This window comes from Novipirellula artificiosorum (assembly GCF_007860135.1).
GTDB classification, from domain to species: Bacteria; Planctomycetota; Planctomycetia; order Pirellulales; family Pirellulaceae; genus Novipirellula_A; species Novipirellula_A artificiosorum.
Genome location: NZ_SJPV01000020.1, coordinates 57,672 through 106,308, shown reverse-complemented (window position 1 = coordinate 106,308; position 48,637 = coordinate 57,672). Strand labels below are relative to the sequence as shown.

The 48,637-nt window shown below is 55.3% G+C and carries 32 protein-coding genes (1 of these 32 running past the window's edge); 13 read left to right on the top strand and 19 right to left on the bottom strand.

The genetic code is table 11. The features are described from left to right. Positions 1–119 precede the first annotated feature (119 nt). Positions 120–2,204, bottom strand: a complete 2,085-nt coding sequence (locus Poly41_RS30990) for a serine/threonine protein kinase (protein WP_146531252.1) — start codon at positions 2,202–2,204, stop codon at positions 120–122. Positions 2,205–2,356: 152 nt separating this feature from the next. Then, positions 2,357–3,004: an RNA polymerase sigma factor gene (locus Poly41_RS30985; protein WP_146531251.1), complete on the bottom strand. Its 648-nt coding sequence runs from the start codon at positions 3,002–3,004 to the stop codon at positions 2,357–2,359. A 237-nt stretch (positions 3,005–3,241) separates the two neighbouring features. On the opposite strand from Poly41_RS30985, the gene Poly41_RS30980 reads away from it, so the two are divergent. The 4 genes from Poly41_RS30980 to Poly41_RS30965 all read left to right on the top strand — a co-directional run bounded on the left by Poly41_RS30980 (position 3,242) and on the right by Poly41_RS30965 (position 9,876). Further along, positions 3,242–5,887, top strand: coding sequence for a M1 family aminopeptidase (locus tag Poly41_RS30980; protein ID WP_146531250.1), 2,646 nt, complete (start codon positions 3,242–3,244; stop codon positions 5,885–5,887). A 120-nt stretch (positions 5,888–6,007) separates the two neighbouring features. Continuing rightward, the gene (locus Poly41_RS30975) at positions 6,008–7,450 is read left to right on the top strand and encodes a sulfatase (RefSeq protein WP_146531249.1); all 1,443 of its coding nucleotides are present in this window, start codon (positions 6,008–6,010) and stop codon (positions 7,448–7,450) included. Positions 7,451–7,495: 45 nt separating this feature from the next. Further along, a complete protein-coding gene (locus tag Poly41_RS30970; protein ID WP_146531248.1) occupies positions 7,496–9,226 on the top strand; it encodes a nucleoside hydrolase-like domain-containing protein in 1,731 nt (576 codons plus the stop codon). A 98-nt stretch (positions 9,227–9,324) separates the two neighbouring features. Continuing rightward, positions 9,325–9,876, top strand: a complete 552-nt coding sequence (locus Poly41_RS30965) for a hypothetical protein (RefSeq protein ID WP_146531247.1) — start codon at positions 9,325–9,327, stop codon at positions 9,874–9,876. A gap of 55 nt (positions 9,877–9,931) precedes the next feature. Here Poly41_RS30965 and Poly41_RS30960 read toward each other — a convergent pair whose 3' ends face one another. Then, on the bottom strand, positions 9,932–11,221 hold the full coding sequence (locus Poly41_RS30960; protein ID WP_146531246.1) for a Gfo/Idh/MocA family protein: 1,290 nt from the start codon (positions 11,219–11,221) through the stop codon (positions 9,932–9,934). 70 nt (positions 11,222–11,291) lie between these two features. After that, positions 11,292–11,990 carry a 3-keto-disaccharide hydrolase gene (locus tag Poly41_RS30955; RefSeq protein ID WP_146531245.1) on the bottom strand — a complete coding sequence of 233 codons (699 nt, stop codon included), beginning with the start codon at positions 11,988–11,990 and terminating at the stop codon, positions 11,292–11,294. Between the two features lie 235 nt (positions 11,991–12,225). On the opposite strand from Poly41_RS30955, the gene Poly41_RS30950 reads away from it, so the two are divergent. Together Poly41_RS30950 and Poly41_RS30945 are read left to right on the top strand one after the other, a co-directional pair. Next, complete coding sequence (locus Poly41_RS30950; protein ID WP_146531244.1) at positions 12,226–13,014, top strand: NIPSNAP family protein; 789 nt, start codon at positions 12,226–12,228, stop codon at positions 13,012–13,014. Positions 13,015–13,312: 298 nt separating this feature from the next. Continuing rightward, complete coding sequence (locus Poly41_RS30945; protein WP_197231884.1) at positions 13,313–15,148, top strand: alpha-L-fucosidase; 1,836 nt, start codon at positions 13,313–13,315, stop codon at positions 15,146–15,148. Positions 15,149–15,204: 56 nt separating this feature from the next. Here Poly41_RS30945 and Poly41_RS30940 read toward each other — a convergent pair whose 3' ends face one another. Next, a complete protein-coding gene (locus Poly41_RS30940) occupies positions 15,205–16,755 on the bottom strand; it encodes an esterase/lipase family protein (protein ID WP_146531242.1) in 1,551 nt (516 codons plus the stop codon). Positions 16,756–17,111: 356 nt separating this feature from the next. Between Poly41_RS30940 and Poly41_RS30935 the strand changes: the two genes are divergently transcribed. From Poly41_RS30935 to Poly41_RS30925, 3 genes are all read left to right on the top strand, one after another. Then, a complete protein-coding gene (locus tag Poly41_RS30935; RefSeq protein WP_146531241.1) occupies positions 17,112–18,482 on the top strand; it encodes a hypothetical protein in 1,371 nt (456 codons plus the stop codon). Continuing rightward, positions 18,482–19,372, top strand: a complete 891-nt coding sequence (locus Poly41_RS30930) for a PhnD/SsuA/transferrin family substrate-binding protein (RefSeq protein ID WP_146531240.1) — start codon at positions 18,482–18,484, stop codon at positions 19,370–19,372. The genes Poly41_RS30935 and Poly41_RS30930 overlap by 1 nt, the downstream gene beginning before the upstream one ends. Before the next feature lie 86 nt (positions 19,373–19,458). Beyond that, positions 19,459–20,523 (top strand): PQQ-like beta-propeller repeat protein, encoded by a 1,065-nt coding sequence (locus Poly41_RS30925; RefSeq protein ID WP_261344928.1) that lies wholly within the window; start codon positions 19,459–19,461, stop codon positions 20,521–20,523. A 17-nt stretch (positions 20,524–20,540) separates the two neighbouring features. Here the strand turns inward: Poly41_RS30925 and Poly41_RS30920 are convergent, their stop codons facing one another. Then, a complete protein-coding gene (locus Poly41_RS30920; protein WP_146531238.1) occupies positions 20,541–20,750 on the bottom strand; it encodes a hypothetical protein in 210 nt (69 codons plus the stop codon). A 125-nt stretch (positions 20,751–20,875) separates the two neighbouring features. Between Poly41_RS30920 and Poly41_RS30915 the strand changes: the two genes are divergently transcribed. Next, entirely contained in the window at positions 20,876–22,291 is a 1,416-nt protein-coding gene (locus Poly41_RS30915; protein ID WP_231616093.1) for a sulfatase-like hydrolase/transferase, read from the top strand. A 46-nt stretch (positions 22,292–22,337) separates the two neighbouring features. Here Poly41_RS30915 and Poly41_RS30910 read toward each other — a convergent pair whose 3' ends face one another. Together Poly41_RS30910 and Poly41_RS30905 are read right to left on the bottom strand one after the other, a co-directional pair. Further along, positions 22,338–23,336: a calcium-binding protein gene (locus Poly41_RS30910; protein WP_146531237.1), complete on the bottom strand. Its 999-nt coding sequence runs from the start codon at positions 23,334–23,336 to the stop codon at positions 22,338–22,340. A gap of 202 nt (positions 23,337–23,538) precedes the next feature. Continuing rightward, the gene (locus Poly41_RS30905) at positions 23,539–26,559 is read right to left on the bottom strand and encodes a glycoside hydrolase family 2 protein (protein ID WP_146531236.1); all 3,021 of its coding nucleotides are present in this window, start codon (positions 26,557–26,559) and stop codon (positions 23,539–23,541) included. Between the two features lie 409 nt (positions 26,560–26,968). On the opposite strand from Poly41_RS30905, the gene Poly41_RS30900 reads away from it, so the two are divergent. After that, positions 26,969–28,768, top strand: coding sequence for a sulfatase (locus Poly41_RS30900; RefSeq protein ID WP_146531235.1), 1,800 nt, complete (start codon positions 26,969–26,971; stop codon positions 28,766–28,768). Positions 28,769–28,861: 93 nt separating this feature from the next. On the opposite strand, the gene Poly41_RS30895 is transcribed toward Poly41_RS30900, so the two are convergent. Further along, on the bottom strand, positions 28,862–31,513 hold the full coding sequence (locus tag Poly41_RS30895; protein ID WP_146531234.1) for an alpha-L-rhamnosidase-related protein: 2,652 nt from the start codon (positions 31,511–31,513) through the stop codon (positions 28,862–28,864). Positions 31,514–31,893: 380 nt separating this feature from the next. Here Poly41_RS30895 and Poly41_RS30890 point away from each other — a divergent pair, with 380 nt between their 5' ends. Beyond that, positions 31,894–33,015: an alginate lyase family protein gene (locus Poly41_RS30890; RefSeq protein WP_146531233.1), complete on the top strand. Its 1,122-nt coding sequence runs from the start codon at positions 31,894–31,896 to the stop codon at positions 33,013–33,015. A gap of 20 nt (positions 33,016–33,035) precedes the next feature. Then, positions 33,036–34,610 (top strand): carboxylesterase/lipase family protein, encoded by a 1,575-nt coding sequence (locus tag Poly41_RS30885; RefSeq protein ID WP_146531232.1) that lies wholly within the window; start codon positions 33,036–33,038, stop codon positions 34,608–34,610. Here Poly41_RS30885 and Poly41_RS30880 read toward each other — a convergent pair. From Poly41_RS30880 to Poly41_RS30835, 10 genes are all read right to left on the bottom strand, one after another. Beyond that, the gene (locus tag Poly41_RS30880) at positions 34,529–35,617 is read right to left on the bottom strand and encodes a hypothetical protein (RefSeq protein ID WP_146531231.1); all 1,089 of its coding nucleotides are present in this window, start codon (positions 35,615–35,617) and stop codon (positions 34,529–34,531) included. The genes Poly41_RS30885 and Poly41_RS30880 overlap by 82 nt on opposite strands. Continuing rightward, on the bottom strand, positions 35,614–38,295 hold the full coding sequence (locus tag Poly41_RS30875; protein WP_146531230.1) for a serine/threonine protein kinase: 2,682 nt from the start codon (positions 38,293–38,295) through the stop codon (positions 35,614–35,616). Before Poly41_RS30875 ends, Poly41_RS30880 begins: the two co-directional genes overlap by 4 nt. Beyond that, complete coding sequence (locus Poly41_RS30870; protein ID WP_146531229.1) at positions 38,292–38,954, bottom strand: sigma-70 family RNA polymerase sigma factor; 663 nt, start codon at positions 38,952–38,954, stop codon at positions 38,292–38,294. The genes Poly41_RS30875 and Poly41_RS30870 overlap by 4 nt, the downstream gene beginning before the upstream one ends. Before the next feature lie 195 nt (positions 38,955–39,149). After that, positions 39,150–40,877, bottom strand: coding sequence for a matrixin family metalloprotease (locus Poly41_RS30865; protein ID WP_146531228.1), 1,728 nt, complete (start codon positions 40,875–40,877; stop codon positions 39,150–39,152). A gap of 352 nt (positions 40,878–41,229) precedes the next feature. Continuing rightward, the gene (locus tag Poly41_RS30860) at positions 41,230–41,883 is read right to left on the bottom strand and encodes a PepSY-associated TM helix domain-containing protein (RefSeq protein ID WP_146531227.1); all 654 of its coding nucleotides are present in this window, start codon (positions 41,881–41,883) and stop codon (positions 41,230–41,232) included. Further along, the gene (locus tag Poly41_RS30855) at positions 41,880–43,400 is read right to left on the bottom strand and encodes a DUF2271 domain-containing protein (protein ID WP_146531226.1); all 1,521 of its coding nucleotides are present in this window, start codon (positions 43,398–43,400) and stop codon (positions 41,880–41,882) included. Before Poly41_RS30855 ends, Poly41_RS30860 begins: the two co-directional genes overlap by 4 nt. 160 nt (positions 43,401–43,560) lie before the next feature. Beyond that, positions 43,561–44,466 (bottom strand): EF-hand domain-containing protein, encoded by a 906-nt coding sequence (locus tag Poly41_RS35960; protein WP_146531225.1) that lies wholly within the window; start codon positions 44,464–44,466, stop codon positions 43,561–43,563. A 403-nt stretch (positions 44,467–44,869) separates the two neighbouring features. Further along, entirely contained in the window at positions 44,870–46,348 is a 1,479-nt protein-coding gene (locus Poly41_RS30845) for a carbohydrate porin (protein ID WP_146531224.1), read from the bottom strand. 373 nt (positions 46,349–46,721) lie between these two features. Continuing rightward, positions 46,722–47,987 carry a hypothetical protein gene (locus Poly41_RS30840; protein WP_146531223.1) on the bottom strand — a complete coding sequence of 422 codons (1,266 nt, stop codon included), beginning with the start codon at positions 47,985–47,987 and terminating at the stop codon, positions 46,722–46,724. Between the two features lie 29 nt (positions 47,988–48,016). After that, positions 48,017–48,637 carry the 3' portion of a DUF502 domain-containing protein gene (locus Poly41_RS30835; protein WP_146531222.1) on the bottom strand. Its footprint extends 234 nt past the window's final position, so only the last 621 of its 855 coding nucleotides appear in the window; its start codon lies beyond the right edge, outside the window; the stop codon is at positions 48,017–48,019.

Here is a 48,637-nt window from a genome sequence, read left to right as displayed (position 1 = left end):
TCGTGGCGGCCTCCTTGCCTTTGTGAAACGGATAGTGAGATACCCGAATCATGGCAGGTTGGCCGCTTTTTGTTTACATCAATCCCATCTGCCGCTCGAACGAACCGGCGGACCGCCGGTTACGCCCGTGAGAAATGTTCGAGTTGTGTTAATCCACTCAGAGGGGACAGGTCTTGCCAAGACGCCTGCGGCGCACCAGTATTATAAAAATTAAGGCCATTCAGATGCGAAAGACGTCCTATATCAGAGAGAAGATCGCTTGAGTCGTTGATCGCAAGTTTGACGCTAAGATACGAAATAAAGAAAGGTTCGCTGGGGTCCGGCAATGCATCTCCTGGTACAGGCCGTCGCTCTTCGCCATTCGATTTCAACACGAGAATGAGTCCGTCGAAACCCTGTTTGAGCACTGCTTCGGCAACCTTGCGATCGAGGTCGTCGTTGGCAGGATCGGCGACGGGCGTGGAAACCACTCCCTCCTTACGAACGATTTCAACCAGCACCGTATCGCCACGAGATAGTTTGAACGTCCCATTCTTGACGCTGATCTCGTCGCTCTTCCATTGCGGATCCTTAATCACGATTTCATACTGGCCCGAGTAGTACGATGTGCCATCGGGCCGCTGGGCGATTTGGAAACCATCGACTACTTCGCCATTTCGCTTGACCGTGACCTCGACCTGCGGATCGAAGGACTGGATCGTGATCTCTCCTTTGTCGGTGGCCAAGCGAATGATCATGACCGCAGCAAGGAACGCCCCAAAACCCATCATCGCCGTCGCAACGAGCACCCTTGGACGTCGATTTCGATCTGATGTTGACGAAGAGACTGCGAGGGCGGGCGCGGGTTCCGGCTGAAGCTTGCTCGCTCGATCGTGCCTGTCCGACAAAGTTTCTACGGTGGTAGGAGGAGACAGTGCGGCGTTGGCATCCGCCGCGTTTGACTGGGTCTCGGTCATCGGATTGCTGAGGTAATTCTCGGTCGGCTGGCCCGTTAGCCAGCTTGCGTTGGACTCCTCGGTTGCTGAGCTTGATCGTGTTGCAAAGCGGGCGAACAGCATGTTCAAGTCCGCAGCTTCGGTCAACGGTGTCAGGGCGTCGACGACTTCGATGGGTGTTGCAAACCGCTCGTCAGCCTCTTTGGCCAACATCTTGTGGACAGCCGTGGCGAGTCGGTCAGGGACCTCGCTTCGTAGCTCTTCAATGGGCGGGATTGGTTCGATCGCCAAGGCTGCTAACTTCTTGACGGCCGTGTCGTAGCGCGGGTGCGAGTACGGGGCGTGTCCACAGAGCAACTTGTAGAGCGTCGCACCGAGGCTGTAGATGTCGGCTCGGATATCGACATCATGAGAGTGTCCGGTCTGTTCCGGCGCCATGTAATCGAGCGTCCCCATCATTTGGCCCTTCGACGTCAATTCATCCTGCTGCCCATTGTGCAATCGAGCCAAACCGAGATCGAGAATTTTAACCTGACCCTCGCTCGAAAGCATGATGTTCGATGGCTTGATATCGCGATGCACGAGGCTGTGTTCGTGCGCGTGTTGAAGACCTATCGCCGCCTGACGGATCAGTTCACATGCATCGGCGATGGGTAGCGGTCCGATTGTCCGAACCAAATCCGCAAGATCGACGCCGTCGACGTATTCGATTACCAGATAGTGATTGCCCTCGTAGACATTGGCATCCATGGCGCGGACAATGTTTACATGCTCTAGGCGACCCACCGCTTCCATTTCGCGTTCAAACCGTGCAACCGCTCGTGTATCCCGCAACCGGTTCTCTGGCAAAACCTTCAAGGCCACAACTTTTTTGAGCCGAGTGTGCAGCGCTTTGTAGACCGCTCCCATGCCGCCTTCGCCCAATTTGGCCAACAACTCGTACTGGCCAATCTGTCCCATTTTTTCAGCGTTCTCATCAACAGATGAGGCGTTCTGGCTAGCCTTGAGCAATGACGGTTCTCGGCCCACCGCCTGGATCAACGACTCCACTCGCGCAAACGCAGATTCGTTGGCATACTCGTTGATGGGCTTGGGGCGAGCCAAAGCGGAAACCAACGTGTCAGAGTTGTCACTGATGGTGTCGATCAAGGCTCGACATTCGTCACACACATCGAGGTGCTCGCCGATCAGGCTGGCTTGTCCTGCGGCAATTTGACCCTGCAGAAACGCGGTGAGCTGGTCGCGTTGGGGGCAATTGAGTTGCGTCATGATCCTGATCTCTAACCGGTTGAAGTGGGTTTTCGTTCTACCTAGTACAACGAAATCACATCACACGTCTTTTTTTGCGTTTTCCTCAGACGACGCACCGATCAACGCTAACCCATTGATAAGTCGACACTTACGAAGCAGTGAGCGTCCGCTTAGATCAAGCCATCCAGTTCTTCTCGCAGCCGTCGCAGGACTCGCCATTTTGCGGTACAAACGGCCCCAACGCTCATCCCAAGGTCGAGGGCCACTTCGGCCGATCGCTGGCCACCCACGGTCGTGCGGACAAACGCTTGAAAGGTCCGTTCTTCGAACTCGAGCCGCACGAACTCCAAGGCTCGATGGGCAACACAACCGGTGGTGTCGAAATCACCAAGCGGATCCAGTTCCTCGATGACCCGATCGGGAACATTCTGCAACCGTTCGTTTGCCTCCGACCCACCGATTCCCCCGGGTCGTCGGGACAGCCAACGGAAGTGGTCTCGGATCTTGTTCCGCGTGATGGTCCACAACCATGCGCGAAATCCTCCGCCAGGTTTTTCGCGATGAAACTCGCCAATGCCGCCCGCAACGGCTCGAAAGACCTCCTGTGAGACATCCGCCGCATCGTTGTCCTGCAACCCCGCTTGCCGACACCAGCGATAGACGATTGGACCGTAGAGCTTGGTCAACCGATCCCAGGCCGCAGCGTCAAACTCTCGGACACGGTCCAATAGGGTTGGTGATGTCGAACTGGAGCTTTGTTGCACAGGCACACCGCCGCCGCGGAAACGGGGAAAGTCATTCGGTATCAAGAGCACCATTGTAACTCATCCGAGACGCGATCTCTATGCATCGGTTAAGGCACTCGGTAACGACTCGCCCATTGACTATACTGCGAAGCGACTGACCTTTGATGTTCCCTGCCCACCTCAGCCGAATGCAGCGTTCCGATTCAACGGGCAAACCGTCACATTCGGTGGGTAAGGGCGACGAAATTTGGTGGATTTCTATTCACCCGTCTGCTCCATCCCATTCCTTCCTGTCTTTCGGACCTCGAGATGAAACGTTGTGTCACTGCTGTCCTTATCCTTTTGCTCGGGTGCTTTGCCGTTGCTACGAGTGCCGAAGATTTGATTTGCCGGTATTGTCTCGAATCGCAGGCGGGACTTGTGCGGGGTGTCGAACTGGAAGGCGCGCACCACTACGCACCCGACCGGGAAGTTGACGTGTTGCACATCCGAATCGATGTGACCCCTGATTTTGCTCAGCGGACGGTTTCGGGAACGACGTCAATTACGGCAACGCCGATTGCCAAGCCGGTAGACCTGATTTGCTTGGATGCCAAGGATTTGAAGGTCACCGAGGTTCGCTGCGATCAGGTGGCGATCACCGACTTTGTTTCGACACGGGAGGATTTGAAGATTTTGTTGGCCGAGCCGATTGATCCAGGAACGAATTTCACGCTACACATTGATCACGAAGCGCAGCCGACCGCGGGACTTTACTTTCGAACGCCAGAAATGGGATACCCGGAATCGGACACACACATTTGGACTCAGGGCGAGACTCACGAATCACGCCATTGGTACCCCTGCTTCGATTATCCCAATGAAAGGTCAAGCTCCGAGATCATCTGCCACGTTCCAAAAGAGATGACCGTGCTGAGCAACGGAATTCGAATCGGCGAGGAGGTTGACGACGAAGGGCTCAAGGCGGTGCATTGGTTCCATGAAAAGCCTCACGCCAACTACTTGATTTGTCTCGTCGCAGGCCATCTTGATCATTTGCAAAAGAAACATCGTGATATCCCGCTTGGCTTCTACACGCAGCCGACGCTCTCTGCCTACGCCGAGAATTCGTTCCGTGACACGGCTGAGATCATGGCTTTTTATGAGCAGGAAATCGGCGTGTTGTTCCCGTGGCCCAAGTACGATCAGGTGACCATCCTCGATTTCACCGCCGGTGGCATGGAGAACACGACACTCACGACGCTCACCAGTAACACGATCTTTGATGCGGCCACGGAGAACATTCATTCGACCCGCAGTCTCGATGCACATGAAATGGCTCATCAATGGTTTGGCGACTATGTGACGTGCAAAGACTGGAGCCACCTCTGGCTGAATGAGGGTTTTGCAACCTACTACACGCATCTTTACGAGGGTCACAAGTTTGGTCGCGATGCGATGCTGTATGGGTTGTACCGGGACGCAACGAACCGAGTGCTGACGCAAAAAAATGACAAGAAGCCGATCGTTTACAACGGCTACAAGACGGCGGGGGAGCAATTTGACTATCGCTCCTATCCCAAAGGAAGCTGGGTTCTGCACATGCTGCGTTGCCAACTCGGTCCTGATTTGTATCGTCAATGCATCAAAACCTATCTTCAGAAGCACGCTCTCAGCAGCGTTGTATCGGATGATCTTCGGCAAGTGATCGAACAGGAAAGCGGTCGATCGATGGATCGATTCTTCGATCAATGGGTCTACCATCCTCGCCATCCCGACTTGAAAGTGTCTTATCAGTGGATGCCAAAACAGCGTTTGGCAAAGATGACGGTCAAGCAAACTCAAGAGGTCGATGACGATGTGTTGCTGTATCAGTTTCCGACGAAGCTGAGGTTCATTGTCGACGGCAAAACGATTGATCATGAAATCGAGGTTAAAGAAACCGAAGAGGATTTCTACGTCGCACTGGAAGCCCAGCCGTCGATCGTTCGATTTGATCCTGACTATACGGTACTTGCCGAGGTGACTTTCGACAAATCCGATGCCCTGCTGAAGGCGCAACTTGAAAACCAGGACGACATGATTGGGCGTTTGCTGGCATGCCAGTTACTGGCTGACCGCAAAACGGACGAATCGGTCAAGTTGCTGGAAACCGCGTTAAACCAAGATCCTTTTTATGGAGTGAGAGTGACCGCAGCACGCTCGCTCGAAAAACACGATTCGGATGCGGCTTATGAAGTACTTCATGAGAGTTGGAAGAGCCAGCAGGACGCTCGAGTACGAATCGCCGTGGTGGAACGAATCACGAATCGCTTTAGCGACGATACTCCGCAAAGGATTGCCGAGATTCTTGAGATCGAAAAGAACCCAGCGATTCAAGCAACGGCGATCCGGGCTCTGGGACGTTTTCATGGCGAGACTTCACGGGACGTGATCACGCGATACTTAGACACCCCCTCGTTTAACAATGAGCTCGCCGCGGCAGCCATTTCCGCAATGAGTCAGCAGAACGACTCGAGCTATAAGCCTTTACTGCTCGATGCGCTGAAGCAACAAGAAAGCAAGTTCAGTTCGCGAGGATTCGGCCGAGGACTGGAAACGCTGGGCCATGTGGGCTCGTTGCTTGACGAAAAAGACGATGTCCGTGAGTTTCTGATCCGCTACGTGAATCATCCCAATACATCGGTTCGTACCGCAGCCTTCAGCGCGCTCGGCACGCTCGGTGATCCGCAGGCGATCTCGGTTCTGGAAGCGTTCTCCGGTTCAGGAAACGAACGAGTGGCTCGCGCTGCCGAACAAGCGATTGGGAAACTGCGTGAGTCAAAGCCGACAGCGCCCAAAGAGGTCATCGAATTACGAAAGGAGATGGCGAAGATGAAGACGGAGAGCGAAAAGATACGAGAGGAGATTCGTGAGCTACAAGATCAAGTCAAAGCAGCGGGCGCGAGTCCACATTCGGCTACCCCGAAAGAATAGATCCTTGAAATTCTTCATCTTGACCTTGTCGATGATGGGTTGACGGTAGGTGCGGATAACGCCCTCAGCACGTTGGGCGGGCAGGACAGGTCATTTGACCCTTCAGAGAAAGACGTTTTCATGAAATGCTTAACGTTTGTTTGCCTACTGCTCGTCAGTGGCTATGCCAAGGCTGGCGCAGTTCCCAACGTCCTCTTGATCGTTGCCGACGACTTGAACTGCGACATCGGTCCTTATGGCGACCGGGCGGCAATCACACCGAATCTGCAGCGACTTGCGGCGCGGGGCCTTGTTTTCGAGCGGGCCTACTGTCAACAGGCGGTGTGCAATCCGTCGCGATCGTCATTCCTGACGGGCCTGCGACCGGACACGGTCAAGGTTGATGACTTGCGCAAGTACTTCCGCGAAACCGCAGTGGACGGGACCAACCTGATCACGCTTCCCCAGCATTTCAAGAACCACGGCTATTTCTGCCAGAACATTGGCAAGATGTTTCACAACATGGGAGAAACTCAGGACCGCCGCTCCTGGTCGATTGACGAGGTCCTGTTCAAGGGCACTCATGCCACAGACACGGTCTACGCCAACACGCCCGCCGCATTGAGAGAACGGACCTTTGCCAAAGCACCCGTCGCGGAAGCCCTCGACGTGCCCGACACCGCATACCGTGATGGGCAGATCGCCAACCTCGCTGCGGCAATGCTTCGTGACCACCCCGCCGACGGACAGCCGTTCTTTCTTGCAGTTGGATTCTGGCGTCCCCATCTTCCTTTTGTCGCGCCAAAGAAATACTGGGACCTCTACGATCCCGAAAAGATTTCCTTGCCTGAACCTGCCGCTGCCCCCGTGGATGTTCCTGCCATCGCCATGCACGATTCAACGGAGATTCGCGGCTATGATGGCGTCCCGAAAAATCGCCCTTTCACCACCAAGGAGATTCGACACTATCGGCATGGGTACTATGGCTCGATTAGCTTCCTGGACACCCAGCTCGGAGAAATTCTTGATGCGCTTGACGAGAGTGAACACGCTGCAAATACGGTCGTCGTCTTCACATCCGACCACGGATTCCACATCGGCGAGCAGACGCTCTGGGGAAAGACAACCAATTTTGAACTCGACGCACGCGTGCCTCTGATCATTGCCGACCCGATGCATGTGGCCGGACATGGTAAAAGCACAACCGCACTGGCCGAACTGGTCGATCTCTACCCCACCCTCGCAGCGCTGGCCAGGATCGATGGCGATTTGAACAAGCGTCTTGAGGGGGATAGCCTTGCACCGGTCATCTTCGATCCCGCAGTGTGCGTGAAGGATGCGGCGTTTACGCAACACCAGCATCCCTTTTATGGACCGGCGGCAAACTGGAAAGCCTGGGGCTATTCCATCCGTACTGCCGAATGGCGTTACACCGAATGGCGCGACATGGAGGGTGGTGAAGTGATCGCCCGGGAACTCTACGATCACGTACACGACCCAGGCGAATCACGTAACGTCGCCACCGAATATTCCGAAGTGGTCAAGTTCCATGCGGCGCGGCTCGCGAAACAATTTAAGTGGTAAAGTGCGTCACCAATCGCTTTAGGGACAGAAAGAGAGAAGATAACGATGACCAACACGATCAAGTTTAAGATCTCCTTGATGATGATCATCGCTACATTGCCCTGCGCTGTGACGACGAATGCCGTGGACACAGGTGGGAAACTCAAAATCGTTTTGGCGGGTGATTCAACGGTGACGGATCAAGCCGGATGGGGACTTGGCTTTGCCAATTCTCTGACCGCTGACGCGACTTGCGTGAATCTGAGTGCAGGCGGCCGCAGCAGCAAAAGCTTCCGCGATGAAGGACGTTGGCAGAAGGTTCTCGATGAGCGGCCGGCAGTGATCCTGATTCAGTTCGGACATAACGATCAACCGGGAAAAGGACCCGAACGAGAAACGGATCCAAACACCACGTATCGACGTAACCTGGCACGCTACGTGGACGAGTCGCGAGCTATCGGCGCGAAACCGGTCATCGTGACGTCCATCTCTCGACGTTTGTGGGCGTCGGATGGAATCCACATCAACTCGATTCTCACGGGCTATGTGAAAGCGGCGAAGACCGTTGCGGACGAAAAGAAGGTACCGGTGATCGATCTGCATGCGCAGTCGATCGAAATCTACGAAGCCCTAGGTCAAGAAGGTTGTGAGCGGATCAGCCCTCGCAATCAGGATGGCAGCATTGATAGGACGCACCTGAATGCACTCGGTGGAGAGCGGTTCGGAGCCCTGATCGCCAATGACTTGGCGCGGGTGATGCCTGAACTCAAAAATAGCATTCGTGATATGGAATTGCCGAATTCCCCGCACGATTGGCTAAGCTGGCTGAACGTGCTGCAAGCCGACGACGCAGCTAAGGAAAAGTTGACGGGTGGGGCGTTGACTGGCAAGCGGCCGCGCGTGGTCGTCTCGACGGACATCGGGGGCTCGGACCCCGATGATTTTCAGTCGATGGTGCATCTTCTCTTCTATGCGGACGTGCTCGACATCGAAGGCCTAATCTCTTCGCCTCCAAACCAAGGTCGGCTGCGGCATCTTCATGAAGCCCTTGATGCCTACGAGTCAGACTTCGAGAAGCTCAAACGAAATTCCGGGAAGCCGTTTCCAACACCGAAACAGTTGCGAAACGTCTCCGTACAAGGTGCGGTCGACACGGCCCCGAAGAAGGGCTGGAGCAACCCCACCGATGGGTCACGGCTGATCATTCAAGCTGCGCAATCAGACGACGAGCGTCCGTTGTGGATTTTGGTTTGGGGAAGTATCACCGATGTGGCGCAGGCCGTTCATGATCAGCCTGCGATGAAGTCGAGAATCCGCGTGTACTCCATCGGCTCGTGGAATACCCAGCACGATCAAGCCGCGCGGGACTATCTTTTCGAGAATCATCCCGATCTTTGGTGGATCGAATCGGACACGACCTTTCGGGGAATGTATGTGGGGGGAGAACAGCAAGGTGAATGGAGTAATTTGGCGTTTGTGGAGAGGCACGTTCGTCACCACGGTGCGCTGGGCGATTTGTTCTATCAGAAGAAACGCGACATCAAGATGGGAGACTCGCCGTCGCTGCTGTACATCCTGCAAGGTAATCCGGATGACCCGACCTCGGACCACTGGGGTGGCGCTTACCAACGAACCGATCATGGACAAAACTACTGGACCGACGATCCCAATCCGGAACTCAGCGTGAACCGTCGCCCAGGCGCCATCTCCGTGAACCGATGGCGTCGCGACTTTCTGGCCGATTGGCAAGCGAGGATGGACTATGCACGGGACACACAGGCATCAAGGAAAAACTGAGTCGCGTTCCCTTCATTCCACAAAGTACGATGCGCTCGTGCTACAATAATGGGGTCACTTGGTCCATGAACTCTAAGTTTTTTGGGAGGTGAAGCGCCATGGTAGCTCAAGTCCACCCCCTGTATCGGTACTGCGTTGACCGTGCGGATGTGATCGTTTACATCAACGATTGGTGGCTAGCGTTCGCTAAAGAAAACAATGCCCCGGAACTCGATGAAAAATCGGTGCTGGGGCGTCTGGTCTGGGAATTCATCGCGGATGAGCCAACACGAACCCTGTACCAAGAAATACACGAACAGGTTCGATCATCTGGAGTTCCAATCACGGTGCCTTTTCGTTGCGATTCACCCACACTGCAACGTTACATGCAGCTAACCATCGGCAACCATCGTGATGGCCAATTGTTGTACGAAAGCTGTTTGATTCGCGCGGTGCCACAGCGCCGTTGTGCGGTGTTAGACTCCCAGCAGGACCGATCCAATACATTCCTCACCATGTGCAGTTTTTGCAAGCGTTCGTTGATCGAGCCATCAGGGTGGTTGGAGATGGAAAACATCGCACTCAAGTTACGACTGTACGAAAGCCAAACGGTTCCTGGATTGCGGTATACCGTCTGCCCGGTTTGCGCAACCCAGCTCAACGATCGGTGAGCAATTCATTGCTACCTTTCCCGATGCACTCCAGCCAGTTTTTTTCGGGATGGGTTCACGTGTCGAGCGTGTAACCGTTGCGGTAGGTCGGCTTGATGAGCGTGTCCAATCCTTTGATGTTCGACACGGCCATCTCCGCTGCATTCCACTCGACTTTTTGGCCGGTCCAAACGGCTAAGTTTCCCAGCAGCATGACTTCGGTGAGAGGTCCAGCGTAGTCGGGGAAGTTGGACATCGCTTGTTCGCCGCCTCGGATCGCCCGAATCCATTCTTCGACATGACCAGGGGAATGAGGGAATTCAACCTGAACGGGTTCCGCACCATCAAGCAGTTGGTCATTCAGCAAGATTCCCTTGTCGCCAATCGCAAGCGAGCCACCCTCAGGTCCCGGCTCACGACCACCTAGCAATTCCTTCGGTGGAAGTCTGCCACCATCGTACCAAACCAGCTTGACTGGGCCACGCCATGGATTCGCGCCGAATTCGAAGGTGATGATTGACGACTCCGGAAAGCTCTCGCCGTTATGTCCCGATGTCTCTGCAACCGCAGAGAGAGGGTCACGCAAATCGAGTCCCATGAACGGCATGCTGACCACATGACAGGCAATGTCCCCGAGAGCTCCGGTGCCAAAATCCCACCAACCACGCCATTTGAAGGGATGGTAGCCGTCGCCGTAAGGTCGCTCGGCTGCAACACCGAGCCACGCGTCCCAGTCGAGATGCGCCGGTGTTGGCTGTTGCGGAGGACGCTCGATGCCTTGTGGCCACCATCCTTTTGCCCGATTGGTCCAAATGTGCAACTCTTTGACGCTGCCAATCGCGCCGCCACGCAACCAGTGTGCGCATTGCCTGAGCGTATCACTGGCCGTGCCTTGGTTTCCCATTTGCGTCGCCAGTTTTTTCTCGCGCGCCACCTGACCCACAAGCCTTGCTTCGTAGATCGTCCGAGTGAGCGGTTTTTGGCAAAAACAGTGGATGCCCATCCGCATCGCCATCAACGACGCAGGAGCGTGCATATGATCGGGAGTGCTGACGGTAACCGCATCGATCGAGTTGCCCATTTGATCGAGCATTTCTCGATAGTCCGTAAAGCCTCTGGCATTCGGAAAATGCTTGAGTGCGTTGGCGAGACGGTTCCGATCCACATCACAAACCGCAACCATTTCACCATGATTCGCGGCAGCTTTGGAATCGCTGTCTCCCTTTCCGCCGACTCCTATGCTAGCGAATTGCAGTCGATTGTTGGGCGAATCCTCGGCAGCAAGCGGCAAGCCGCTCGTTGCCAAAGCACCCGCTGCGGCAGCAGTGCCGCGGAGAAAAAAACGACGCGATATCGAGTCCCACATGTTATCCACCTTTCAGCGAACATCGGATCGGAACAAGGGAGTTGGTTACAATTGGTTCACGCTTCACCGCTTAAGGAAGCGGCAAGACCTTGACGTTCTTGTACCAAACCGGATGACCATGGTCCTGGAACCCCAACAATCCAGTTCGTGCGAAGTCCTTGATCACGCGACTCTTGCCATCAAGCTTGTACTTGTGGTCCCCATCGATAGCTCGTTCACCCGGCAAATCGAATTCGTCAGCATTCATCTGGCAAACCAGTTCATCGTTGACGGTGACGGAAATGTTTGGGCCTAAGCATTTGATCTCAACCCGGTTCCAAGTACCCGGTCCTTTCGACACATTCTTGGTTGTTGGCACGAGGTCGTAAATAGCGCCAAAGTCGTGGCAACTGGTCCCCGTACCGCTGGCAACTTGAATTTCAAATCCCGTGTGTACCGGATTGGCTGGGTCTTCAACACGAAGAAAGATCCCCGAGTTGCAAGACTCTGGCATCTTCACATCACACTTCAAGACAAAATTGCCAAACGTCTTTTCGTGAAGGATAAGGTAGCCCCCGGATTTGTAGGGCTGCATCGATCCATCGAACACCTCCGACGCGACTTCTTTTCCGTTGTTGCACTTCCATCCATCGTAGTCTTTACCATTGAAAAGCAGTTGCCATCCCTCGCTCTGTTCTTGATCGGTCAATTGGTTGTCGTCAGCAGAGCAAAGGGGAATCGCGGTGAACAGGCAAGTGTAGGCGATCAGAAGGAAGAGCCGTTTATTCATCGGTGAGCTCAGGTAAGGGGGAGGGAGGGAAGGTGGGAGACCGCATTATACGTTGTGACGACTTGAAAGCAACAATCGCAGGGAGGCCGCCCCTTGGCTTGTCCCGAGAGTTGACCGATTGACCCAGGGAAACGAGGACCGTTGTCACTGCGATGGACCGTTTGTGGTAGACTCTGTGGCTCGAAAACACTCCTGTCTCGAGTAACTTGCCAGCCAGATAAATAGGGAACAAATTATGAAACGACGCGAATTCTTCGTCAGCGGTGGCGCTGTGGGTTTAGCCACCTTGGGAAACTCCTCCCTCGTTCATTCCGCGGGTGGGTCGCCGACCGACCGAGAGTGTTACGAATTGCGACACTATCTTGTGGACAGCGAAGAACAACGCAAAGGACTGGATCAATTCCTGGCCGAGGCTGCCTTGCCGGCGCTCAATCGGCTTGGCATCTCACCCGTGGGCGTGTTCACACCACTGGAGGGGATTTCGCCCGTAACGGTTTTGATCCCCCACCCCAATACAGAGTCGGTTGCGACGTTGGTTCAGCGCATGGGTGATGACCGTCAATTCATGACCGCTGCATCCGAGTTTCTCAATGCGCCTGCGGAACAGCCCGCATTCGCTCGCATGGAATCGTCCTTGATGATCGCGTTCCGGGGCATGCCGAAGCTAGAAACGCCAATCACTTCCAAGGATCGCATCGTCCAACTGCGAATCTACGAGAGCCCGAGCATTGTGACCGGCCAGAAGAAGATCGAAATGTTCAACGATGCGGGAGAGATCGCGGTGTTCCGAAAAACGGGGCTCCATCCCGTTTTCTTTGGCGAAACGATTGTCGGTCCGAAGATGCCCAATTTGACCTACATGTTGGCTTTTGACAGCCAAGAGCAATTGAAAGCGAACTGGAAACAATTCGTGAGCTCAGAGGAATGGCAGGCATTGAAGAAGCTGGACGAGTATGCCGACAAACGAATCTTGTCGGGGATTACGAATACGATTCTTAAGCCAACCACGTATTCGCAGATTTAGCACCTTCCTTGATCCAGACTGCGGAGATTGCCCTCACTGGACAGCGTCCCTTCATGTGCCACTTATGATGATTTTTCGAATTTATATCGGGCTGAGCGGCAAGACGCTAGCCGCCGGAATTTCATTGGCATAACCGGCGGCGAGCGTCTTGCCGCTCACAAATTGGCGCTGTCCAGCTAGTACGAAAGTTGCGTCGGCAATGGCGATCCCTACGGCTCGGGATCGAGTGTTGCCGTTTGGCGATGAAGAGCTTTTTCGCGAAAGCATCCGACTTACGCACCGAGCCGAAGGAAATGAAATGAGACGCTACTTTTCAGTTGGAATCGTCGCCTGCATTGCGTTCATCGCCACATTCTTTCTCGTTATCTCTGGCCATGTACAGGCCGCGACCACGACCCATCAAGGTCCCGATCATTGGGTCGTGCTGAAGGTGCAGGACGCCGAGGTTGTGGACGGTCGCCTTGCATGGGACTTTGAGCTTGAAGAGAAGGGACCATACGTCGTCCAGGTCATCAGTACGGGCGAACTTGCCAAGGCCACGGTGGAGGTCGATGGGGTGCAGTTCCAGGAAGTTCTGAAGAAGGACTTTGTCATAGAAGCTGGGACCGTGTCGGAATTCAAGAGGTCCGTCAGCTTGAAGTCCGTGGGAAAACACAGGTTGACGATTGAGACGTCGGTCGCTTTGAAACAGCTACGTATTGTGCCACATTTCAGTAATTCGCTTGGATCGGGCGAGTATCACTCACAGTGGCTGGCAATGCATCAATCGAAGCAAAAACAAGCGGCCATGGCTTGGTTCAAAGAGGCAAAATTCGGGATGTTTATCCATTGGGGGCTGTACTCGCAAGCGGGTGGTATTTGGAAGGGCACCCGCATTGAACAATCCCCGTATCCAGGACCCCGCGTCGCCGAATGGCTGATGTCGACCTTTCGCATTCCCCGCGCCGAATATGCGGAACTGTCCAAGAACTTCCAGCCCGATCATTCCTTCGCGGAAAACATCGCCCGGCTGGCCAAGGACGCCGGGATGAAATACGTGGTGATCACCGCCAAGCATCATGATGGCTTCGCGTTGTTCGATTCGGCCTGCTCGCAGTACGACATGATGGATGCCACGCCCTACAAGGGCGATGCGATCAAGGAACTTTACGAGGCTTGCTTGGCCGAGGGATTGGAGTTCGGCGTGTACTACTCGCACGGCAACGACTGGCAAGACGGCAGCGACGGAAACTATGCCAGCATCAAAAGTCGCAACGACGTGCTCGGTATCTATACGCATCCGAGGGGCAAGAATCTCTGGGACCCGAGTCCCAACACTCACGCCGAGTATCTGGAGAATAAGGCCTACCTGCAGATCGCCGAACTGGTCAAGATGATGCCACGATTGCGTTTGATTTGGTTTGACGGTGACGGGTTTGTTACCGAGGCGCAATCCTTCCGTTTCTACAAGATGATCTTTGACCTCAATCCCAATGTGATTGTCAATCGACGTGTCGGCCACGGTTTCGGCGACTATCTCGACGCAGGTGACAACAAGATTCCCGGTGCAACCGAAGTGCTGGACAAGCACTGGGAGACATGTGGCACCACGAACAACTCCTGGGGCTACAAGTCCTATGATGATGACTGGAAGAGCACGCGTGAACTGCTTTACTATTTCATCGACATCGCGTCGAAGGGAGGGAACTACTTGTTGAACATTGGTCCCGACGGACGGGGCCAGGTGCCGGCGCCCAGTGCCCGCCATCTGCGTGAGGTAGGGCAATGGTTGGCGATCAACGGCGAGGCCATCTATGGCAGCACCCGCTGGAAAGTTCTTCACGAAGGTGCAGAGGAAACGCAGCTGGAGGGCACCGGTCAGCGGGCCGCCAAGGGCTTCTCGCGCCGCTTCACTCCGAAGGACTTTTGGTTCACCGCCAAGGGCGACACGGTCTACGCCATCTCGCTGGTGCGCAGCGGCGACACCGTCCGAATCCGTTCCTTGAACCAGCAAGCTGGAACGATCCAACGAGTCCGTCTGCTCGGCAGCGACCAGGCGTTCCCATGGAAACAGAACGCTGCGGCGTTGGAACTCGATTTCAAAGACGTGAAAACCAGTGAAAATGGTTTCGTGGTGGAGATCCTCTTTCGTTGATGAGAAAATCAAGCATCCCTAACTGCTTGATGATGCAGTTCCGCGAGTGAATCGCTTCAAGCTGCCCATGGTTGCTTCGCATCTTGGCTGGCATCCCGGAATCTTGGACGCATCCGATGTCGGACCTGCGACTCCTCTGCCCCCTGTAGCTGCTTGAAGGTGTTGAACCACTGGAGGATCTCCGCGGACGCAGATGATCGTCGCAGCGGACTCGCACCTCTCGAGCGACTGATATTCAGTCCCAGCAGATCGACGACTTCCGCATGGTCAAAGTAGGAGGTATGAACCAACTCGCGGCCCGACAGCGTTTGACCGAATCCCTCCAATCCCGCCGTCAACGACGACTGTGCCAAGAGAACTCGCAGTTTCGGTCCCAAATCGTTGGCGTGAGCATCGGCGCGATCTCGGATTTGCAGCCTCAATTCATCTGGCAGCGGCGGGGCCGACGGGGCCGGTGGCGACAAAACCGGATGTGGCGAGACAGCCACGACGTTCGCCGCGGGCCGGTCATTGCCTTGCGCTGCTTTGACGACAATCTGTCGGATCATCGAGTCGAGAGTGGGGCGAATCATATGATTGTAGATCGGCGCGAAGAGCCGATACAACGGGCGTGACGGCAGCGAGATCAAGTCCGAAAGAAAAATGCGTTCTCGTACAACAAGGTTGCCAACAAAGGAAACGGACAAGTCCATGGTGGCGCGTAGACCATTGATCGCTTCATCGTCTTCGGTCCAGATACCGAGCCAGCGCTGGCGATACTCATCAAAAGCTCGTTGCTCCAATCGTCTTTCCCACGCAATTCTCAGACCTTCCGTCACAGGTCGGAGGAAGAAACTGCCTAGCAACAGCATGATGTAACCGAACAGGACAATCGCGCCCAGAATCACCCAGCCTTCAACCGAAAAGAAGAGAAAGCTTGCCATCGATTGGTTTGATTCGGGATCGAAGTGCCCAAGCCGGATACCTTTTTCGGTCGGGGTGAAGGCAACCCCTAACAATTCCATGCCCTTCAGGATAGGAGCTCGAGCGATGGCAGTGACCATTCCAACCCCCTCATCCGCAGTGATGAAGAGTCCATCGTCCATTTGTCCTGTCGCTGCATGATAGGGCATGCTCGCTAGCGTCAGGAAAGTCTTTGCGGCCGGATAGAGCAGGAGAGCAGCCAAGATCATGTAGGCGACGCTGACTGGCCCCCAGGGCGACCTGGATCGATGGTGCATGAAGGGCGTCCCGACGGTTGACCAGCTCCGCAGATTGTGGAGCGATTTCTTCCGCGTCGTTGCCAACCGCAGCGCGTTCCAAATCACCGATCCACCATGACTGTGACCAATCAGATGGTAGGGGCGCCCCGCTTGCTCCATCGGCTCGACGAACTTCAGAAGTTGAGCGGCAGCTTTGCTACGAGCCCGCTCCGTGTTGTCACCCGACCAACGGAAGACACTCCCCTCTGACGCTAGAGAAATGTTTGGCGGCAGTCGCTTCGCTAAAGCGGTGTACGCACTACTGCCGACCTGCCACCAGCCTCGCCCACGATCATCCGCCGACGATGCAAATGTCCCATGAACCAAGATGACTTTCTCAGTTTCCTTTTCTGAAACGACATTCATGTTGAACTCTGCGTCATCATGCGTTCGGCAGCCCAATGTCCAAGTTTCACACGCTGAGACGGACCAAACGGCTGCAAGCCTTGTCCATAGTCATTTTGAACACAATCCATCAAGATCGGTCTGAAGGATTTCGCTCCTGTTTGCCCGATTTGCGGTTGCGAGGGATCAAGCGTTTGAACAGGTTGAATCAAGATGGATTCGACAACCACGGCGTCGAACGCGGGCACAAGGTCGTGCGTTCGCCATGTCGCCAAAGTCAGACCGCATTCGTTCGATTTTTTCTCATACGAGATTCGTTGAATGGGCTCTGGTTTGGTATAGTTGGGCGTTCACTTTTCACTCCCACGGAGGTTCCCATGCGACTCTTTCGTTCTGCGATTCGCTTCTCGGCGTTGTTGGCTTTGATAGCATTCATCCAGGCGGCCCCGACTTGGGCCGAGAGCATTGCGGGTCAAGCGACACACAAACAAGTCGGCGTGATCGCCATCGCTGACGAGGGTAACCCGCTACCGATAAACGCCTTCTGCTTAGATCAATCCGGCACGATTGTGGTCGCTTGTGGTCAAGGCCCCGGTGAAATCCGACTCGTGAATGATGACGGCGAAATCTTGAAAGCCTGGGAAATGGATGTCAAACCTGAAGCGGTCAACGTTGCCGAAGATGGCACGATCCTCGTCGGGGGTGAAGGCAAACTGTTCCGCTTTGATGCCGAAGGTAAGCAGCTGCAACAAGCCGACTCGCCACACGCCATGGCACTGCGAGCCAAGACCGATCAATTGCGTAAGGAAGCGATTGCACGCTTAACCCGCGGACGCCCTTCCTTGGCCTCTCAAGTCCAATTGTATGAAGGCATGGTTGAGCAGATCGAAGAGAAGAAGAAAACCAAGGAACTGAACGCGCAGGAAGAACGCCTGTTGGAACTGCTGCCTGACATGATCCGTGATTTCAAAGAAAAGATCGCTAGCCAGGAAGAGGAAGAGGGGAAAAAGGGCAATCAAAAAGACGAGGGACCAAGCGAGGAGGCGATTTCCAAGCAAATTGACATGATGCTTCGATCGAAAATGAAGATTTCTTCGGTGACGAGTTGCGGCGACCAAGTCTTCGTCGCCACCGGTGCCGCGACCGGCTACGGATACTGTATCTGGAAAACCGATGCTGACTTTGCCGGCGGCGAGCTCGTGGTCGAAGGCCTGCGTGGTTGTTGTGGGCAAATGGATGTCCAGGGGTGCAAGGAAGGTTTGTACGTCGCTGAGAATTCTCGTTTCCGCGTCGTTCATTTCGACGTAGAAGGGGCGGAAATAACCAGTTGGGGTGAACGTGACCGCGAAGGTCTCGATGGTTTCACGAGCTGCTGCAATCCGATGAATGTTTGCTTTAATGCCAACGGTGACGTTTTCACCGCCGAAGCAAGCACCGGGCGAATTAAACGCTTTACTTCCGATGGTGAATTCCTTTCCTATGTCGGTGACGTTGACCTGGTCCCTGGCTGCAAGAATGTCTCTATCGCGGTGTCCCCTGACAACGACAAGGTCTACATGCTCGATTTGACTCGCAACCATATCGTTAAGATGCAAGCACGACCCGAAGGCGAGATCGATTCGGAACCGACCGAGACGGACGAGGGAAGCGAAAAGCCTGCGGGCACAGCGGCGCAGCCGCAAAGGGAAAAATCGCTCAGCGGTGCCCTGCTCGATTCTCTATTGAGCGTTCTGGGAGGTGGGTCCTGATGCATCGACGTCTTGCCGTCTATTGCTATTGGCTTGCTTTGGCAGGTTCGAGCGTGGGGGCGTTCGGATCGCTAGCCGCTCAAGAAGCTCCGCTACAAACGTTGTCCCTGATTGTGATGGACCCGTTGGCCGCGCCGCTATCGTGCCCATGCGTCGAAGGCTATGCACAGCGGAAGTACGAAGTGCTGGCCGATCGATTGCAAGATGCAATGGGATGCCCCGTCCAATTGAGCTTCGGTGAATCCCTTCGGATGGCATTGAAAAAATCCGATGGCAAGGCGGATCTCATCATTGGCAAGGACTCGGTTGTGCGAGCCGACGCAGCGGCGAACGGCCGAACCGTCACGCCGATCGGAGCGCTTAGCGACAAACAGGGGTCGACCACCCAGCACGGATTGATTGTTGTCAACCATGCCGATCCGGCGCAGTCGGTGAACGATCTGCATGGCTATTCGATCGTGTTCGGGCCTGCCGAAGCCGACGAGAAGCATGCCGCAGTCTTTTCGCTTTTATCCAAAGTCGGTGTCTCGGTACCGGAGAACCCGACGATCAGTTCCGCCTGCAGCGATGGGGCTTGTCAAGTGATCGATTCGGGGCCGCAGTCTAAAAGTGCCGCCGTCATCTCGAGCTACGCCGCTCCGCTGCTGGAAGGATGCGGCACGGTCAAGAAAGGTGACTTGCGAGTCGTTGCCAAGACCGATCCGGTGCCCTTCATCGCCGCCTTCACCACCGATAGCGTTTCGCCCGATCAACGAGCGCTTCTTCAAAACGTCTTGTTTGATTTGGTCAACGATAGCGAAGCGATGGAAGCACTTGAATCGCTCGCCGGCTTCTTGCCGATGGCGGAGGAAGCGAGCGTCGAGGCGGCGAAGCGAAAAAAAAAAGAGTAGGTAACCCAGCTTGGAAGAATTGGCGTGGTCCGAGTCGCAACGGTCGCGTCGACTGGTTGCCAGAAACGCTCGCCCCGCATCCCAACGTGGTCTGGGAAAAGCGGTTGCCTCATCCCAGTTTGGGTGGCATCGCGGCGACACAGCAGGTTGTGATCTTTGGTGACCGCGACTTTGATGATTTCCAGGATATCTTTCATTGTCTTGATGCCGACACCGGCCAATCGCTTTGGGAAGTGAAGCGATTGGCCATTGGTTCGCTCGACTACGGCAACTCGACACGCAGCACGCCGCTGATTGTCGGCGAGCATGTGTACTGCCAAAGTGCCCTGGGGCTAGTGCTTTGCATTCGTATCGCAGACGGCACCGTTGTTTGGGAACGGAACTTGGCCGACGATTTTGCGCCGGCCGATGAGTTGCCGTGGGGATACTGTGCGTCGCCTCTATTGGCGGCAGACCATTTGATCGTAAGTCCTGGGGCACTGGACGCATCCGTTGTCGCGCTCGATCGACCAACCGGCGAAGTGATTTGGAAAACGCCTGGAGCGTTGTGCTCCTACGGTTCGCTCCTTGCAGCCGACATCGCCGGGCAAACCCAGATCATCGGACACGACGCTCTATCGCTCTGCGGCTGGGAAGCACAAAGTGGCCGTCGGCTCTGGTCCGTCACGCCTGAAACTCCTGGCGACTTCAATGTTCCCACGCCCATCCTCTACAAAAACAAGCTTCTCGTTGCAACCGAGGGAAACGGCATTCGGTTGTATGGTTTCGGTGCTGCGGGCAAGTTGGGTTCTCAATGGCAAGCGAGGAATCTGCGTCTGCGTACCGACATGAGTAGTCCGGTGATTGTTCAGGGGCAGCTGTACTGCGTCAAAGATTTCTTGTTCTGTCTTGATTTGGATGAAGGACTCAAGGAGAAATGGCGGTTGCGAGATTCATCTCTCTCCGACTACGCTGCCATCGTTGCTTCCGAGGACCGTTTGCTGGTCGTCGCGAACGGTGAACTGCTCCTGTTACCCGCCGACGGGACGAACCAGATTGTTTCACGGCAACGCGTGTTTGAAGAATCGATTCCCATCTACTCGCATCCCGCCTTGGTCGGCCGGCGGATCTTCTTGCGAGGTGAAACGAAGATGGTTTGTTTGGAGTTTTGACGGTTGGTTGTCACAACCTACGAAGCCGACGCTTGCTTCCTCGAATTGGGTTTGACGATCGAAGGCATCGCAGCACCTTTGGTGAGTTTTTTCGGATTGCAATAGAGTCGGTGCGGGTCCTGTGAATTGACCATGAAGTGGAAGGGCATCTTGGCAGCTTGGCATTCCTGAAAGAACACTTGGCTGCGCTGATAGTAGATGTCAGGCACATCGTCTCGTGCGGGCATGAACCCCATGGCACCCGAGCGTGTATACTGAGTCGTTCACTAGGGCCATCTATCGATTGCGGAACGTTTGGCAATGATGTTGGAAACGCAGAGGAAGAGAACTCAGAGATAGGGAGCATCGTAGCGTGATTAAAAAGCTGTGTGGAATTCTTGCTTGTACTTGGATGATCGCGGGACCGGCCTTCGCGGAACGTCGGCCCAACGTGATCCTGATCATGGCGGACGATGTGAGCTGGGAGTGTTTTGGCTGCTACGGTGCAAAGGACTACAGCACACCCAACATCGACGCGCTGGCTGCTCAGGGTGTTCAGTTCGCAAACTGCTATTCAACGCCGCTCTGCACGCCGTCACGGGTCAAGCTGATGACCGGCCAATACAGTTTCCGTAACTATACACATTTTGGCTATCTGAACCCAAAGGATAAGACCTTCGGCCAGATGATGCAGGCGGCGGGATACAAGACCGCCATCGCTGGAAAATGGCAGCTCAACGGCCTGTACCACCAAGCGGACGGATGCACCGACCCTTCGCGTCCGAACAAGGCAGGGTTTGATGAATACTGTTTGTGGCAGCTCACCAAGGCAAAAGGCGGCAACGAGGGTGGTGAACGATTCTGGAGCCCGCCATTGGAGCACAACGGTACGCTATTGACGAAACAAGATAACCACGAAAAGTATGGTCCGGATATCATGTCCGACTTTATCTGCGACTTCATCGAGCGAAACAAAGACAATCCGTTCTTTGTCTACTACCCCAGCGTGCTGGTCCACGATCCGTTCGTCCCCACACCCGATTCAATTGGCGATGCCCCCCGAACCCATCTGACCAACAAGGCTCCGAAAGGCAATGCCGAACAAAAGGCCAACTTTGTGGCCATGGTAAGCTATCTGGATAAGATTGTCGGCAAGATTGTCAAGAAGGTGAAAGACGTCGGTCAGCTCGAAAATACCATCATCTTGTTCACCGCCGATAACGGAACGAACAAACGCATTACCTCAAGCTGGAACGGCCAGCAGATTGCGGGTGGAAAAGGCACGACGAAAGACATGGGAACGCATGTCCCACTGGTCGCTTATTGGAAGGGACAGACACCGAGCGGCGCGACACTCGATGATTTGGTCGACTTTACCGACTTCTATGCGACCCTCGCTGAGGCCGCAGGGGTCAAACTCGGAGTGGAGGACCCGATCGATGGACGTAGTTTTCTGCCACAGCTTCAAGGACGAAAAGGCAATCCGCGTGATTGGGTGCTCTGCCACTATCAACCCTACTGGGGAAGCTTCAGCGGCAGACAATACTTAAGAGATGCATCCTTCAAACTCTATCGTGACGGCAGCTTCTATCATGTGCCGGAAGACTTACTGGAAGCGAAGGATCTGCCGCCGGGACAGAGCAGCGAGCGTGGTGAAACCGCTCGGCGAAAGCTCAGCGAAGTGATGAATACTGCTCCACCCGCTCCTCCGGAACAAGGTGGGAATAAAGCAACGGATCGTCCCATCTACCCGGATTGGAAGAATTTGACCAATCCGAATGATGCATAAAGCTGCTCGGGGCGTCCGCCAGGAAGAAAGGCTTGCAACGATCGCATCAGCGTCGCCGCTCCGACAGCAGCTCGATCGTATCGGCGCGTTCCACAAAGTCGGTCCAATCTTCGACCGAAACGCCTTGGCCATCAGGATCTTCGAGGCCGACTTCGACGATGGGCAGCAAGAATTGGTCTCGTCCCGCTCCGCCGAATAAAAAGTCGTGTGCACCGTCGCCGGTCGTTTGCCCTTCGTTGCCACCACTTAGCAGATCATCACCCTCTTCACCCACGAGCCAGTCCTGATCCAGTCCACCAAACAAACGGTCGTTTCCAACGCCACCTAGCAGGATATCCGCCCCTGACTCGCCGTGGAGCGTGTCATCGCCCTCTTCACCCAATAACCAATCGCCGTCCAAGCCGCCAAACAGGAAGTCGTCGCCGAAACCACCGTACAGCCAGTCTTGCCCCTCTTCGCCATACAAGATGTCCGTGTGGAGGCCACCACGCAGTTGGTCGTTACCGACTCCGCCCCAGAGCGTATCCGCACCGCTTTCACCAAGTAGCACATCATTTCCTGCACGGCCAAACAGCCAATCGTTACCGTCGCCGCCGAGAATCCGATCATGACCGGGACCTCCGGACAGGATGTCGTTTCCAGGTCCTCCTTCGATCAAATCGTCATGACTACCCGTCGAGATCATGTCATTGCCTTCACCGCCTCGAGCGACTGTGTAGGACGGTGCGTTGCTCACAAACGTGTCGTCTCCGCCTCGGCCATTGAAGAAGATGTCATCGAAATAGAGTTCTTCCCAGCGTTTGATTTCTGTGTTGCCGTCCATTTGGCGAATAATCAGCTTGCTGGATCCGATTGCTTCCACTTGCACTTGGTCAGGGCCGTCTGTGCCAACGATGAACAGGACGGCTCCCCAAGGGCCAACGTCGATCAAATCACCGGCGAACAAGTTGCGACGCTCCAGGACCTCAATTCGGGGTCGTCGGCGTTGGTTGCTGCTTTCATTTTTCTGTGGTTTGCATGTTCGGTTTGTACGAGCTCGTGTCATTGAATCGTCTCCTGGAAGTAGTGGCCGAACCTCGGACGGTCGATCGCCAGCGATGATTCGGCAAGAAAGAAATCTTCAACTTCCCTACCCAACGAGTACCGGACCGCAGAAGGGCCACCGCTTCTGGCTAAAAACGCGACCTGCGACACATCGCCACGCCCTTGCCAAGCCCAACGACGTGTAGCTCTCGCGAAGACAATTCTTATGGCTTGGTTGGCGATGGCGTCTGCGAAGGGGAACGCGGGCTCGTTGGAGTGCGATCCACGGGCTCGCCACCGGTCGTCCAATCGATCAAGTTAAACAGGATCTTGTCGGCCACGGGATCGGTTCCCAAGTTTTCGAGAAGACGAAGCGATGAGAGGACGTAACGCCCTCGACCCCGTGAAACGACTCCCATGTCCATGCCGTACCAAGCGGGTGAAGGTCCGAGGTAGTTCTGCGCATCACTGTTGCCTTGAAACCAGCCATGGCTGACCGAACCAACAATCAACTGGCCACCGGTTGCCCGCAACGTCTGCGGTGACCAAACATTCTCGTACACTTGGCCCATCATGCATTGAGTGGGTAGACCGGCGAAGACGGGATGGTCGGTTACGATGTGCGACACACCGACCCAGAGCCCCATGGCATGTTGAATATTCAAATCGATGGGGAGCACTTCTTTCGCCGGCGCCGATCCGCCCCAAAAAGAGTTTTGTGGGCCACGTTGCACCGTTTCTAAATAGACGGCCGTTCCGCCGTCCGAGACAAATTGATGGAGCTCGGCAAATCGCTTCTTTACTTTTTCGCTGCCCGCAAAAGCTCTGGACACGAACACGGGAAGCGACTTGGGCGTCTTGGCGTCAAACTCGATGAAGGAAATCCCTGATTCCTTGAGGAACGGGCGAAGTAAGTTGTTGTTATCGAATACTGCAACACCAACGTTGCGCGAGACGGGTTGCTTCGAAGCGAACACATCGATGGAAACGGAGTTTTGTGCGACCACCGCACCTTCGTCGTCCAATAGCTTCACAACAGCGGTGTACGAACCCGACATCGCTTCGGTATGCAACTGCATTTCAAAGATCGGGGCAATCCCGGCGACAAGCTCCACGTCTTGCTCCTCCTGAAACACAAGAGTCCCCTCTTCCGATATCACGTCCACCTTGAGCCGACCTGCGACTCCGGCCAGATCGTTGATGCCGGTCACAGAAATCGTTGCACCTTGCGAAGCATAGATATTTCTTGGTCGCACGCGGAGTGCGAGGTATTGTGGCTGATTCGCTTCTTTCGTCCCCCAAAATGAGCCTTTGGGATTTCGGAACAGATCAATCAAGCCAGCCCCAAGCACCCAATCGCCACCGGTCAGGGCATGAACGGCATAGCCACCGGTGCTGCTGTTGGATCGTATCGCCTCGAGCATCCGTTTGTTGCCTTGCGAGTGAATCACCTGCTGATCGAGGCAAAACTGCTGCAGATTGGGATAGATGGAATCCAAGCCGCTTTCCGATAACACGTCACGAAACGACTGGGCTAATTCCTTGTGGTAACGGTACGGGGGCACGAGCGGGTTACCATCCTTTGCGAACCGCTGATTGTTGTCGACCAAATCTGGCAAGCTGCCGTAGCCGATTTCCGAAACCACCGTCAAGCGTCCTGGCGTCGTTTTGCTGCTAAACCGACCAGCCGGTAACCCCATCGCCTCAATCTCTTCTGCGGTTTTCGAGAGCGTCAGAAACTTATCGTACGATACATCGTTCAGTGGTGCACCTGGATAGTTATGCACGTCGTTGAACACTTCTGGCTCAAACTGTTTCGGCAAATAGATATTCGCTCCTCCGGCGAAACCACCTGACTCGTCCAAAATTAGCCGCGTCGGATCCAAACGACGAGCTAACATCGATGTCGAGTGCTTCAAGCGTTCCAAATCTTGGCGCCCAATCTCATTAAAGATCTCCCACTGAACAATGCACGCTCGATTGCGATCGCGAAGCAGGGCGGATTGGACTTCATTCTCAATTCGATCTCGCAATTGCGGTGTGACCGTTGGCCAACGACGCATGCACTCAATCGGCAATCCTCCCACCACCATCACCCCCATCTCGTCGCAAAGGTCGAGCCACATTGGCGGCGGAGGCTTGCGCCAAGGGCGAATCATATTGAAGCCACACTCCTTGGCAAGTTGGATCTCTCGCCGTGCCATTTCCGGGCTGTCCGGCAGTGCGAGCTTGGTCGGGTACAAACCCTCGAAGAACGCCGCCTTGATATAGATCGGCTTGCCGTTCAGTTCAAACTTATTGTTTCGGATGGTCAGCTCACGCATGCCGAACCGTGCCTCCTCGACGTCAACCACCCCATCGCATGCTGCAATGCGAATCGTTGCAACGTACAGATGGGGATCGTCGGGTGACCAGTATCGGGTGTTAGGAATCGAAATCGTCCAACTTTTCTCATTCTTGCCTGGCACAAGCTTGAGTGTGGTCGTCTGCTCGGCGATGACTTTCTGGAGCTGCTCCTCTGAGCGGATGGACACCGTGATTTGGGTCTCGCGACCAACCTGCTCCGCATTCTCAATCGTGGCATGGACCGTGACCGTATCGTCTGCCAGCCGTGGTTCGAGGAACAGGTCGTCTACAAAAGCGGTTCCCGTCGCGACCAAACGGACGGACTGCCAGATGCCTCCTGCAATCGCCCCTCGCCAATGCGGCATGTCGCTCCAGCCGATTCCGTCAATCACTTTGTTTTGTGCAACGATTGGTCCGATCACTCGCAACGAGACAAAATTCTGTTCGTCATACTTCAATAGATCATCGATGCGGAATTCGCAGGGACCATATCCGCCTTCATGCCGACCGACGACGTGATCATTCACGTAGACTTCGGCGATGTAGTTCACCGCATCGAACTGCACGCGTACGGTCTTGCCTTCCCAGGCTTTGGGCACGGTGAAATGTCGAGCGTAAAAGCCGACCCCCTCGTAGTCCTTTTCGATCTCTTCCCAGCAACTCGGCACAACGATCTCGCGTCGATCTTCCTGAGCCATGAACACCGCCTGCTGATGCCACTGCTGCCGACGCCCTTGGTTATCGGGATCAAAAAGGATCTCCCATGCACCGTCAAGCGAGACCGACTCGTGTGGCGACGATTGGGGCTGAGGCGATGAATCTTGGGCGAGAGCTGGAAATGCGTGCCAGCCAAGGACGACCAACAAGATTTCCGACAAGGCAATTAGGTGACGTTGCATGGGGTTCTTTCTCTGGGTGGTTCGTTTTGCGATTGAGTTGTCTTTGGCTCGCCTCGGAACGGCGGTGCCTGACCGTCGCAAAGAGTGTTGACGTCACCACGTCCAGTGCTTGACGATTCAGGGCGCTAAGACGGGGACTTGTCCGACGACGCCGAATCCTTGGCAAGTTTATTGGAACAATCGTTAGGACTATGATATCTTGTATTGTCCACGGGCGTGTTGCGTGGATGGTGGCGTAGGCATCGCCAGCCGGGCATTTTTCCTATCCGCGTTCATCAACGCAAATCTTACTTTGCATCATTCGAGAAATAACTGTCGGACTTCCAATGGTGAGCGGTATTGGGCTTGCGCCATTCAGCTCACTTATTTCCCGCACGTTGCTCACCGGTTGTAAAAAGGAAGACAGTCAATGAAATTGCGAGCACTCTACCATTCTGGACTCTGCTTGTTGGCAATCACGCTATCCACGTCATGCTGTCAGGTCTTCGCCTCGGAGCGTCCGAACGTCATTTTGATCATCTGCGACGACCTGAACGGCTATGTTGAGGGGTTCGGCGGTCATCCTCAAGCCAAAACACCGAACATGTGTCGTTTGGCTCGCAGCGGGGTCTCATTCACTCAGGCTCACTGCAACATTCCCATTTGCGGACCGTCGCGAGCGAGCCTATTCACCGGGATCTATCCGCACAACTCAGGCTGCTTTGGGTTCGAGAAGTGGGACGGCTATGAAGTTTTGAAGAACTCGCGAACGATCATGGATCACTTTCGCGAGAACGACTACCAGACGCTCGGAACAGGGAAGCTGATGCACCACAGGGTCCGGCAGGAGTGGGAGCAATACGGCAATCAGGCGGACTATGGGCCGTTTGCCTTCGACGGGGACCAAAAGATTGCTCACCCTGATGTGCCCGCGCCTTATCGCGAAATCGGTGCGGTGGATGGATCGTTTGGCCCTTTCGTTAATCTGAACGGCAGAACCACACGCGATGGCAAGCCGATCTCCTGGATCAACGGCGGCTGGGGACAGAATGCAAAGCCCTTGCAGGTTGAGTCGCAGCGGGACCGCGATCGGACGCCCGACGAACTCAACGGGCAGTGGGCCGTTGATCAATTGGCACTTCGAGCCAATCAGCCGGTGCGGCAACCTTTCTTCATGGGCATCGGATTCATCCGTCCGCATACCCCATTGATTGTTCCCCAACGCTTCTTCGACATGTTTCCTCTCGATAAAATTGAACTGCCGGTGATCCGACCGGGCGATGTAGAAGACACGTTTGCACGATCCATTCGTGGACTCCCCGGAGGGGAGGAGCCGGATGCATCGCGATCCGAAGACATGGGATCGCGTTTGTTTGACAGCTTGGTCGAATCCTACGACTCACAGGACGACGCACTGCGTCATTTCATTCAGGCCTATCTTGCGAGTGTTGCGTCGGTGGACGAACAGGTGGGACGAATTCTGGACGCCGTTGATCATTCGGCATTGAAAGACAACACGATCATTATTCTGACCAGCGATCACGGCTGGGGCATGGGGGAGAAGAACTATCTGTACAAGAACTCGTTGTGGCAGGAAAGCACTCGAGTGCCGCTGATCGTTCGGGCGCCGGGAGTTGGAATCGCCGAAGGTGTCGTGGCGCGGCCGGTGGCCTTGATCGACATTTACCCGACGCTGATCGATCTGTGCGGGCTGCCCCACGAGACCCAGAAGAACGAAAAAGGTCATCCGCTCGACGGCCATAGCATGAAACCGCTGCTTGAGAATCCAGAGAGCGGCAACTGGTCCGGTCCAAATTCGGCTTTGACGGCGCTCTACAAATGGCGCAAGAGTTACGATCCGTTGCAGGAAAGCTATTCGCTACGCGACAAAGACTGGCGGTACATTCGGTATGAAAATGGCAAGGAAGAGCTTTACTTCACGCAAGACGACCCCTACGAGTGGACGAACCTAGCGGATGATCCGGCGCACACCATCGTGCGGAATTCATTCCGTGAACAGCTTGCCAAACGACTCCCGCCCGCCGGCGTTCTTCCACCGCAACCAAACTGGATGCCAAAGGAAGCGGTGTCAACGAAAACGAGTGACGAAGCCTGGAAAGACAAGTTTTTCGCCAGTCACCCAACAGCCGACATCGACGATGACGGAAAGCTGTCGTGGCCTGAGTTCAAGACGTACAAAGCGATACTCGATGCGGCTAAACAGAAGTGACCTTTCCACGCCACCCAAACAAGCTGGACAAAAAAGGCGCCGGGCGTGCATTGCGGATGGAAGGGTCTCTATGCGCTGAATGGAGCGCCGCACTCACCGTCTGTCAATTCGCACCGTGTGATCTCCTGGCGACACATTGAGGAAACCATCCTCGATCTGGTCGAGAGTGGCAGGTAGGTTGTTGATCGTGATCCTGTCGCGTGCTGGTAACCCTAGACTACTCAGGTCGACTCTGAGATGAGTTGCAGGTGGCACTTGAACGGTGATTTGATACTCCACTGGACGAATCTCCCACGCCACTTCGAGAAGACCTGACGGAGTCGGAATCGCTCCATGGCGTCGATGTAGGCGACTCGAAGGGTGATAGTGCAAAACGACTTCTCGAAAACCGGGTTGCGTTGGCTCGATGCCGAGAATGTAACGAGCGAAAAGCCCAGGGAAAAATGCGCTTTCGGTCTGCGCGTCGCTGCGTCCATCTACGATCGGTCGAAAATTCCCGTTACGGCCCGTGCCGTCAAGCCACCATTCCTCCCATAAAGTTCCGTTTGTCGGAGTTCCGTCTTTCAGGGGCTCCAACATGTGTGCGAATCGAGTCCAGAGCAATTCCAATGACGGATCGAGGTAGCCCGCTTCACAGAGGCCAGCGTGAAAGAAATGGGACATCGCCGGCGTGACCATCACGACCCCCGATTCACGATGGATAAAGTCGTGGTTCTCTTGTTGACTCAATTGTGCGGCGACCGTTTTCATTTGACCCGGTGTCGCAATGCTCAGCGCCAACGCCATGGCGTTAGCGTGCTCGCTGAACTGCTTTGAAAGCTCTCCATCGATGAGCGCGTCGGCGAAGAGTTGCTTCTTTGGATCCCACAACTTTTCACGCAGTGCAACACGTATTCGCTCGGCTCGTTGCCGGTAGACATCGACGTCGGACTCTTGCAACCACTGCAAAACCTGCGAAAAATCCTCGATCGCTCCCAAGTAGTGACCGTTCAAGCAAAAATTGGCACCTCGACGATCGATCAACGCATGATCCAGCCAATAGGGATAGGGAGCACGATCGATCAAGCCGTCGGCGTTGGTGTAGCGGTGCAACCGATCGAGTAGATTGCGAGCCGCAGGCAGAAGATGGCGAATCGTCGCGTCGTCACCCGAGCAGAGCAGGTACCGATAAAGGCCTCGTATCCAAAAACAATTGGAATCCAGGATCACCATGAAGTCATCGCCATGGCGCGGGGCATAGGCAGGCATGATCCCATCCGCCAACTGCTCGTCAGCGATCTGCGTCAAGTATCGGCGTTGAAGTGCCGTATCACCAAAGACCGCGTCGTTTCCAAAACTCGCATAGTAACTGGTTTGCGCATATTGGCGCCGCTCACGATAGTTGTCCGTGTAGGCGTCCGTCGTGCAGACCCTGATGGTCTTGGCTGCGGCGTTCCAAAGTGCTTCCAGTTCCGGTGCATCAGGCGTTTGAAGGAACCCCTTCTGCTCAAAGGGATATTCACTCTGCATCGCGCCCGCGCTGAACAGTTGAGCTTCGCTAGGAAGGTGACGGAAAACCACGGCCATCCAACGCATCGGTTTCATGTAGAAAGCTTCCCACCGCTCGCGTTCGCCGGACAGAACAATCCGGTCGACATAGGTCGAGGCGACGATGGGCGACGGAAGCTGTCCGTTGAGTAGGTACGGAGCCACAATGATGTCGACCACCGTGCCCGTTGGTCCCTTGATGTCCAGAAATGGCCGGCCGTTTTGCACTTCTCCAAAGTCGTAGATGAGCGTTCGAAACTCACCCGGAGCGTTGGCAGGGATGACGATTGGCTCGCCAGCAGAAACCAATGTCTTCGCCGGAGCCCCGCCGTAAGGCCGAGGCACCAGAAGGTTTTGGACGACGGGGGCGTCGACCCACCCTTCCCCCCTGGTCGCATGAAGGTCAACCTCGCCGGGAATGCTGCCAACCGAGACAAGACGTTTCGCCTTGGAGATCCTTTCTCTTAAAAACGGAATGTCACGAGCGACGAGTGATGTCCAGGGCGGAATTTGATGCGTGGGACGCTCATTGGGCTGAGGCAAGGGCCATCCCGTTTCTCGCTTCAAAACTCGTGCTTTCGACCACTGGCGGTCATCGAAATTGAGCTCTTTCCAACCATCAATCCTGCGACGCAGATCAATCCGGTCACAAACTTCGAGATGGAACCGGGCCATCGTCGGCGATGCACGGAGCCAACTTTCATCCACCGAAACGCGCCAACTGTTGTCTGTCTGTACGGTGGTTGCCTGCCCTGCACTCACAAGGTCGAGTTGGGCTAACAACCCTGCACGAGAGGAGTCGTAGTACGAGACATGGTCACGCTGATGATGCGCTCGAATGGCGAGGACGTTTTTTCCTCTCCGCAAACGACCGGTAACATCCAGCACATCGAACGACTGATGATGAGGGGCACATCGGGCTGGGCCACTGCAAACATAGTCCCCGTTAAGGAACAGTTGGTACCGTGAGTCTGCGGTGATCGACAGGGATGCTTGCTGAGGAATCTCGGAAAGCGTAAAGTCCTTGCGAGCCAGAAGCATGTCGGCATCTTCACCGTCTGGCGTCCAGATCCACTGCGCCCGCCAACTCGGTAACGGCAACTCGGCGTGCGAGCAATGTGTATCGAGCGAAAAAAAAGCAAGCAAGGCGATGACGGTCATCGGCAAGACGCAAACCGCCGGCGGCATCAAACAATACCGCTTCTGCTTCATTGTCATGGTGTCCGCCCTCAACGGCCTTCGTGCTGGGGTTCAATCCCGTACTTCCGCCTCTGTGTCGACTTCGCTAGGTCCAAGGCTTGGCGATCAAAAGTGCTAACAAGAGAAATTATCAGCCCACACTCAGCTTACAAAAAGTCTTTGTCGATTTTATCTCAACCGAGTTAGGATAGGATATCATGTGCAATCTGTGAAGCTGTCACGCGGATCGTGCGGCCGGTTTTGCAAGAGGGCAATTCTCTTGAAGACGATATCACGTATCCCCTATCTGCTTCGCCGAGGAGTTCATTTGAGGCGTTCTGTTCCTCTATCAAACGGAATCGATGGACGCTAAACTCCAAACCCTCTTTCTCTCCCCTATCCGCCGCCAAAGAAGCTGAATGCTCCGACTACTTTCTGCGTTATGTTTCGCCCAGGCATTGATCGGAAGCCAAGCTTCTGCGATGAACTTTGTTCATCCCGGCTCGCTTCATTCGCAGGCGGAACTTGATTTTGTGAAAGCCAGGATCAATGAACGGGCTCAGCCATGGACGGCAGAGTTTGAACGGCTTCGCGACTCGGGTTTCGCGACGCGCCAACCGCAAGGTCGAACGAGAATCAACTCGCAAAGCGAAGATGCGTCGGCGTCGCGTGATGATTCGATCGCCGCGATCACTCAAGCGTTGCTATGGTACTTTACGGATGAGCGGCATTACGGCAACGGAGCTGTCGCGATTTTGAATTCCTGGGCAGACCTGAAAGCTTTCACGGCAGGAAGCGATCAGGATAAGTTGCAAGCGGGTTGGGTTGGCGCGAACATGGCTGCTGCCGCCGAGATCCTGCGAGGATTCTCGGGTTGGAAACCGGCCGACAATGCGAAATTGCAGGCGATGTTCAAACGAGCGTTCTACCCCCAACTCATGGTGGCAAGTTCTTGGAATGGCAATGTTGATCTGACGCAGATCGAAGCGTTGCTCTCGATCGCGGTGTTCGTGGAAGACGAAGCTGCATTTGAACTGGGTATCGAGCGTTTGAGGAAGAGACGGGTGGCCTATTTTTATCTGGTTTCGGATGGCGAAAGCCCCGCGTCAATCGAGGGCGACGGAGGAGAGATTGAAGCGTTTTGGTCACATCCGAAAAAGTGGATCGATGGGATCACGCAGGAAACATGCCGAGACAATGGCCATCACGCCCAATTCGGACTTGCCTCGGCATTGCACGCGGCCGAGATTGCTTGGCACCAGGGCGTCGACGTGTACGCTGAGAACCCTCTGCGATACACCGCCGCGATGGAATTGATGGCGAAGCAGTTTTTATCGGGATCGATGCAGGGAGTTTGCGATAACGATTCTCCCAGCAACAGTCGATTTGATTCGTGGCAAATTGGGTACAACCACTATCACCATCGCCTTGGCATGGATTTGCCCTGGACCAAAGAACTGATCGCCAAGCAGATACTTCCCGGCGCGCCGCGTGCGGTGAACAATCTTGCCTATGAAACGCTGACGCACACTAGACGCTGATTTACTGAAGGTCAATCGAAATGAGAATGTTGCTGATCGGTTTCCTCGTCATTCAGGTTGTGGGCGAGGTTGACTCTGGTGAAGTGATTTTGACCCAAACAGGGCCGGTGTCAGGCACCGATTCACGCGACGCATCCGTGGTGGCGTTCAAAGGGATCCCCTTTGCCGCGCCGCCGGTCGGTGATCTTCGCTGGCGTCCGCCTCAGTCACCTGAAAGCTGGAGTGACGTTCGCGTTTGCGACCACTTTGGACCGAAGTCGCTGCAGAGAAAGGGTTATGAAAACGGTGGTCAGAGTGAGGACTGTTTGTATTTGAACGTCTGGTCCCTGCGGGAAAAAACTGCAACGAAACGGCCGGTCATGGTTTGGATTCATGGTGGCGGGTTCACTCAAGGTTCCGGGCATCAAGCCGGCTATGACGGGACACAATTCGCACGGCGTGGCGTCGTCTTGGTGACGATCAACTACCGACTTGGTGCCCTTGGTTTCATGGCACATCCGGCATTGTCGGTGGAGTCGTCCCAGGAATCGTCGGGCAACTATGCAATCCTGGATCAGATCGCTGCACTCCAGTGGGTGCGTAACAATATTGCGGTGTTCGGTGGCGATCCCGAGAACGTTACCCTCTTCGGTGAATCGGCAGGTGGGACGAGTGTTTACCTGTTGACGGCATCCCCATTAGCCAAAGGTTTGTTTCATCGAGCGATTTTGCAAAGTCCCTGGCTGGACCCCACCATCTTTCGCGACCTGAAAGAAGAAACGGCAAATGGACCGCCCGTCGAGTTCGATGGTGAAGAACAAGCTCGCCAGGTCCCCGGGGCGAGGGGTAACGACGTTCTTGAAACACTGCGAGCATTACCCCCCGAGCAAGTCCTGGAAAGGATGAAACAGCGATGGCCAGTGACAACGGACGGCTGGGTGTTTCCCAAGTCACCGCGTCAGATTTACGCCGACGGCGATCAACACGACATTCCTGTGATCGTGGGCACGAATCGCGATGAAGGAACTATGTTCGCACCACAAAATGCGTTCGGATCCATCGGCAACTACATGATGGCGATGACTGAACGGTTTGGCGAACACGCTGACAAAGTGGTCGACCTGTACGCTCCTCAGTCACAAGAAGACCTTCGCAAAGTCGCGGTTCAACAGATTACGGACAGTTGGTTTATTCAGCCAGCTCGCGAGTTTGCCCGAGCGATGGAGAAGAAAGGCTCGCCCGTATGGATGTATCACTTCACCAAACCCGTGTGGGGATGGATGGGCGCAGCACATGCGGCTGAAATCGGTTACGTGTTCGGCAATTTGGAGGAACCGGGGCCGGACGATGCCGCATTGTCGGGTGCGTTGATGGATTATTGGGTCCAATTCGCCAGCTCGGGAAACCCCAACATCGATGGCCAACCGAGCTGGCCCCAGTACACGATGCACCGAGACCAGCATTTGGTAATGGACAAGGAAATCGCCCCAGCCTCGGGTCTGCGTCGCGAAGCATGTGATCTTCTGGATTCGATTCAGTTTGCAGCAGACGAAGCGGAGCGTTTGCGTCGCACCGTCAACGCGACGCCGACGGCTGCCAATGCTGCACCGGAATAGGTAAGCGATGGGATTCGGGTTGGTGTGTTCTCGCTGATCGGTGGGGCCTCATCACTGCTAACCCGTCTGAGCATGTCGAGAATCGCGACACGAACGTCGTCGCTCACCGGCTCCGTTTCCGCACTCGCAATGAGGTCGAATGATCGATGAAGCCCAAACCTTGCATCAAGGCCGACGGTCACAATGCGGTCAACTTCGGCGGGTTGCAATCGCGAGGTTGCATGATCCGAAAGGTCGACCAAACCGCCTGCTCCGTCAAACCAGCTTGCGATGACGGCGTCGGTCGATTCCGGTCGATGATTCAGAGGTTCCTGCGTAACTTCCCGCAATCGCTTGAGTGTCTCGCGATGCAGTTCCCACGGGGGTTCTGTTTCGGTCGGCTTTGACTCCAGCAGCTGGTGATGCAGCATTGGAAAAGTATCAATCACGTGCCTTTCCAACGTCATCGGCTCATTGGCGACGTCGTTTTCCCATCTGTCCCGTGCACCCGACGATTTTAGGTCAATACTGCTTGTTTCCGCACTCGCGATGGGCAGGGAACTGCCCAAGCGTGCAACGGTTTCTGGAGACGCAAATTGTTGGTCAATCGAAGATGCTGTCGGTTGTTCGGCCAAGACGTCCGTCTGCTGCTGCGATTCCGATGGAATCTTCATCGCGGTGACGACTTCCGCTTCGGGTGTGCTGCGGCTCGGCAGGGTTGGCACATTCGGTTGTGTTTGCGGCGGTATCAGGTCGTTTCCGTTTGAGGTGGTCGGCACGAAGACGATGACCGTCACGACGGATTGCTTCGTTTGTTCCTGACGATGCACTTGGCGACGTTCTTGACCCTGCTCTCGCGCAAGCCCACCACGGTCCTGTACGTCGGCAGGATGACGATTGATCGAATCATTACGTGGGGCAGAAGCCTCGGGAGCGGGACTTGAAAACAAGAAAACACTACCGGCCAACAAGCAACGCGACTCAAGTTGTTCAAGCAGTAGTTGGCGTGGTGTTTGTTGGGTGTTCATGATCGGTCCTCCTTGCTCACTTGCACTTGGTGACTGCCGTCCCCATCGGAACGCAACCTCTCGCTCACGGAAACTCGCACGCTATTACCGATGCGGCGAAACGAACGCAAGTTGTCTTGATGCTTCAGCAAGTACGCTCGATAGCGAGCAACCTCAGGGGCCAATTGCACGGCGTGGGTTTGAACTCTGACAGCTTCTTCATAAGCCTCCATTGCCGTGCGGTCGTCACCAAGTTGTTGATGCAAAAAACCAAAATTGTTCAACACTCCACCGAGCATGCTTTGAATCTCGGCATCCTCCGGAAATTGCTCGGCAAGCGTTCGCCCTTGCTCCACAGCCTCCTCGAATCTTGCCGTCGCGAGGTTGAGCTTTCCTGATTTTGACAACGCTAACCCAAGTTGGTTCAAGCTAATCACAAAATCCCGGCGATACGTCATTTGATCTGGCCAACGCTGTAACAACTGCTTGCCAATCTCGGCTGCTCGCTCCAGCGAGTTCACCGCTGCCGAAAGCTGCTCCGCTTCCAATTGTGCGGCCCCGAGCGTGTTGAGCGTGACAACAACTTGCGTCGCCAGCCTTGCGTTACCGGGGTTGGAAGAAAGCGAATCGGCTTGGATCACGAGCGCCTCACGAGCATACTCTGCGGCGCGTGCCGGATCGGATCGAGTCAGCAGTCCGCCGAGGTTGACTTGGACCGACGCAAGTTGTTGTCGTTGTGCCGCAGAAGAGTCGTTGTCGTTCCCAGACGCCAACAATGCGATCGCTCGTCTGTAGGACGCTTCCGCTTCCTCCAAAGCACCCGCCTCGCTCAAGAGCAAACCGAGGTTGTTCAACGAGGTCGACAGACGCATCACAACGGTGTCATGCAGGGAGTCGTCATTCACCTCGTTCACCGTGCGAAGTAGATCCGTCTGTTTCTGAATCGCCTCAGCAAACCAAACGGCTGCGTCATCGATACGACCACTGCGATGGAGTGACTCAGCAAGGTTGTTTTGGCTTGTAGACCAATCGAGCTGCAAGCGGAGCCGAGAGGGCAATGGCTCGGCAAGCCGAGAATAGAGCGACTCCGACTTCTGATACGAGTCGACAGCCTCATCGCCTGCTCCCAATTCACTTTGCAACCCTCCGATTTTTCCAAACGTGATTGCGAGGTCCTCTTGCAAGTCCGGGTCATCGTCTGCATGAAAGGCGAACTGTTGGTAATAGTCGAGCGTTTCGCTCAACAGTCGACGACGGACCGATTCGGCAGCGGGAATCTCCGAGAGCAGCTCGGCCATTTGAGCACCGAGGCGGTCAACGGCATCGCGAGCGAGTTTTTCACCGCGTGCTGCTGCAATCGCGTGCTGGACCGATGCTCGCTTCTCTGCGGTGATCACTGCGGTGCCGACGGCTAATCCAACGAACCCCAATGTGGCAACGAGCATGATCACCAAGACGGAAACCAGTACACTGCGCTGATGCTTGATCGCCCAATTGGCGACTTTGTCAATGATACTGGCGGGCCGAGCGATCGTCGGTTCCCCGGCCAAAACGCGGCGAAGATCATCGCGAAAATCCGCAGCCGTTTCGTAACGCTGATCGCGATGCTTGGACATCGCTTTCGCAACCACCGTTTCTAAGTCACGTGGTATCGATGGGCAATGCTGGCGTAAGGGGGTAACGTTGTGCTGATCAATCGATCGCAGAATCGTCGCCGTTTCGTCACCTGGGTGTGCTGGACGCAGGGCGAGCATTTCGTATGCAGTGGCAGCGAGAGAATAGATATCGGTCCTCCCATCAACCAGTGCCGATTGACCACTGGACTGTTCAGGACTCATGTAGCGCATCGTGCCAACAAGATCGCCTGGCTTGGTCAAGGACTGGTCGCTTTGGCAACGAGCCAACCCGAAGTCAGTGATCCAGATCTTGCCACTGCCATCGAGCATCAGGTTGGAGGGCTTGACGTCGCGGTGGACCACACCGGTAGCATGCGCACAATGCAATGCGTCGGCGATATCGACGCACCAACGAACGACTTGACTCCAAGCAACGGAGCCATCCTTCGGTGGAGCATCGCCGCGATTCCGCACCCATGCGTCCATCGATTGACCCTCAATTAACTGCATCGCATAGTAATGAATCCCGCGATCGGAACCAACGCTGTGCACCGCGACGATATTTGGATGCTGCAACAGACCTGCGGCGTGAGCCTCGTTGCGAAATCTGGCGATTTGATTCGCATCGATAGCGGACGATACGGACAACAACTTGATCGCAACACGGCGATTGAGTGATTGCTGATTCGCTTCGTAGACCACGCCCATCCCGCCTCGTCCTAGCTCGTGTAGGATGGTGAAATCACCAAGCTTCATGGGCCCGTTGATGTCGAACCTGTTTTGTTCTGCCGAGCATCCATCGCTTAATCGTTGAGTGAACGCGGATAAGCCCCTCGCATCACCCGCATCAAAGCCAACTGCAATTCCGTAGATCGCCTGAAGCTTGCTCAAGTAAACTTTGAAGACATCTGCAAGATCAGGGTTCTGGCGGGCGATCTCGCCGACATCCACTGCCGCACCCTGTTCCATCCCACGAAGGTATTCATCAAGCTGCTCTGTGAGTCGCGTCCTTTGATCTTCCGTCAATTCACGCAGCATCGCTGGTTCGACACTGATGTCCGGCTCGGTCTCTTCGATGATCATGGTCGCTCCTCACCGTGAGTCTTGAAGGCTTCGAGTGCACGCAGCCAGAGCATTCGAACGGCACCACCGCTGCGGCCCATCCGTTCAGCGATTTCGTCAAACGTCAGCCCTTGCAGAATTCGGTAAATGATCACGTCGCGGTAGTCGGGCCGCAGTACGCTCAGTTGGTCAGCGAATTCCACTGCGCGTTCGCGCTGTTGCATCGGAGCACTGGGAGATTCGGTAGGAGCCTGCAAGAGATTGGCGAGATTTCCCGCGGATTCTTCCAGTCGGTCGGAAAGCTTGTCGATCGAGACTTCGCGGCGGATGTCTCGCTTACCCGCTTTGATGTGCTTGTCGAAAACACGGTGTAGGGTATGGATCAGGATTTGCCGGAGCCAACCGAGCAGCTCCGCTTGGCAATTGCCGCGAAAGTCGCCGAAGTCGCGGTGGGCAGCGAGCATCGCCTCTTGAACGATATCGGACGGATTGACTCGGCGTCGCAAACGACGGTCGAGCTGGGTGGCGGCTAGAACGGTCAGATAGTTGGCGTACCACTGCAGCAAATGGCCAAGTGCCTCACTGTCGTGAGCACGGGCTCGTGTGAGAAGGTCATGGAAACTTAGGTCAGGCCCCCAAACTTGCTTTGGACCGGTGGCAGAAAGTGAGTCGGTGGACATGACCGAAACCGCATTTTTGAGGAGATTTTTGCGTTGAAAAGATGAGTCTCTAGCTTCAAGGTTACAATCGAAACGGAAAACCGCCGATGAAAAATTGCATTTTTTCAAATTTTCAGCCGCTGACGCAGCCGTCACCCTTAAGCGGACGCCTGCGGCTGACGACGGAACAGATCGGTGCATCTTGTCAACAATCCGCTAGCGGCGACTTCTGCCCGCTGCGAAGCCGCGTCCAATTTGTGCAAACACAACGTCGGTGCCCTGTTGACGGTGGTGACGCGCTTCGCCAAACCGTTCGCCGGTATCAGATGTCATCGTATCCCTTTCCGTTTCGGTTTCCGTTTCTCGTTCAGCAATCCATTGGATGGTCTCATCCAGCGAGACACTTCCATCGGCGTCGGTATCGGCGTCGGACAGTTTTGTCCAGAACCGCTCGCTGACTTCGTCTTCGCTTAGCAACCCGTTTTCGTCTACGTCAAGTTCCGTGAACTTCGCTTCCCGAGCGGCCAGCATCGCGGCGTCAATTTCCTCAAGCGTTATCAGACCATCCTCGTTAGCGTCCACACCCTCTGCATTTAGCTTTTCCCACAACTTACTGGGTAATTCATCTTCGCTCAGGCTGCCGTCTCCGCTAGCGTCAAAGCGATCGAATACCTGCTCAACTTTTCTGCCGAATCGTCCAACGGCAAATCCAATTTGCCGGTCGCCGTGATGTCCACCGCGATGACCCTCACCGCTGCACATTTCGTCATCCATGTCTTCAACGTCCGTATCGTCTTCGTCGTCGACCAAACCGCCATCGTCGACGGGGGCTTCGCTGTCATCCACGTCGCCCGTGGGGTCTTCGCTGTCGTCGACCTCGTCCACCGTTGTATCCGCGGTATCACTTTCGTCATCCATCGACTCGATCGCAACGGTGATCTCCGTGACGGTCGTTGTGCCTTCGCTGTTGTTCATCGCATTGATCACGGTCAGTGCGTCAACCGCAGTAATCTCACCGTCGCCGTTGGTGTCGCACATCGAAACATCCACGGAGTCTTCGCCCGAAGCCGAACGATTGAGTTGGTTGATGATCGTCAACGCATCCAAAGCCGTCGTCTGATCATCGCTATTGACGTCCGTTGGGTTTTGATAGTTGAAGAACTCAGGAAGATCAGAATCCAATCGGCCACCGAATCGATGCCAATTGCCACCCCGACGCCAACGATGGCGTGGGAACGGATCGTTGTCCGCATCGCCAGGGTCCTCCGGATCATCGGTCGCCGTTTCGTCGGCGGGAGTTTCATCCATCGCAGCTTCATCGACATTCGCCTCGGCGGTGTCGGCGGTTGGGGTAAAGTCGGCCGCAGCGTAAAGGCTTTGAATGGCGGCGATATCCGACGTCCCCAACCCAGCGAAGGATTGACTTGGCGACACGTACGGGGCAAGCACCGAACCGATCGTGACGGCATGATCAAGGCCTAGGGAATGGCCGATCTCGTGAGCAGCGACCCAAACCAGATCAAAGGCTTGGTTGCCGAGTGAGTTGCCGACTTCCCACGCCTCCGAAATGTCAAATTGAATATCACCGGCGATACGGCCTGAATTCACGTCGTCAGGAAAGTAGGCCTGGGCCAAGATCCCGGAACTGCCGTCAATGTTGGTAAACGAGATATCGATCGAGTCTTGTCGTCCCGCTTGGTTCGTAGGCGTGAAGGTGATGTCTGCGGCACCTGACCAAGCCGAAAGCGCCGTCTCGATCGCTGCGTTTGTTTCGGCTTGCGTCAGTGAGCTCGGGCTTCCTGAAATGTGATAGGTCAACTCGGCACTCCCCAATCCGGGGCCATCCCAACCAAAACTGGCTGCGAGCACACGTCGCATTTCAAGTGACTCGAGTGAAAGACGCCGTTTCAGTTGACGACGGGGCTTGGAATTACTGCGTTTCATGGAGTCTTCGGTTTGATGAAGGGAAACGAATTCGAATAACAGGGTGCGTCGCTGGACCGCGTCTCTTTAGGAACGCAAGGCGCTGGCTGCCGAGGATGCCCATGAACGACCGGCGGCTAGCGCCTCGCCGCTCACTCCGAGATCGATTCGGCAAATCACAGTAAATCGCCCACAAAATGGCGCTGTCCAGCTAGCGAAGCCCTCTGGATAATAGGGGCGATTAATAAACCCATTTGTCACGACCAAGGCAAAAAAAAGGTTCAACCGCTGGTCACAGAGGTGCACGCCCCCCCCTATCCCGCAAGGCCCAGCTGCGGATCACGGTTGAACAACGACGATTCCCTTGCTTTCACTACCCGATTGCGATGCGATAGAAGATCCAAAGCACGATTCCGCCAACGATTGCGGTTGCCGTTCCCTGGATTCGGCGAAGGCGGAGGAAGAAAATCAGGATGAACCCGGTCACTCCGGTCAACGTGCCGATGACGGCCGACACGTCGATCACCCACGACCACCAATAGCCCGTGTGCCGACCTTTGTGCAGATCATTCATCACCGTTGCCAGATCGTTGGCCGTCACATCCAAAGAATATTCACCCGAAGCCCGGTCGATTCTCGCCGTCGCCGCATACCCAGGCCGTTCGAACGTAACCTCACACTCATCCTCGAAGACCAGGAAATCGGAAACACGACCAGCCAGACGATGTTCCGCTCGCAATCGCTCGGCGACTTCCAAGGTATCCACTTGATGACGGTAATCACTCTCGTCCCAATTCTCGGGCGGCGGATTGACTTGATGAAGTAGGCCCGTTTCGAGCTGCCCGGTCACGCGAGTCGTCTGTTCCGCAAAGAACCAATCAGGATGGTTCAAAGTCAACCCAGTGATGCTGAAGAATAGAATGGTGACAAGGCCAAACATTGACAAGTAGATATGCAGCCAACGACTCCAAGACGCCAAGCTGCGTCGGAGTCGCTTGTGATGGGGATGCGTCGTGATTGGATTCATTTCTTGGAATACGTCACGTTTGCGCTACGGATCTCAGCATTCCCCTTCAGTGTTTCCTCGAAGGGTGCTCCCCCCAATGTGAAGGGGAACTTGATCAGCTGATACGTCCCATGTTCCCGTGCCGCCTCGATGAGCAACGTGTAGCCACCGTCACTTAACCTCTTTCCTGCATCGTCACGGCCATCCCACTCGACCTTGTATTGCCCAGGATTCCTGGTTGGCTTGGACACCGTCTCAATCACGCTCGTCTTGTCAACGAGCAATCGCATCTGGTCATCAGCATACCAGCGACGAAGGTCGCGATGCCAACGTGGCCCAGGTTGGTTCTTCATCAAGAACAGCGTCAATGTCTTCACTGGAAAACCATCTTTGTCTTCGACCCAAACTGCAACATAGGGCCGACGATAGCGTCCTCGATCCGATGCACTGCCGATCTCGAACTGGATTCGCATTTCATGAACCGTCTCTGCTTGCTCCGCTCTCGTTTGCTGTGCCTTGGCCGTGTCTTTCTCCTCACCCTCGGATTCCTGTTGTGGCCAATCCGCACTTTTTGCCACCAAGCCGCCGGCCGACACCAACAAACATTCGACGCCAGGAAGCGAGTTGACCAGCTTGATGCTATCGGACATCGGTAACACACTGCAAATCGTTGCCAACACATCTGCAGTGCTCGCCTGCATTGCGATGACGGTTGAGCTGACCGTGTCGGTGACCGGTACTCCGCTGCGGGGATCGATGAGATGCGAATACCGAACACCACCGATATCAAAGTGCCGCTCCGTACAACCGCTGGTCGCAACCGCCGCGTTCGCGAGTCGCATTGAAGCGAGTGCGGGTGATGTGATCGCGTCGTGCTCAGGGTCCGCAATCGCGATCTCCACGGCAATCTCACCTGCTACACGAACATCGCCACCGATGTTTAGCATCACCCCGCGGATCGTTGGGTTGCTCGTCAGAAGCGTTTCAGCGATCTGATCCAGAATCACGCCTTTGGCGATCGCGTTGAGTGATAACGGCATCCCCGATCGACGAATGGCACCGTGGCTCTGAGAGTCAAGTTGCCAGTGCGGTCCGGCGAGAGATTGAGTGATGGTGCTGAGTTCGGCAGCATCGATCGGTCTGCCAGTCTCTTCCGCCTGCTGCCAAGCACGCGACAGCACCTCAACGGACGGGTTAAACGCTCCTCTGCTGGCGACGATCCAATCATCACACATCCTCAGCGTTTCATACAGTTCGTCGGACAAAGGCATCGCCGAGCCGACCGGCAAATTCAACAATGTCCTCAATTCACTCGAAGCGTCGTAGGTACTGTAGATTCGGCTGAGCCGATCAATCTCGCGAAGCACCTTCGCTTCGGCAAGGTCGGCAACGTCAGATGAATCCGCATCGATTCGCAGATGAAGCGAAGTGCCCAAAACGGCTTCATGGTGAAAATCAAATTCTTCTGCATTCGCGAATGCGAACGGCAGTAGGATTGTGACAACAAACGTAGGAATCAAGCAGCGGTGCAGGAACATCGTGACCCAGTGGTGTGTTTTCGGTTTTCAAGAGGCAAGGAGAACGTGGAGGGCAAGAACCTATTTGCAAGAACCTATTTAACCGTCAGCCGAGGGCATATCCTGGGGCAAGAGGTATGCCTTAACGGCCAACGGTTAAACGAAGGGGTGCGCCCGATGTCTAGCGAGGTCCGCGACCTCCAGGACCACCAGCGCCTTGACGTTGCCCCATCTCGGAGAACATCTTTGCTAGCTCTGTCTTACTGAGCTTGCCGTCATTGTCGGCATCATATTGAAACGCGCGACCGAGCATTTGTTCCGGATTCGGCGGTCCAGCAAAACCGCCAGGGCCACCTTGTCCGGGGCCACCTTGTCCGGGGCCACCTTGTCCGGGGCCACCTTGTCCGGGGCCACCTTGTCCGGGGCCACCTTGTCCGGGGCCACCTTGTCCGGGGCCACCTTGTCCAGGGCCGCGACCACCGAAGCCACGGCCACCTTCCGGCCCACTGGCTGCTTGCCCGCGATCTCGCTCACCCCCAGTTCTTTCGTTGGTTTCCGAATCCGCCGCAGCCATCGTTTCCAATTCTTCCTTACTGGCGTAGCCGTCCTTGTCCTGGTCTGCCTTGATCAGGATGGCACGCATACGACCGGTCAATTCTGTATTGCTTAGCTTTCCATCCCCATCCTTGTCCATCGCCATCATGCGAGCGACCACCTGCGAGGATCCGCTGCCGCCCTCGGGGCCTGCTCCGCGGCCACCGAACTGTGGCCGAAGCTCGTCCTCGGTCAACGTTCCGTCATTATTTTTGTCCAACGACTTCAGTGCGGTTGCTGACGCTTTGATTTCATCCGCCGATATCACGCCATCGGAATCGGAATCCAATGCCGCCATCACGGGCAGCATCCGCATGATGTCGCCGCGACCACCGCGTTCACCTTCCTGTCCATCTCCGCGACCCCCTCCATCACGTCCAAAGCCGCCCCGCCCGCCACCCTCACGGCCACCACCAGGCTGGGCATTGGCGACGCTAGCAAGGCTGCCGATCAGCAAAGCGGATGCAAGTACGAAAAAACGTTGGTTTCGCATGAGAGAGCTCCAATGGATTTGTGGGGGAAGCGAGCGAGGTGAAAGTCTGCTACGCCAGATGAGTTGCCATTGATTTTCAAAACCGCCAAACAATTTGAGAAGAATCTCTTGAAGGCGATCATGCCGACGACCGCATCGATGATAGGCTCTCCCGGCGTTAAAACGCTGGCCTCCCCAAAGGAGAGGTGACGGTACCGTAACTCCTCGATAAAGAACGACTTAGCATCGCGTGAACAACAAGTGACGACTTTGGTAGTGGACGAGGCCACGAGTCCCGTGTTGCAGGACTCGTGGCCTCGTCCACTACGTTCGTTATTGATCCCGCGATGCTTAAGAACTGCGAGGCCTCCGAGCACGCTGGGTAAGGCCGAGTCGATCTCGAGCCGAATCAACGCGCCCCGCACTACAAAGTGATCTTCGCCCGGACGCCCAACACGATGGCCGTATCTTGGGAAGCGATTTCGGTTTGGATCGCTTGAATGTCTCCGGTGAGATGGAACCAAGGATTGATTTCGGCATTGTAGTAGAACTCTCCGCCCTGCAGGTCCTGAAGTCCGACCGCTGCCGGTACCAACTTCTCAAGGTCGTCGCTGACATCCGAGTAGAAGTAGCTGATTCCCATTCGGTCATGTGGGCGATTTGCATTCAATCCGATAGCCTCGATGGAATAGGTGCCCATCCACTCATAGGGGCTCGTTTCGCGATCGGCCCATCCCATCGTGGTCGTAAACCAGACACGACGCTGTTTGTCGCAGCGATCCTGCCACAGAGTCTGTTGGCCCACGTAGGCAGCGAGCCAAGAGCCCGTTTTTTGCCCCTGAGCGATTCCCGTCACAGGATGGAACGACCAACCATTTCGGTCATAGTCGGTGAGCGTCCGATTCTCGTAGGTCCCAGCGGCCATATGCGAGCCCGACAGGCCACCGAATTCTGTGAAGACTCGATAAGCCCCCAGAACCGTCGATCCATTGTCGAAGACATCATCGAGTCCGGAGACCGATGGGATATTTTCAGGGTCCAGGACCAGCAGAGCGGCCTCGACTCCCTTTTCGCCGGCCTTAATGATTCCGGCTCCGTTAAAGATGATGGGCAACGTCGGGACCACGTTGAGAAAAATCATCGAACTCGTGTTCATAAATCCGTCCAGTCCCTGGCCGTAGCCGGGATAGAAGACGCTCCACAAATCGATAAAGTTAAATCTTCCGAACGTCGCCGCGTAGCCTTCACCGAGTTCATGCTCGTACTGGAAGTGAGTGATCGCCCACATGGGATAGTCGTTGATCCGTGGTGTCATGAATGCGGTGTTGGCCGGCGCCATGGCCGCGGCATCCAGAATTGAATTTTGGCCGTATGCGGACTCTGCGTGCATGATCAACGTGCCGCCTTCCCACAACCCTAACTTCTCGGTGTCGGCGATGTAGTGCGAGTCAAGTTTTGAGCCATATCGATAGGTCTCGTTGGCACCCCCCGAGCTGACGCCTTGATAGAACTGGGTGAACGTTCCTTTGTACATGATTCCGTGCTCGGCAAAGCACTTGCGATAGCCCCCCATGTCGCCAAAAAACGTTTCGCGGCATTTGCAGCATTCACATTTCGGTTTGCCCACGCTACAGCTGCAACCGCCCATCGCATCGCATGACGGTTGGATCGCCGCCGAGTCGCATCCGATATCACAGCGTGTGTCACAACAAGCCGTATCAATACCACCGTGCAAAAAATGCCCGACCGGCAGGATTTGCGATGCGGCAGGCGGATCATTGCCAGGATCGAGCAGGTTTAGCGTATCCGTGACGTCCACGTCGACCAGTTGTGCATTGGCTGGCTGCAATAACAGGAATCCGAGTATCGCGAACAATACGATACAAAGCGAGTTAAGTTTCATGGCTTGGCCTCCTGCCAATTGTGCAGTCTGGGCAGACTTGATCTGTCGCGACCGGCGTGCATCCTGGCTCTTGGCCAGTGGACGGGGATATCGGTTAAGTCACCAACGCATTTCGATGGTGCTCTATCACCACAGCATCGTGATTCCTTTTAGGGATCGGCCTACGACCCACAAACGCTGACTGCGCCCCTAACGACGACTCAATTTGGCACGAATAGATAAACGTTTGTGTCGGAGGTAGGGATTGTACCGATTGGACGCGAGCTGCGAGCTTTTCTGAAGTGGCGAAACATTCTGCTCTGGCTTCTTTGTTGCTTCGTTATTGAAATCCTCTTTGCCCGTCAATGCATCACCCCTTCAGAAACCTAACGTCTTACTCTGAGCCGGTCACCGTTTTTCCGTAGAATTTCCGGTCAATCTTCTCTCGCAACCGTTCCTGCTGGCGAGGAGAGAGAGACCCTAACGCCCGGGCGAGCATCTCACAGTCGATGCGGTATCGTCGCTGGTGGGTTTCTTTGTCGAGCCGTTGGAAAGCGGCAAACTGTTGCTCGGTCATGCCGACTTTTTCCCTCTTCTCAGGATACCCGAGCGCCAGAGCGGCCTTCCTGCGAAATTCGATCTCGTTGAACGTCGCCAATTGTCGCGGCGTCAGAATGGCCTCCACCTGCAGCTTCGCGGTGGCCTCCCATTTCGAGAGGGTGTCAGAAGTAGCTGCCTTCCCTGACAATTTTTCTTGACGCGTGTTTTCCCTTCGCGCAGCAGATTCCTCGGTAATGGCATTCAACTGTTCCTCTTGTGCGGCACTCAGTCCTAGATGCTCGCGCACGGGTGCTGCCGCAAGCATCGGGTAGCCGGGTACAAGACGGTCTAGGTCAAAGCCAAGCTCCCAGGCGATTGAAAGTATGGCCGATGTCGGTCCTTGACATTTCACTAATTCTGGGAGCGAGGCCTGCTGCACCGGTGTCAACATGCCCCACTGCTTTCCGGCCTGATCGATCGACACTGCTTGTAACAGCGCCAGCCGCTCTTCAGCAATGCGGCGAAGCTGATCTTCCTGATGAGGGGAGACGTCAATCTCTCGGCGAGTCTCAGCATCGTACAAGCTGCCGACGGCGTACCGAGGAAAGGAGAAGTCCCTGAGCGTTTGAAGTTGTTGAGGAGTCAGCACGGACTCGATCTGGACGCGAATCTTGTTGTCGAGTTTCCGCCGCCACGGCGCCGATTTTCCCGCCCATGACTTCACTTCTGCTTGCTGCTGTTCCGGCGAAAGCTTCTTGAATCCGACAGCCTGGTCGCTCGCTTCGGCCAGAGCACTGGTATTGATGGCCAACAGCGTCTTTCTCTGCTCGGCGGAAACCCCGATTTCCTCTTGCCACTGCGGTTGCCAGATCATTGCGTAAGTAGCGGAGGGAACGGGCAGAGCGGACTCTGCATCGGTAGCTTGAAAAAATTTGGGAACGGGCCGCCACATCGGAGCGAAACGGGATCGGGCAATCGTGTCGCTCGCCGTTCGCCCAGGGAGCACCTTGACGCGTTCCTCGCCGACGATGCAAAAGTTTGGCTTGCCATCGTGGTTTTCAATCGCGAAAGCACTGGAGGCAACCAACGCGAAAACAACCATCGCCACGGTCCGAAGCATGCTGGACGGTACCTTGTCGCAAGCCACAATCAGGCTCCCCCTGCAATTGCTTTACGAATGTTGATGTCACGCATCATTTTGGGGACCGTGACGCCCATCGAGACATAGATCGACATGAACACATCAACGGACATGTCGACGTGACTGACCGACTCGACTGGCACGAACAGCAAACCACCACCGATTGGAACCGGTGATTGCGGAACCAACACCACATAGTGCTCTCGTCCGTTCAGCATGCTCTTTTCAGGCGTTGGTAATAACGCCAGCACACCTGCGCCGCCCTTTTCACCAAACGTGCAATAGACGACGCCCATCCCTTTCAATTTGTCGTCGCCCTGCTTATCAAGCATGTCGACGATTTGTTTGGAGGCGTCATAGACTTTGCCCACCAAGGGGACGCGTCGAAAGAATGCCTCGGCAATTTGGCTAAACAATCGACGCATGCCGGTTTCAACAAGGAACCCCAGAGCGAAGATCGCCACCAGGACGCTGATCCAACCGACGATGTAGGCAACGGTCGTATTGTCGACAAATCTGGCTCCAAGCTTGCTCAGCAAATCGCCCAAGAACGTTTCAGGCCCAATCAATCCAGCGAGCAAGTTGATCACCCAGGAGACTGCCAAGACAGTGATGACCAGTGGCAAGAC

Bases quoted from the DNA above. Each gene is read 5' to 3' on its own strand.
- Poly41_RS30930 (WP_146531240.1), top strand. From the start codon at position 18,482: ATGCATCGACGTCTTGCCGTCTATTGCTATTGGCTTGCTTTGGCAGGT.
- Poly41_RS35960 (WP_146531225.1), bottom strand. From the start codon at position 44,466: ATGCGAAACCAACGTTTTTTCGTACTTGCATCCGCTTTGCTGATCGGC.
- Poly41_RS30845 (WP_146531224.1), bottom strand. From the start codon at position 46,348: ATGAAACTTAACTCGCTTTGTATCGTATTGTTCGCGATACTCGGATTC.
- Poly41_RS30950 (WP_146531244.1), top strand. From the start codon at position 12,226: ATGAAACGACGCGAATTCTTCGTCAGCGGTGGCGCTGTGGGTTTAGCC.
- Poly41_RS30840 (WP_146531223.1), bottom strand. From the start codon at position 47,987: ATGCTTCGGACCGTGGCGATGGTTGTTTTCGCGTTGGTTGCCTCCAGT.
- Poly41_RS30955 (WP_146531245.1), bottom strand. From the start codon at position 11,990: ATGAATAAACGGCTCTTCCTTCTGATCGCCTACACTTGCCTGTTCACC.
- Poly41_RS30910 (WP_146531237.1), bottom strand. From the start codon at position 23,336: ATGACACGAGCTCGTACAAACCGAACATGCAAACCACAGAAAAATGAA.
- Poly41_RS30990 (WP_146531252.1), bottom strand. From the start codon at position 2,204: ATGACGCAACTCAATTGCCCCCAACGCGACCAGCTCACCGCGTTTCTG.
- Poly41_RS30940 (WP_146531242.1), bottom strand. From the start codon at position 16,755: ATGAATGTCGTTTCAGAAAAGGAAACTGAGAAAGTCATCTTGGTTCAT.
- Poly41_RS30935 (WP_146531241.1), top strand. From the start codon at position 17,112: ATGCGACTCTTTCGTTCTGCGATTCGCTTCTCGGCGTTGTTGGCTTTG.
- Poly41_RS30860 (WP_146531227.1), bottom strand. From the start codon at position 41,883: ATGAATCCAATCACGACGCATCCCCATCACAAGCGACTCCGACGCAGC.
- Poly41_RS30865 (WP_146531228.1), bottom strand. From the start codon at position 40,877: ATGAAACGCAGTAATTCCAAGCCCCGTCGTCAACTGAAACGGCGTCTT.
- Poly41_RS30875 (WP_146531230.1), bottom strand. From the start codon at position 38,295: ATGATCATCGAAGAGACCGAGCCGGACATCAGTGTCGAACCAGCGATG.
- Poly41_RS30885 (WP_146531232.1), top strand. From the start codon at position 33,036: ATGAGAATGTTGCTGATCGGTTTCCTCGTCATTCAGGTTGTGGGCGAG.
- Poly41_RS30980 (WP_146531250.1), top strand. From the start codon at position 3,242: ATGAAACGTTGTGTCACTGCTGTCCTTATCCTTTTGCTCGGGTGCTTT.
- Poly41_RS30880 (WP_146531231.1), bottom strand. From the start codon at position 35,617: ATGAACACCCAACAAACACCACGCCAACTACTGCTTGAACAACTTGAG.
- Poly41_RS30960 (WP_146531246.1), bottom strand. From the start codon at position 11,221: ATGTGGGACTCGATATCGCGTCGTTTTTTTCTCCGCGGCACTGCTGCC.
- Poly41_RS30895 (WP_146531234.1), bottom strand. From the start codon at position 31,513: ATGACAATGAAGCAGAAGCGGTATTGTTTGATGCCGCCGGCGGTTTGC.
- Poly41_RS30965 (WP_146531247.1), top strand. From the start codon at position 9,325: ATGGTAGCTCAAGTCCACCCCCTGTATCGGTACTGCGTTGACCGTGCG.
- Poly41_RS30945 (WP_197231884.1), top strand. From the start codon at position 13,313: ATGAGACGCTACTTTTCAGTTGGAATCGTCGCCTGCATTGCGTTCATC.
- Poly41_RS30985 (WP_146531251.1), bottom strand. From the start codon at position 3,004: ATGGTGCTCTTGATACCGAATGACTTTCCCCGTTTCCGCGGCGGCGGT.
- Poly41_RS30890 (WP_146531233.1), top strand. From the start codon at position 31,894: ATGCTCCGACTACTTTCTGCGTTATGTTTCGCCCAGGCATTGATCGGA.
- Poly41_RS30870 (WP_146531229.1), bottom strand. From the start codon at position 38,954: ATGTCCACCGACTCACTTTCTGCCACCGGTCCAAAGCAAGTTTGGGGG.
- Poly41_RS30920 (WP_146531238.1), bottom strand. From the start codon at position 20,750: ATGCCCGCACGAGACGATGTGCCTGACATCTACTATCAGCGCAGCCAA.
- Poly41_RS30970 (WP_146531248.1), top strand. From the start codon at position 7,496: ATGACCAACACGATCAAGTTTAAGATCTCCTTGATGATGATCATCGCT.
- Poly41_RS30900 (WP_146531235.1), top strand. From the start codon at position 26,969: ATGAAATTGCGAGCACTCTACCATTCTGGACTCTGCTTGTTGGCAATC.
- Poly41_RS30905 (WP_146531236.1), bottom strand. From the start codon at position 26,559: ATGCAACGTCACCTAATTGCCTTGTCGGAAATCTTGTTGGTCGTCCTT.
- Poly41_RS30855 (WP_146531226.1), bottom strand. From the start codon at position 43,400: ATGTTCCTGCACCGCTGCTTGATTCCTACGTTTGTTGTCACAATCCTA.
- Poly41_RS30975 (WP_146531249.1), top strand. From the start codon at position 6,008: ATGAAATGCTTAACGTTTGTTTGCCTACTGCTCGTCAGTGGCTATGCC.